Source organism: Stutzerimonas urumqiensis, from assembly GCF_003640395.1.
GTDB classification, from domain to species: Bacteria; Pseudomonadota; Gammaproteobacteria; order Pseudomonadales; family Pseudomonadaceae; genus Stutzerimonas; species Stutzerimonas urumqiensis.
Genome location: NZ_RBZQ01000004.1, coordinates 1 through 57,671, shown reverse-complemented (window position 1 = coordinate 57,671; position 57,671 = coordinate 1). Strand labels below are relative to the sequence as shown.

Annotated in this window: 46 protein-coding genes, 2 other RNA genes and 2 pseudogenes (1 of these 50 running past the window's edge); 17 read left to right on the top strand and 33 right to left on the bottom strand. The window is 61.7% G+C overall.

All coding sequences use genetic code 11. The features are described 5' to 3' along the window. The 3 genes from zipA to moaA all read right to left on the bottom strand — a co-directional run. A protein-coding gene (gene zipA, locus D7325_RS08660) for a cell division protein ZipA (protein ID WP_120995168.1) crosses the window boundary here: on the bottom strand, window positions 1–446 show its 5' portion. 385 nt of this gene lie to the left of the window's left edge; the window shows 446 of its 831 coding nt (coding positions 1–446); it begins with the start codon at window positions 444–446; its stop codon lies beyond the left edge, outside the window. Window positions 447–589: 143 nt separating this feature from the next. Then, window positions 590–4,078 (bottom strand): chromosome segregation protein SMC, encoded by a 3,489-nt coding sequence (smc, locus tag D7325_RS08655; RefSeq protein ID WP_120995167.1) that lies wholly within the window; start codon window positions 4,076–4,078, stop codon window positions 590–592. A gap of 156 nt (window positions 4,079–4,234) precedes the next feature. After that, window positions 4,235–5,230, bottom strand: coding sequence for a GTP 3',8-cyclase MoaA (moaA, locus tag D7325_RS08650; protein WP_120995556.1), 996 nt, complete (start codon window positions 5,228–5,230; stop codon window positions 4,235–4,237). A 186-nt stretch (window positions 5,231–5,416) separates the two neighbouring features. Between moaA and D7325_RS08645 the strand changes: the two genes are divergently transcribed. Further along, window positions 5,417–6,277: an ion transporter gene (locus tag D7325_RS08645; RefSeq protein WP_120995166.1), complete on the top strand. Its 861-nt coding sequence runs from the start codon at window positions 5,417–5,419 to the stop codon at window positions 6,275–6,277. Between the two features lie 81 nt (window positions 6,278–6,358). Here D7325_RS08645 and efp read toward each other — a convergent pair whose 3' ends face one another. The 3 genes from efp to ffs (D7325_RS08630) all read right to left on the bottom strand — a co-directional run bounded on the left by efp (window position 6,359) and on the right by ffs (D7325_RS08630) (window position 8,396). Further along, the gene (gene efp / locus D7325_RS08640; protein WP_120995165.1) at window positions 6,359–6,925 is read right to left on the bottom strand and encodes an elongation factor P; all 567 of its coding nucleotides are present in this window, start codon (window positions 6,923–6,925) and stop codon (window positions 6,359–6,361) included. Between the two features lie 43 nt (window positions 6,926–6,968). Next, a complete protein-coding gene (gene earP / locus D7325_RS08635) occupies window positions 6,969–8,108 on the bottom strand; it encodes an elongation factor P maturation arginine rhamnosyltransferase EarP (RefSeq protein ID WP_245962054.1) in 1,140 nt (379 codons plus the stop codon). A 191-nt stretch (window positions 8,109–8,299) separates the two neighbouring features. Then, window positions 8,300–8,396, bottom strand: an RNA gene (gene ffs, locus D7325_RS08630) — signal recognition particle sRNA small type. A 593-nt stretch (window positions 8,397–8,989) separates the two neighbouring features. Here ffs (D7325_RS08630) and D7325_RS08625 point away from each other — a divergent pair. From D7325_RS08625 to D7325_RS08620, 4 genes and pseudogenes are all read left to right on the top strand, one after another. Further along, a complete protein-coding gene (locus tag D7325_RS08625; protein WP_120995555.1) occupies window positions 8,990–9,562 on the top strand; it encodes a recombinase family protein in 573 nt (190 codons plus the stop codon). A 321-nt stretch (window positions 9,563–9,883) separates the two neighbouring features. Beyond that, on the top strand, window positions 9,884–11,008 hold the full coding sequence (locus D7325_RS19075) for a hypothetical protein (protein WP_162988026.1): 1,125 nt from the start codon (window positions 9,884–9,886) through the stop codon (window positions 11,006–11,008). Then, window positions 11,008–12,099, top strand: coding sequence for a hypothetical protein (locus D7325_RS19070; RefSeq protein WP_162988025.1), 1,092 nt, complete (start codon window positions 11,008–11,010; stop codon window positions 12,097–12,099). The genes D7325_RS19075 and D7325_RS19070 overlap by 1 nt, the downstream gene beginning before the upstream one ends. An 806-nt stretch (window positions 12,100–12,905) precedes the next feature. Beyond that, window positions 12,906–13,451: pseudogene (locus tag D7325_RS08620) on the top strand (transposase). Here D7325_RS08620 and D7325_RS08615 read toward each other — a convergent pair. Both D7325_RS08615 and D7325_RS08605 read right to left on the bottom strand, forming a co-directional pair. After that, window positions 13,421–13,879 (bottom strand): GyrI-like domain-containing protein, encoded by a 459-nt coding sequence (locus tag D7325_RS08615; protein WP_162988024.1) that lies wholly within the window; start codon window positions 13,877–13,879, stop codon window positions 13,421–13,423. The pseudogene D7325_RS08620 and the gene D7325_RS08615 sit on opposite strands and share 31 nt — an antisense overlap. Window positions 13,880–14,890: 1,011 nt before the next feature. After that, window positions 14,891–15,298 carry a MarR family winged helix-turn-helix transcriptional regulator gene (locus D7325_RS08605; protein ID WP_234302576.1) on the bottom strand — a complete coding sequence of 136 codons (408 nt, stop codon included), beginning with the start codon at window positions 15,296–15,298 and terminating at the stop codon, window positions 14,891–14,893. A 380-nt stretch (window positions 15,299–15,678) separates the two neighbouring features. Between D7325_RS08605 and D7325_RS08600 the strand changes: the two genes are divergently transcribed. From D7325_RS08600 to D7325_RS08590, 3 genes are all read left to right on the top strand, one after another. Further along, window positions 15,679–15,879: a hypothetical protein gene (locus D7325_RS08600; protein WP_120995161.1), complete on the top strand. Its 201-nt coding sequence runs from the start codon at window positions 15,679–15,681 to the stop codon at window positions 15,877–15,879. A 70-nt stretch (window positions 15,880–15,949) separates the two neighbouring features. Continuing rightward, window positions 15,950–16,525 carry a KilA-N domain-containing protein gene (locus D7325_RS08595; protein ID WP_120995160.1) on the top strand — a complete coding sequence of 192 codons (576 nt, stop codon included), beginning with the start codon at window positions 15,950–15,952 and terminating at the stop codon, window positions 16,523–16,525. Further along, the gene (locus D7325_RS08590) at window positions 16,516–16,812 is read left to right on the top strand and encodes a hypothetical protein (RefSeq protein WP_041771754.1); all 297 of its coding nucleotides are present in this window, start codon (window positions 16,516–16,518) and stop codon (window positions 16,810–16,812) included. Before D7325_RS08595 ends, D7325_RS08590 begins: the two co-directional genes overlap by 10 nt. Window positions 16,813–16,922: 110 nt before the next feature. Here D7325_RS08590 and D7325_RS08585 read toward each other — a convergent pair whose 3' ends face one another. The 3 genes from D7325_RS08585 to D7325_RS08575 form a co-directional block, all read right to left on the bottom strand. Further along, a complete protein-coding gene (locus tag D7325_RS08585; RefSeq protein WP_120995159.1) occupies window positions 16,923–18,368 on the bottom strand; it encodes a site-specific integrase in 1,446 nt (481 codons plus the stop codon). Window positions 18,369–18,447: 79 nt separating this feature from the next. Further along, window positions 18,448–18,544: signal recognition particle sRNA small type (gene ffs, locus D7325_RS08580), an RNA gene on the bottom strand. Window positions 18,545–18,633: 89 nt separating this feature from the next. After that, on the bottom strand, window positions 18,634–19,557 hold the full coding sequence (locus tag D7325_RS08575; RefSeq protein ID WP_120995158.1) for a ketoacyl-ACP synthase III: 924 nt from the start codon (window positions 19,555–19,557) through the stop codon (window positions 18,634–18,636). Window positions 19,558–20,104: 547 nt separating this feature from the next. Here D7325_RS08575 and D7325_RS19435 point away from each other — a divergent pair. Beyond that, window positions 20,105–20,224: pseudogene (locus D7325_RS19435) on the top strand (IS3 family transposase); the annotation flags it as partial. A 920-nt stretch (window positions 20,225–21,144) separates the two neighbouring features. Here the strand turns inward: D7325_RS19435 and ihfB are convergent. The 9 genes from ihfB to mtnA all read right to left on the bottom strand — a co-directional run bounded on the left by ihfB (window position 21,145) and on the right by mtnA (window position 34,123). After that, window positions 21,145–21,426 (bottom strand): integration host factor subunit beta, encoded by a 282-nt coding sequence (ihfB, locus tag D7325_RS08570; RefSeq protein WP_120995157.1) that lies wholly within the window; start codon window positions 21,424–21,426, stop codon window positions 21,145–21,147. Between the two features lie 378 nt (window positions 21,427–21,804). Beyond that, window positions 21,805–23,487: a 30S ribosomal protein S1 gene (gene rpsA / locus D7325_RS08565; protein WP_120995156.1), complete on the bottom strand. Its 1,683-nt coding sequence runs from the start codon at window positions 23,485–23,487 to the stop codon at window positions 21,805–21,807. A gap of 170 nt (window positions 23,488–23,657) precedes the next feature. Beyond that, entirely contained in the window at window positions 23,658–24,347 is a 690-nt protein-coding gene (gene cmk / locus D7325_RS08560) for a (d)CMP kinase (RefSeq protein WP_120995155.1), read from the bottom strand. After that, on the bottom strand, window positions 24,344–26,578 hold the full coding sequence (locus D7325_RS08555; RefSeq protein WP_120995154.1) for a bifunctional prephenate dehydrogenase/3-phosphoshikimate 1-carboxyvinyltransferase: 2,235 nt from the start codon (window positions 26,576–26,578) through the stop codon (window positions 24,344–24,346). The genes cmk and D7325_RS08555 overlap by 4 nt, the downstream gene beginning before the upstream one ends. Continuing rightward, complete coding sequence (hisC, locus tag D7325_RS08550; RefSeq protein ID WP_120995153.1) at window positions 26,575–27,684, bottom strand: histidinol-phosphate transaminase; 1,110 nt, start codon at window positions 27,682–27,684, stop codon at window positions 26,575–26,577. The genes D7325_RS08555 and hisC overlap by 4 nt, the downstream gene beginning before the upstream one ends. Before the next feature lie 163 nt (window positions 27,685–27,847). Continuing rightward, on the bottom strand, window positions 27,848–28,945 hold the full coding sequence (pheA, locus tag D7325_RS08545) for a prephenate dehydratase (protein WP_120995152.1): 1,098 nt from the start codon (window positions 28,943–28,945) through the stop codon (window positions 27,848–27,850). Beyond that, a complete protein-coding gene (gene serC / locus D7325_RS08540; RefSeq protein ID WP_120995554.1) occupies window positions 28,945–30,030 on the bottom strand; it encodes a 3-phosphoserine/phosphohydroxythreonine transaminase in 1,086 nt (361 codons plus the stop codon). The genes pheA and serC overlap by 1 nt, the downstream gene beginning before the upstream one ends. 108 nt (window positions 30,031–30,138) lie before the next feature. Then, the gene (gyrA, locus tag D7325_RS08535) at window positions 30,139–32,934 is read right to left on the bottom strand and encodes a DNA gyrase subunit A (protein WP_120995151.1); all 2,796 of its coding nucleotides are present in this window, start codon (window positions 32,932–32,934) and stop codon (window positions 30,139–30,141) included. 103 nt (window positions 32,935–33,037) lie between these two features. Continuing rightward, window positions 33,038–34,123, bottom strand: coding sequence for an S-methyl-5-thioribose-1-phosphate isomerase (mtnA, locus tag D7325_RS08530; protein WP_120995150.1), 1,086 nt, complete (start codon window positions 34,121–34,123; stop codon window positions 33,038–33,040). A 133-nt stretch (window positions 34,124–34,256) separates the two neighbouring features. Between mtnA and D7325_RS08525 the strand changes: the two genes are divergently transcribed. The 5 genes from D7325_RS08525 to D7325_RS08505 all read left to right on the top strand — a co-directional run bounded on the left by D7325_RS08525 (window position 34,257) and on the right by D7325_RS08505 (window position 38,968). Further along, window positions 34,257–35,585, top strand: coding sequence for a TRZ/ATZ family hydrolase (locus D7325_RS08525; RefSeq protein ID WP_120995149.1), 1,329 nt, complete (start codon window positions 34,257–34,259; stop codon window positions 35,583–35,585). A gap of 110 nt (window positions 35,586–35,695) precedes the next feature. After that, window positions 35,696–36,394, top strand: a complete 699-nt coding sequence (ubiG, locus tag D7325_RS08520) for a bifunctional 2-polyprenyl-6-hydroxyphenol methylase/3-demethylubiquinol 3-O-methyltransferase UbiG (RefSeq protein WP_120995148.1) — start codon at window positions 35,696–35,698, stop codon at window positions 36,392–36,394. Continuing rightward, window positions 36,394–37,065: an N-acetylmuramic acid 6-phosphate phosphatase MupP gene (gene mupP / locus D7325_RS08515; RefSeq protein ID WP_120995147.1), complete on the top strand. Its 672-nt coding sequence runs from the start codon at window positions 36,394–36,396 to the stop codon at window positions 37,063–37,065. Before ubiG ends, mupP begins: the two co-directional genes overlap by 1 nt. A gap of 49 nt (window positions 37,066–37,114) precedes the next feature. Next, window positions 37,115–37,852 carry a YciK family oxidoreductase gene (locus D7325_RS08510; protein ID WP_120995146.1) on the top strand — a complete coding sequence of 246 codons (738 nt, stop codon included), beginning with the start codon at window positions 37,115–37,117 and terminating at the stop codon, window positions 37,850–37,852. A 192-nt stretch (window positions 37,853–38,044) separates the two neighbouring features. Beyond that, complete coding sequence (locus D7325_RS08505) at window positions 38,045–38,968, top strand: GGDEF domain-containing protein (protein WP_120995553.1); 924 nt, start codon at window positions 38,045–38,047, stop codon at window positions 38,966–38,968. Window positions 38,969–38,987: 19 nt separating this feature from the next. Here D7325_RS08505 and rluB read toward each other — a convergent pair whose 3' ends face one another. From rluB to zwf, 4 genes are all read right to left on the bottom strand, one after another. Beyond that, entirely contained in the window at window positions 38,988–40,142 is a 1,155-nt protein-coding gene (gene rluB / locus D7325_RS08500; RefSeq protein WP_120995145.1) for a 23S rRNA pseudouridine(2605) synthase RluB, read from the bottom strand. A 160-nt stretch (window positions 40,143–40,302) separates the two neighbouring features. After that, entirely contained in the window at window positions 40,303–40,944 is a 642-nt protein-coding gene (locus D7325_RS08495; protein ID WP_162988035.1) for a bifunctional 4-hydroxy-2-oxoglutarate aldolase/2-dehydro-3-deoxy-phosphogluconate aldolase, read from the bottom strand. A gap of 22 nt (window positions 40,945–40,966) precedes the next feature. After that, window positions 40,967–41,680 carry a 6-phosphogluconolactonase gene (pgl, locus tag D7325_RS08490; protein WP_120995143.1) on the bottom strand — a complete coding sequence of 238 codons (714 nt, stop codon included), beginning with the start codon at window positions 41,678–41,680 and terminating at the stop codon, window positions 40,967–40,969. After that, window positions 41,667–43,136 (bottom strand): glucose-6-phosphate dehydrogenase, encoded by a 1,470-nt coding sequence (gene zwf / locus D7325_RS08485; protein WP_120995142.1) that lies wholly within the window; start codon window positions 43,134–43,136, stop codon window positions 41,667–41,669. Before zwf ends, pgl begins: the two co-directional genes overlap by 14 nt. A 153-nt stretch (window positions 43,137–43,289) precedes the next feature. On the opposite strand from zwf, the gene D7325_RS08480 reads away from it, so the two are divergent. Continuing rightward, entirely contained in the window at window positions 43,290–44,150 is an 861-nt protein-coding gene (locus D7325_RS08480) for a MurR/RpiR family transcriptional regulator (protein WP_120995141.1), read from the top strand. A 92-nt stretch (window positions 44,151–44,242) separates the two neighbouring features. Here the strand turns inward: D7325_RS08480 and D7325_RS08475 are convergent, their stop codons facing one another. The 7 genes from D7325_RS08475 to D7325_RS08445 all read right to left on the bottom strand — a co-directional run bounded on the left by D7325_RS08475 (window position 44,243) and on the right by D7325_RS08445 (window position 52,343). Then, entirely contained in the window at window positions 44,243–45,463 is a 1,221-nt protein-coding gene (locus D7325_RS08475; protein WP_120995140.1) for a maltoporin, read from the bottom strand. Window positions 45,464–45,690: 227 nt separating this feature from the next. Further along, window positions 45,691–46,845 carry an ABC transporter ATP-binding protein gene (locus D7325_RS08470; RefSeq protein WP_120995139.1) on the bottom strand — a complete coding sequence of 385 codons (1,155 nt, stop codon included), beginning with the start codon at window positions 46,843–46,845 and terminating at the stop codon, window positions 45,691–45,693. 32 nt (window positions 46,846–46,877) lie between these two features. Next, on the bottom strand, window positions 46,878–47,723 hold the full coding sequence (locus tag D7325_RS08465; protein WP_120995138.1) for a carbohydrate ABC transporter permease: 846 nt from the start codon (window positions 47,721–47,723) through the stop codon (window positions 46,878–46,880). After that, window positions 47,716–48,636, bottom strand: a complete 921-nt coding sequence (locus tag D7325_RS08460; protein WP_120995137.1) for a carbohydrate ABC transporter permease — start codon at window positions 48,634–48,636, stop codon at window positions 47,716–47,718. Before D7325_RS08460 ends, D7325_RS08465 begins: the two co-directional genes overlap by 8 nt. Window positions 48,637–48,766: 130 nt before the next feature. Further along, on the bottom strand, window positions 48,767–50,014 hold the full coding sequence (locus D7325_RS08455) for an ABC transporter substrate-binding protein (RefSeq protein ID WP_120995136.1): 1,248 nt from the start codon (window positions 50,012–50,014) through the stop codon (window positions 48,767–48,769). 138 nt (window positions 50,015–50,152) lie between these two features. After that, entirely contained in the window at window positions 50,153–51,625 is a 1,473-nt protein-coding gene (locus tag D7325_RS08450; protein ID WP_120995135.1) for an ATP-binding protein, read from the bottom strand. Continuing rightward, a complete protein-coding gene (locus D7325_RS08445; RefSeq protein WP_120995552.1) occupies window positions 51,612–52,343 on the bottom strand; it encodes a response regulator in 732 nt (243 codons plus the stop codon). The genes D7325_RS08450 and D7325_RS08445 overlap by 14 nt, the downstream gene beginning before the upstream one ends. Before the next feature lie 176 nt (window positions 52,344–52,519). Between D7325_RS08445 and D7325_RS08440 the strand changes: the two genes are divergently transcribed. Next, window positions 52,520–54,499, top strand: coding sequence for a PhoX family protein (locus D7325_RS08440; RefSeq protein WP_120995134.1), 1,980 nt, complete (start codon window positions 52,520–52,522; stop codon window positions 54,497–54,499). 32 nt (window positions 54,500–54,531) lie between these two features. On the opposite strand, the gene D7325_RS08435 is transcribed toward D7325_RS08440, so the two are convergent. Further along, window positions 54,532–55,623: an AI-2E family transporter gene (locus D7325_RS08435; protein WP_120995133.1), complete on the bottom strand. Its 1,092-nt coding sequence runs from the start codon at window positions 55,621–55,623 to the stop codon at window positions 54,532–54,534. Window positions 55,624–55,701: 78 nt separating this feature from the next. Further along, window positions 55,702–57,018: a Na+/H+ antiporter family protein gene (locus D7325_RS08430; protein WP_120995132.1), complete on the bottom strand. Its 1,317-nt coding sequence runs from the start codon at window positions 57,016–57,018 to the stop codon at window positions 55,702–55,704. Between the two features lie 142 nt (window positions 57,019–57,160). On the opposite strand from D7325_RS08430, the gene queD reads away from it, so the two are divergent. Then, window positions 57,161–57,517, top strand: a complete 357-nt coding sequence (gene queD / locus D7325_RS08425) for a 6-carboxytetrahydropterin synthase QueD (protein WP_120995131.1) — start codon at window positions 57,161–57,163, stop codon at window positions 57,515–57,517. Window positions 57,518–57,671: the final 154 nt, after the last annotated feature.

The window sequence follows — 57,671 nt, the reverse complement described above, 5'->3', positions numbered from 1 at the left end:
CCGGTGGAGTCGCGTGCGATCACGTTGATCACCAGCACTTCCTCGACCGGAGCCTGCTCTCGAGGCGCCTCGTTCGTGTCGAAGGGTTCATCCTCGTCGAGCTCGATGATCGGCTCATCCTTGGCGGCACGCTCATCGACGCCGAGATTGAGGTGCCCTTGGCGGGGCTCTGGCGTACGTCGCTTGGAACCTTCCCGCGCGCTTAGCGATGGCAGGTCCTGCTCATCGAGGGTCGGCTCTTGCATGGGTCGATTGATGATCCGCGCCGGGCCGAGGATTTCGGTCGGCGCATCATCGTCATCGCCGCCGGTCTCGGCCAGACTGCGGTCCAGTTTGAATTTCAGCTTGCCCTTGCTACCGCGCATCCGTCGCCAACCGTCGAACAGGATGCCGGCGATGACGATGATCCCGATGACGATCAGCCACTCGCGCAAACCGATATCCATTAATGCATTGACCTCTAGTACGAATGATGGGGTTAGCAGCTGCGCCACGGCGATTGCCGGTAGCAGCGCACAAAATTGCGCCTAAGCTAGCACGACGAACGGCAGGTTTGTACCGCTGCCGGCGTGCTGGCGGACGACTCCGCTCAGGCGTCTACCAGCGCCACCGCCTGCTCCACGTCAACCGCGACCAGCCGCGAGCAGCCAGGCTCGTGCATGGTGACACCCATCAACTGATCGGCCATTTCCATGGCGATCTTGTTGTGGGTGATATAGATGAACTGAACCTTCTCCGACATCTCCTTGACCAGCCGCGCATAGCGGCCGACGTTGGCATCGTCCAGGGGCGCATCCACCTCATCGAGCATGCAGAACGGGGCCGGATTGAGTTGGAAGATCGCGAACACCAGCGCCAACGCGGTCAGCGCTTTCTCGCCTCCGGATAACAGATGGATAGTGCTGTTCTTCTTGCCTGGCGGGCGCGCCATGATCGCCACCCCGGTATCGAGTAAATCCTCGCCGGTAAGTTCCAGGTAGGCACTGCCGCCTCCGAACACCTTCGGAAACAGCGCCTGCAAGCCGGCGTTGATCTGGTCGAAGGTCTCCTTGAAGCGATTGCGCGTTTCCCGGTCGATCTTGCGGATGACGTTTTCCAGCGTATCCAGCGCCTCCACGAGGTCGTCGTTCTGCGCATCGAGATAGCGCTTGCGCTCGGATTGCTGCTGATACTCATCGATCGCCGCGAGGTTGATGGGCCCGAGCCGCTGGATCCGCGCGCCCAACTGCTCGAGCTGTTCCTCCCAAGCCTGCTCGGTGGCATCGCTCGCCAGCGTCTCGATGATGCCGTGCAGGTCATGGCCGTCTTCGTGCAGTTGATCCTGCAACGCCTTGCGGCGCACCGACAGGGTCTGCCAATCCAGCCGCTGTTGTTCGAGCTGGCTACGCAGCAACTGCGCTTGCTGCTCGGCCTGGGCCCGACGGCGTTCCGCTTCGCGCAGTTCACGATCCGCATCTTCGAGAGCCAGGCGAGCCTGCTTCAGCTCTTCCTCGACCTGCATCCGCTGCTCGAGCAAGGTCTCGAGCTTCATGCGCAACTCGTCGAGTGGCGCTTCACCCTCCTCGAGGTTGAGGGTCAATTGCTCGCGACGCTCGACGGCGCGCTCGAACTGCAACTCCAGACGCTCGAGCGCCTGGCGGGTGGACTCGTACTGGGCGCGCAGCGAGCCGACACGCAACGCCAGCTGGTGGGCCTTGTCCTTGTGCTGGCGAGCTTCCTGCCGATGACCGTCGAGCTGCTCGCGCAACTGCTCGCGCGCCTCGAGCAAGCGTTCGCGCTGGCCGGTCGCGTCGGCCATGTCATCCAGCGCCTGCTGCAACGCTAGCCGCGATTCGCCCAGATCTTCGGTTTCGATCGCTCGTTGTTCGACGACCTCGCTCAGTTCTTCGTCCAGACGCCGGCGGCGCAGCCTGAGCTGCTCGACCTTGGCCTGCCCCGCGAACAGCCGGGCTTTCAGCTCACCGTGCCGACGCGACGTTTCCTGCAATGTGCGGCGCAGCGTGTCACGGCGCGCCTCTTGCTCTCGCAGGAAAGCGCCGGCCTCGGCCAGCGCCTGCTCCAGCGCCTCCAGCTTCGCCGTGCCGAGCCCCTGCTCCGCATGGAGCTGCTCCAGCTCATGAGCGCGCGCCAGCACGCTCGATTGAGCATCGCTGCCGCGCTTGAAACGAAGGAAATGCCGCCCCACCCAATATCCATCGCGACTGACGATCGACGCGCCGTCGACGAGCCCGGGGCGGGCCGCCAGCGCCTCGTCAAGCGTCTCTACCGGCCGTACCGCACCAAGCCAGGCGCTCAAGTCGTGCCGGGTCGTCACCTTGTCGAGCAGGCTGCCATCGAGCCTCGGGGCGGCCCGCTGGGACAACGCGAGGCGGACTTCACCTTGCTCGAGCGCCGCGAATTCCAGCCCATGGAAGTCATCGAGCAACGGCGCCTGCAAGTCGGCACCCAGCACCGTTTCCACCGCCAGTTCCCAGCCCGGCTCGACCACGAGCCCGTCCGCCAGGCGAGGCCGATCTGCCAGCCCCTGATGGGCCAGCCAGCTGGACACGCCAGGCCCCTGATCACGTGCCGCCTGCTGAAGCGCTTCCAGCGAAGCGATGCGCCCCTGCAATCGTTGGGTCTCGCCTTGGAGCGTGCTCTGGTCCCGCGTCAATTGCTGGAGACGCGCGCGCGTCGCTTCCACCGCCTCGGCCAGCTCGGTCTCCTCGTTAGCCAGCTCGTCGAGGGCGGCCTGCTCTTCGGCCAGCGATTCGTTGAGCTCGCTGATCGCCTCGTCTTCGGAACCGGTACCGAGCGAGGCGTGTTCATCTTCGAGACGTCGCTTGCGCTCGCCGAGCCGCTCCAGATTCTGCTCCAGTTGCTGGATGCGCGCCTGGAGCACTTCGGCCAGTCGCCTGGGCTCGGCGCTGGTGACGCTGAAGGCATCCCAGCGCTCCTGCCACTGGCGCATGGCGCTCTCGGCCATTTCCAGCGAAGCGGCAGCCTCCTCCGCGATCGCGGCGACTTCCGCCTGCTCGGGCTCCAGTAACGCAAGCTCCTCGCCCAGGGTCGCCAGCAGCGTTCGGTCATGACCGAGATGGGATTCGGTTTCCAGCCGGGCACGCTCAGCCTCTCGCAGATCGTCCTGGAGCTGGCGCAGCCGCTGCTGGCCATGCTGGATGCTCTGCTCGACGCGAGCGATATCGCCACCCACCGAGTAGAAGCGGCCCTGCACCTGATTGAAGCGTTCGGACAGCTCATGATGGCCGTCGCGCAGGCGCTCGATACTGGCATCTGCGTTGCGCTGCTCGGCTACGAGCGCCTCGAAGGCGACTTCCTGATCGCCGATGATCTGCTCGCGTTGCCCCGCCTGAAGATTCAGCGCCTGCCAGCGCAATGCGGTGAGCTGCGCCTTGAGCTGTCGCTCCTCCGCCTTCAACTGCTGGTACCGCTCCGCCGCCTGGGCCTGCCGTTGCAGACGCTCGAGTTGCCGCTCCAGCTCTTCACGCAAGTCGCTCAGGCGGGCAAGGTTTTCCTGCGTCCGGCGAATGCGGTTTTCGGTCTCCCGGCGTCGCTCCTTGTACTTGGAAATGCCGGCGGCCTCTTCGATGAAGTGCCGAAGGTCCTCCGGCTTGGCCTCGATCAGCCGGGAGATCATCCCCTGCTCGATGATCGAATAGCTGCGCGGGCCGAGCCCCGTCCCGAGAAAGATGTCGGTGATGTCCCGCCGCCGGCATTTGGCGCCGTTCAGGAAGTAGGTGTTCTGCCCGTCGCGCGTCACGCGGCGGCGGATGGAGATCTCGGCATACGCCGCGTACTCGCCGACCAGCGTGCCGTCGCTGTTGTCGAAGATCAGCTCGATGCTCGCCTGGGTGACCGGCTTGCGGGTGTTCGAGCCATTGAAGATGACGTCGGTCATCGACTCGCCGCGCAGGTTCTTCGCCGAGCTTTCGCCCATGACCCAACGCACCGCGTCGATGATGTTGGACTTGCCGCAGCCATTCGGCCCCACGACGGCCGCCATGTTGCTCGGGAAGCTGACGGTGGTGGGGTCGACGAAGGATTTGAAGCCGGCCAGCTTGATACTTTTCAGTCGCATGCGTGCCGTCCTGGCTACGGGCGTCTAGCGATCGAGGAAGAAACCGGTTGCATCATCGGGCAGCCATCTGAACGTGCGGCCGCGAAGTCTATCACGAGCCTGCGGGCGGCCGGCGTGAGCCCTATGGCCCTTTGCCGCCACCTCGGCAGCCGCCAATCAGCCGCCGGTCATGCTCATGAAACGAACCACCTGAACCTGCTCATCGGTGCGGAAATGGTGCTTCTCCGGCTTGAGCTGCAACGCATCCATGATGGCCTGGCGCAACCGCTCGCCATCGCCGGGATGGCGACGCATGAGGGACTTGAGATCGAGGGCGCCTTCATGGCCAAGGCAAAGCACCAGTTTGCCTTCCGCCGTGACCCGCACCCGATTGCAGCTGCCGCAGAAATTATTGCTGTGCGGTGAGATGAACCCCACCCGCGTCCCGCTCCCGGCAACCTGCCAATAACGTGAGGGGCCGCCCGTGGCATGGTCGCTGGATACGAGCGTATAGAGCGCCTCGATGCGCTCGCGCACCTCATCGCTGGAGCAGAAGGTAATTTCGCGCTGGTGGCTGGAGACGCTGCCCAGCGGCATTTCCTCGATGAAGCTGATATCGAGGCCCCGCTCCACCGCGAACGCCACCAGATCGATCACCTCGTCGTCATTGCGCCCTTTCTGGATCACGCTGTTGAGCTTGATCCCCCTGAATCCGCAGGCCCGAGCGGCTTCGATGCCAGCGAGCACCTGGTCGAGCCGATCGCGCCGAGCGAACTCGGCGAAGCGATCGCGGCGCAGCGAATCGAGGCTGATGTTCAGCCGATCCACGCCCGCCTCACGCAATTGCGCGGCCAGCGTCTGCAATTGCGAGCCATTGGTGGTGATGGCCAGATCGTCCAGCTCCTCCCGAGCACCAAGCTTGCCAAGCAGACCGACCAGCCCCTTGCGAACCAGCGGCTCGCCACCGGTGACGCGGATGCGCTTGACGCCCAATGCGATGAACGCATCGGCAACGGCATACAACTCTTCGAGCGAAAGGATCTGCGCGCGCGGAGCGAAGACCATGTCCTCGCTCATGCAGTAGGTACAGCGAAAATCACACCGATCGGTGACCGAAAGGCGCAGGTAGGTGATGCGCCGGCCGAACGGATCGACCAAGCGGGAATCGGACATCTTGTTCTCCAACGACGGCCTCGGCTGCATCAGACCCTTGATCGATACGGGAAATTTCCTGGCCGCGTGGAGTAAGACTACGCCGAGCGACCTTGCCTGGCAAAGCGGCGCGGCGGCGCAACCTGCGCCCGTGGGCAGGCCCGGCTTGTTGAACGGCATGCCTCGAACGAAAGGACGAGCACACCAATGGGTAGAAACCTGGACGAGTTACCGCTACGCGAACGTCTCTACGTCATCATTTTCTTCACCGACACAGCGGCCGGTAAACGCTTCGATACCTGGCTGCTCGCCACCATCCTCGCCAGTTTGCTGGTGGTCATGCTCGATAGCGTCGCCTCGATTGCCGAGCGTCACGGCACCTTGCTGGCTGGCCTGGAATGGATATTCACCACCCTGTTCGCTATCGAATACGCGCTTCGCGTCTACAGCCATCCCGAGCCACGCCGCTATATCTTCAGCTTCTACGGCATGATCGATCTGCTCGCCGTCTTGCCGGCGTTCATCGCGCTGCTGGTGCCGGACGCCCAGTATCTGCTCGCCGTACGCATCCTCCGTATGCTGCGCATCTTCCGCGTACTCAAATTGGCGCCGTACCTGAGCCAGGCCAACTTCCTCATGGTCGCCTTGCGGGCGAGCCGTCAGAAAATCACGGTCTTTCTGCTGAGCGTGAGCACGCTGACCATCGTCTTCGGCACCTTGATGTATGTGATCGAAGGGCCGGGCAGCGGCTTCAGCAGCATTCCGATGAGCATCTATTGGGCCGTGGTGACGCTGACGACCGTTGGATTCGGTGACATCGTGCCGCACAGTCCGCTTGGCAAAGCGCTGGCCACGCTGGTGATGATCACCGGTTATTCGATCATCGCCGTGCCGACCGGCATTTTCACGGCCGAACTCGCCAACGCCATGCGACAAGATGTGCTGGAGCACCCCTGCCCCCGGTGCGACAAGCGCCTGCATGAACCCAACGCTGCATTCTGCTCTCGCTGCGGGAGTTCACTGTTTCCGCCGCAGAGCAAGGCTGCGGAAACCGAACTCGACCAATAGACGGAGCGCTGCGTGGCGGCATCCTGTGGCGCAAGCATAAAAAAGCCCGGCAACCTGGCCGGGCTCTTTTTCAACAGCGAATCAAGCCTTGACGCGGGACTTGTACTCGCCGGTGCGGGTGTCGATCTCGATCGAATCACCGATTTCGCAGAAGGCGGAAACCTGCAGCTCTGCACCGTTCTTCAGGCGAGCGGTCTTCATGACCTTGCCGGACGTATCGCCACGAACCGACGGCTCGGTGTAGACGATCTCGCGAACGATGGTGGTCGGCAGCTCAACCGAAATCACCTTGTCGTTGTAGAACACGGCTTCGCAGACATCGGTCATGCCGTCTTCGATGAAGGTCATCACGCCTTCGAGGTCGTCTTTCTCGATCTCGTACTGGTTGAACTCGCTGTCCATGAAGACATACAGCGGGTCGGCGAAGTAGGAATAGGTCACTTCCTTACGCTCGAGGATGACCGGCTCCAGCTTGTCATCGGCCTTATAGACGGTCTCGGTCGCCGAACCGTTGAGCAGGTTCTTCAGCTTCATCTTGACCACGGCACTGTTGCGGCCGGACTTGTTGAACTCGGCTTTCTGGATGACCCAGGGCGCGCCGTTGATGATGGCCACCTGGCCGGCACGGAACTCTTGTGCGGTTTTCATACGAATATCCGGTTGGGATGAGAGACAAAAAACAGGCCGCGTATCATAGCCAATCCCGGTGAAAGGACACCAGCTTTGCGGCCAGATCGCCATTGGCGACCTGCCGATCGGTCCAGCGTCCCGCATGGTCCATCAGCTCATCGAGATGCACCTCAAGCGCTACCCAGGCGCTCTCGGCCCCTTGCCCGGAATTCCATGCCTTCCAGAACGAGCGCAAGGCTCGATCGGCCTCACTCGATAGGCCCTGGGTGTAGAGCGCCAGGAAGGCGTCAAGCTTGTCCCAGTGAGCGTCATCCTCTTGCGGATAGATATGCCAGACCAGCGGACGCGCCGCCCACTGCGCCCGGATGAACGATTCCTCACCCCGTACCGCATTGAAGTGACAGGCCCACAGGAGCTGGTCGTATTCATCCTGGGTCATGAAGCGCACGACCGTGACGTCCAGCGAGCCGCGGCGGACACGATCGCCCGGCCGCAGCCCCGCGACTCCGAGCCAGTTGCCAACGTCACCCAGGGCCCGCCCCTCGGGGATGAGCAGCTGGTTGGTCCGTACGCTGTCGTTCGCTAGCGCAGTCAACCAGCCGGAAATCGCCGCGTTCTCGTAAGAGAACAACGAGAGCAACCGTGCACCTTCGATCGGCACGACCCCCAGCGTGCGTAGAAAGACGTACCTTGCCTCGTCACTGTTCTGAAAGCCCTCGCGCCTGGCGATCAGATCCGCCTCGCGCAACAAGCCCCCGGTGGACGCCTCGAAGCCAGGAAAGAAGAAAAATTTCTGCAACCCACGCGCCTGCATCGAAGGGAGCGCATGGCAGCCGGGCACCCAGTCTTCGGCGCTCAGGTATTCAAGATTCAGCCAGAGGATGCGACGGCCAGCCTCGGCCATGGCATCGATGTAGGCGGCTGGGAGATCGCAGGCGAACGCTTCGATCACCACGTCGGCCGGCTCGACAGCGCACCAGTCCGAGCGCCATCGGCACACCTCGACGCCCGCCTGCACCTGGCACTCGGCCAGCGGATCGGCCTGCGGACACAGCTGTGCAAACGTCTCGAGATCATCGCACCACAGGCGCACCTGCTGACCGTGTTCGGCCACCAGCAAACGAGCCAGCCGCCAGGTGACGCCGATGTCACCGAAGTTATCGACGACCTTGCAGAAAATATCCCAGGACGCTCTATCCACGCTGACTCCAAGATCAAAAGTCCGGCCGGCGGACGAACCTCTTACGTACAGCCACCGCTCTCATGAAGCACGCCAGGCAGCGCCTCGCCATGGATACCAAGCACCCAAACGAAAAGAGCCCCGGCCTGGGTCACCAGGGGAGCGACAAATACAGTGGGATGATGCGAAGCGAGGGACCGTTATGGAGGTGACCCCACCAGCCACACCCCGGCACACGATGTCACCGCTACGGCTGCTTCCTTCCGGACCTGACCGGGTTCACGGTTGATCGTTGCGGGGGGACCGGCAGCCCTCGTAAATCCTGGCTTCCAGCGATTCTTGCTCATCACACTGCTTTCAAGTTGAGCGCCATTCTATAGACCTGACGTACGCCATTGCGAGCACTTTGGATCACCGTTTCGGATCACTTCTGGATCCCTTTTGGATCACTTGGCCACACCCCAACCGGCTATTTTTTGAGCAAAAATGCGAGCCCCTATCCATCGAGCCGTCCCACTCGATTCCCCCCGGTACCCACCCCTCCTCGCCTGAAAAAACAGGGCACCCCCTCCCCGATCAAACACGATGCTCAGGCTTCCCTGTCGACAGCGAGGGTGAGCCGGGGCACGACGACCACCCACGGGCCTCGATCTCACCATGTGAACGAGCACCGCGCTCTGGCCAGAGGCCTCGATGGAAGGACAGATCAGCCCGCATGACCGCCAGATGGATTCCCGTGCGCACTCAGGGGGTGGATCATAAGGTGTACCTTCCGAGCCAACTTGAGCCAGACGAAGCCCTGCAGCCTCCGCATGGATCAGAACTGTTGATTTCTACCGATCCACTCAATAGCATCTTGAGCTAGCTTTATGATCCATCTCGAGCTCAAGGAGCTATCAGCCATGACCGCCACCATCGCCTACGTCCGAGTCAGTACCGACGACCAGACCACCGAGGCCCAGCGCCACGCCATCAGCCAACGCTACAACGTGAACGAATGGTTCTCCGATGAGGCCACCAGCGGGGCCACCAAGGCACTCCAGCGGAAGGGCTTCAAGTCACTCCATGCCTATGCCAGGAAGGGAGACACCGTTGTCGTGGCAGCCATCGACCGCCTAGGCAGAGACACCATCGACGTATTGGAAACAGTGGAAGCCCTGAAGGCGAAGGGCGTGACAGTAGTGTCGATGCGCGAAGGCTTCGACCTATCCAGCCCTGTCGGCAAAGCCATGCTCACCATGCTGGCTGCCGTAGCTGAACTGGAGCGAGCCAACATCAAGGCGCGACAGATGGCCGGGATCGAGCGAGCTAGGGCGCTGGGCAAGAAGCTGGGAGCACCGAAGGTGATCGATGATCAGGCTGTGGCCTTCTGGAGGAAGGAGAACAGCGCCAGCATCGCGGATACGGCCAAGCACTGGGGGATCTCAACGGCTGCAGTGAAGCGGGCTTGCAGGTTGCAACCAAAGACAGATTAGGCGCCTCACGAGAGCTGAGGGGGGCGCAGCTCATTATTTTTTGCGTACCCCACATGCACCTCTGTTCAGCGCGCACTATCGACGCATACTGTTTGTATATTCTTTGAGCAAAATACCCCGGAGCCCGGGGAGACAAAGCACGGATTTCTGCCCCATTCATATCTCTCCTTACGAGCGATGAAATGCGTGATGGCGCTAAATGCCGGGAAGCACGACCGCTCTGATTACCTTTCTGTGGACTCCATATTTAAGAACACCCGTATTCCAAAATAGGTCTGATGACGGTACAGTTATCTATCACTATTAAACCGAGGCGATAAAATGGACATTAAGGTCTTAGGTACAGCTAAAGACTTGCGCACGGAGACCCCCGTCATCTATGCGCAATGCGACATCCCCAACTATCTGAAATTAGTTGGAGAAGAGTTCGCCTCTTTCTCCATTCAACGGAGGAAAGAAAAATTCACAGCTTACACACGGTTAAAGGCCGACATAATTAACGGAACTCTACTTCCAACACTTACTTTGGCGCTACCAGTTGAAGCATCCAGCTCAGCAAGACAAGCAGTAGAATCGGGCGACACAGATAAAATCAAAAAAATGATATTGGATAATGCCCCACTAAACATTCTCGATGGCCTACAGCGAACATTTATTCTGAAAGAGATTCTAGAAAGCGGGCACTCTTTTCCACCAGAGCAGTTAGTGCATTTAGAGATAAGGGCCGAACCGGATCTTGATCATTTAATATATCGCATCATTGTCTTGAACGCCGGGCAAAAGCCAATGTCCATGCGACATCAAATAGAGATCCTATCTCTAAGCCTGAGAGCGACCTTAATTAAGGAAATTGACCGCTTAGAACTTGTGCCTGAAGCTGAGGGTGGAAGAAGAACTCGCGCCAGGAGATTTTCACTAGATAAAATATCCAGCGCCTATCATGCTTATCTTCTCAAGTCACCTGAAGTTGACAAGCAAAACGTGGTTGCACAGCGTCTCAGTGAGCAAGCCGTACTTCAGCAAGATGTTGAACAATTTGGAATCCAATTTTCTGAGTTTGTGGACTTCTTCAAGTTATACTGTGAAATTGATGATGCAGTTGAGAGCACGTCAGCCCCCGCAGATAGCCCTACTGCAACCAACTGGCTAGGCAATGAGAATACGCTCAACGCTTTCTTTGCGGCTGTAGCAGACTTTGGCTCTACCCCAGATAGACAAACACGCATCAAAACAGCCATTAAAATGCTGATTTCAGCAGTCCAAGCAACCAATAGTGAAGAAACATTAGGCTTGGATTTATTTCAGCTAATAATCTCAGGCTTCCCAAGTCGCAAAACTAATATCGGTTATGCCACGCGAAAGCTGATATTTGTAGCCCTTAAGGAGTTCTTTAGAGATGAAGGTGAAACTTCCTTGCGGGATATTTGGGAGCGTGAGGCCGAGTAATGAATTATGAGGAAGTGACCGAGGCTCTCTCACCGGAAGACCTTAGAATTGACCCCAGCCTTCAAATATCTGATTTTAACGGTGTATGCAGCGTCAATGACTACATACCCATACCGATAGATCATCTGTCAAGTCGCTATAAAAGCAATGAAACCTTTGATATAAAACTCAATCTACACCAGCAGCTAGAATGCATCCTTATTTCGTGCAAGGGCGAAGCCTTCACATACGGAGAAGCACCAGCAATTCTCACTGCGGCATATCTATATGACATAACCCCAGAAGAGGTCCGTAACAATCGAGAATCCAATTACACATTCAAAAGAAACTACGTCGTATTAAAGAGTGACGCGCATTCGATCTACGTCGCACACTATAAAAATTCAAGTGCAATTTGGGGGGGCTTTACCCATAGTCCCGTGGCGGAGATGGATAATAGAATACCTGGTACACATGTAGTAAATGCGATACCAGATCTAGAGCTACCTACAGCTGAGCATCATACAGCAACCTTGCGAGCCATATATGATCCTACCCCCCTAGGGCATTATCTCGCTCTATATCACCTCATAGAACTAAGCTTCGACTACGACTTGGTTGAGGATATCAAATCATTAGGGGCTGATCTAAAAGGAATTGGCAAGCTGCTGGCAAATTATAACAATGCTGAATATCAAAGATTGCTCAGGCTGGTCAAAAAGTACTGGCAGGATGAGGCATCGCTAGCAGCACACCTAGAAGCTTTTTTCCGCACATCCACTTATGATGCCGTAATTGATGAGCTTCTATACGCCTATGATAAAGAAGGTTTCCCTTGGCTATTTAAAGACGACACACAAAAGCGCGCTGCATTTATCGCACACTCCAAACACTCCTTTACTAAACAATGCATTAGTGCGGCTAAATTCGGCTGGACACTCGATCACTTGCAAAGATCGGTAGCGTATATTATATATAGATTCCGCTGCGCCATTGCTCACGCCTCTATCGGTGAACATATACTAACTATAAATGACTCACAAATGATCACCGAAAAGGCTGAGCCTTTGCTGATGGGGCTAATATCCCAAATGTATAAAGCCAAGCCATAGCCCCTATTCTGAGCGATAACTTGGATTCGCCAAATACGCTAATCTAGACTCTTTTTTCACGCACGTTCGACGAAGATCGATTAACACACAGTTATGGAGGAAAGAACGCGCAATCTCGTACGTTCGATCCTCAACCATGACGCTTGATCTTCACCGCCGCAAACTGCGAAGGGACGGATCGAGCCTGGGAAAGGCGACCGCCCACAAGGCTACTGCCGAGTACCTACTGCTACTTTGAGCTTCAGGCGTACAGCCCCTCTCACTGCCCCGACCAATCGGCCAGCAGTCACGGGTGATGACGAACCTGACATAGCTGGCTGGGAGGTGATGGCACCCAGTCGAGGCTGGCTACCTGCGATGACTCGCGGGGTGTAGCGGTGGATGGCGAAGCCACTCTAAGAGTGTCTTTGAGCTGTCCTTCACCCATGGTCATTACCATCAATCCATCAATGAAGAACGAAGCAATGAGACAGCATCAAGTCTGTCTTGCGGAGGACACTGGCAGGTGCTCTTCAAGCTGCACCGCAAGTTGCTCTTGATGCCTCCCCAACTCTGCTGACACAGGATCAATGCTCACCGATGACGATGTTGTCAGTGAACATCTCTGTCAGTGGCTGTCAGGAAGCCCAAGCCCCTCTGTCAGCCCACCTCCTGCTCATCTTCATGTACCTCCAGATGATTCCGCCCAGGAGTTTCCCCTTTCGCCTCTGTCATCCATCAGCCCTTATCTCAGCACAGTAGCGACCAAGGTTGTATACGAAAAGTCGGCACAGGTAGATCGCCTCTATGACTGACTGGAGGCCGACCTGGTAAGGCGCGACGCACTCCCAGATGCGGGTTGGGAGTTGATCAAGGATTTGGCTTCCCGGAGCAGAAGATGAGCCGACCTCGAAGTGATGATCCGCTGGTGCTCAACTGCATCTTCTGGATCCTCCGCTCCGAAGCCACCTGGCGTTCTACTAGAACGTATCGGCCCGTTTTATAAAACGGTTCCGTTACCTGCGAGACGACGGCACGTTTGACCGAGTACTTGAGCGATTGCACGTCTGGTTGAATCAGAGGAGCCTGATTGACCTGGATACGTGGATGATCGACTTCACCGCAGTGTGTGTGCAACCCCAAGCCAGGACTACCCCAACTGTTTGATCATCCGTGCTATCGGCAGCGGAACATCATCGAGCTGAGTTTTGCTGGCTCAAAAAGAACCGGAGAATCGGCACCCGTTACGACAACTCGCCAGGAGTTTTGCCGCAATAATAACGCTAGCTTGCACGCAGCGATGCCTAAGGCAGTACTTTTCGTACAGAAACCAAGTGCTATCTCAGAGGATGCCGAACTGTAGCTCTATGTGATTGGCCAGAGAGTCCGCATCCTGCCAGCTGTGATAAACCTCACGGCTTTCGCCGGTCAGTTTATGGCCAGCCGCGCGGGCCTTTTCGACGAGTTCCGCATAGCCTCGGACAAAGAGGTCGGCGAGTGGTCCGCGGTAGTCGCCATGGACACAGCGCATAGCCGTTAGCAGCTTGCATTCGACTGCACCAGCTGGCTCGTCCAGGCTACCCTCTACTGGCAGGCAAAACTCGATCCGGAACCGGTCGCTGGTGTTGTCAGGAAGCTTGTGGGAAACGAACACCCAAGGGCCGGCGACTTGAAGTCCCCGCTCTTGGGCCACTCGTATGATTTCGGCACAACACACCTGCGCTTGCTCGGCGACTTCCGGGATGGACAACTCTTGGCCGATGAAAAGCACCCGCTGTGGGGCAATGACTTTTTCCTTCATCTGTAACTCTCTGTTTGCCTGGCAGATCACCATGGGCACTTGCATCCCTTACCGGAATCACCTGTATTGCCTCCGCCCAGCTTTAGCCAAACGAAAAAGAGCCATTGCGGACCCGAGCGGCTAAAAAGAATAGAAGTTGCGGCAACATCCCGGTGAGGGGCAGTCCTTGGAACCGCCGATACCGGATACGGCTATCCATCTGGATATTATGCCGAATCGTCTCGGCATGATCAAAGGCGGTCGCGCCCTGGCGCCCCCTGCCACTATGCGTCAGCGTCTCTTCCTGCAGCGACTTTTCGTACAGAACCTATGCAGCCACTGCTGCCCAGACTTTGGCCCATGAACAGCACACTGGCACAGGGGAACTCCTGGGCAAGTAACCAAGCATCAACCCTGCATCCCTTGCAGATACCCCTAAAACCCAGCCCGTTTTGTCCAGCCGTCCGAGCCGTCCGTGTTCCCCTGTAGATGGGAGCTGGTGGCATGGATGGAAGGGACTCTGACGGCTGAACAAAAAGGATGATCTACGCAATGAAAAGCAAACGAACTGGCAAGACCTTCAACCACATGCCTTTCGACCGTCTCAAGCCCCCAGCGGAGGTAGCCTGATGCGTCTACCAGAATTGATGTTCTTGAGCGCCCTGCTTCTCTGGCCTTTGATTCCCCTGGTGTACCTGCTGTGCATCGCCTGGCAGACCGACTTCAAGCTGGTAGCTCGATCCAAGCAGAGAACCGCAGAAGGGTCTCGCTGATGAAGAGCATCGCCAGCGAAGTGAGGAAGGCCAGGAGTCGGAGAGTTTCGGCCTTGGCTACGACTGCCGGAGGCACCGTCCAACATCCGCTGCTGAGCGAGATCCTGGCCGCAGACAAACGCAGATGGAAAGCAGCCCAGCAGATGAACCTTCCGGTGCTCCGGCTAGCCCCCACAAGCAGCGACTAACAGAACCCCCATCACCCTTCGCCTGGACAGCCAGGAGGCCGATCTATCGGCTTGGTGCTGGGGGTTATTTTTTACCGTGCCGCCTTCGAGAACGACGACAGTCGAACCGGGTTCATCACCGCCTCGGTCAGGGAGACGGCCAGTTGCTGCCCCTTCTCGGTCAATTGCACGATCTTCCTGCGGCGTTCCATCGGATCTGGCGATGCCACTATCAATCCGAGTCCTGGTTTTTCGAGACGATGCCATTCCGACAAGGCCGAGACGTTCCTTGAGCAGGACGATTGGGTCATCCCGAGGTTCTTCTGCAGATCCGCCATCGTGCAGCCTGGGTAGATCGCCGAGTAGAGGAACAATGCCACGCCTTGTGCTGGCATCTCTGGGTCAACGCCACGGAACTCCTCAATCGCTTTGAAAAGCTGGACAAGTGCATACCGATCATAAGCCAGGGCGTGTTTGCTTAATGTGGTTTCCATGTGCATCACGCTCCATCCTTACCGAAATAGAAACCAGTGCCATTCCAGGCCAGCTCAAAGCACCTCGGCACTCGGACGTACACGTCACCGATGAATAAGCAAAGACGTGCTTTGCCAATAGAGACGCTGAAGCCAAATTGATTGCCGATCATTGGCTGAATCCTCCGATTCATTTGTCAGATTCGCTACAGATAGCAAACCGTGTTGGAGCGCTTCAACGTTCCCACTTCCGAGTTATTTGCAGTGCAGAATTAAATGCGCAACTCAATAGTTGGCAGCGCCAGTCCGGACAAGGACAGCAGCGGCATGGAGCCCCAACCGGCCAGCCCAACTAACCGCACACGCATAGTTCGCCTCTCGGCCTTACCTCCCGACGAGAGGCCCGCATGATCCAGCTCAACAAGATCCTCAAGTCCTTCCAGAAGACCATCGACCAGCTCGAACAACTGACCGCCACCAACAACGTGGAGGTCAGCCGCAACACCGAGCAGATCGACCGACTGCAAGAGAAGAACCTGCTGCTGATCGCAGAAGCCCAGGCTGCCAAGGAGACCGCCGAGAACCTGAAAGCCCTGATCGGCCAGTAAATCCCCTCACTACAAACGAACACCCATAGCCCGCCTCTGAGCGGGCTTCGTCTTTTCTGGAGGACAGAACATGAGCAAGCAACTGACTGTATGCGGCGTGGCCATCAAGCAGGACGCCGAGGGCCGCTACTGCCTGAACGATCTGCAGCAAGCTGCGACCGTTGGTATGAACGAGAGAACCGTCGAGCTGTACGAGTTCACTCGCCGCCCGGAAACCCAGGCTCTCGTTGAGGAGATCGAAAATACGGGAAATTCCCGTATTAAAGCCCTGGAAACTAAACGCGGTCGCAACGGCGGCACCTTCGTGGTGAAGGAGTTGGTCTACGCCTACGCCATGTGGATCAGCCCGAAGTTCCACCTCGAAGTCATCCGCTCCTACGACCGGCTGGCCACCGAGGGCGTGGCTGTCCATGCGTCCGCCGCCGAGGCAGTGCTCGACGACCCGCTCACCTACATGGAGAAGGTCATCGCCCAGGCCAAGGTGCTGAAGGCAGAGCGCGACCGCCTCGCCCTGGAGAACAAGGAGATGGCACCGAAGGCTGTCGTCTTCGACAACTGCGTGGCGCTGCGTCAGGAATCCCTGGCCACCTTCGTGCGCACCTTGAAAGCGATTACCACACAGTATTGGAGCCCCAGATGCTGCTGAAACCATCGTCGGGCAAACACGCAACTCAGAAGGAGATCAAAATGGAAACAACTCGCCCATTCAACATTGGCCAGAAAGTCGTCGTCACTCGCAAGTCAACCGCCGATAAGGATCTGTACAACTTTGCCCCGACAGAAGAGATGTATGGCGAGATCGGCTATCTAGCGGATCTTAAGGGCCATCACTACATGGTCGCGGAGGTACTGTTGGAGACCACTGGCACTATCGAAACGGTTGACGCTTACTTTTTGGACGCCGCGCCTGAAGAACAGCACGCTGCCGCCTAAGAAAATGCAATATTGACCGAGCCAAAGGAGCAGAGCTTCTCTACTTCAAGGCGAATCCCTGCTCCTTCCTCGATTCTGCTTCTGGCAGCAGGAAGGCACACATGCCTCGGTTATCGAAGCCACTCCACAACATCAAAGTCCACCGCTTCCACCACCGGAGCCAGCACTTCCGGCCTAAAGTCCTTCCCGTACCGACTGAACGTGATCCCGCCGCTCTGGTGGCCAAGAATGCCGCCGACCAGCGACTCGACTATTCCCTTCTGCTTCAGGTGATCAGCAAGCGTGTGGCGGAAGCTGTGGAAATCCTTGCGCTCTGCCCCATCACGGAAGCCCAACTGATCACGAACCCGAGTGAACCACTTGGATGGAGCCGCAGCGTAACCATGTGCCTTGTGCAAGGTCAGCTCCGCGAAAAGACGCTGGCGGCCAGCCTCCCGCTGCGCCTGGACGAACTCAAGGAACCCCAGCGCTTTCAACTTCGAGTGGATCGGCACGAGCCTTTCCGAAGTGACGGTTTTCAGCTTCTGATCGGGCCTTGTAGCCCGGATGTGTAGGCAGTCGATGCCGTTGATGCTGACCACATCATCCAGATAGAGCTGACATAGCTCATTGAGTCTCGCCCCGGTGTACAGGCCGAGCAGTGGCAGCCAGTACTTGTGCGGCTGAGCTGAGTTGGCTGATGCGTAAACCTGCTTCGAGAACAGACGGCGCAGATCGTCCTCGGTGAAGACGCTGCGCTCCTCGCTGACCTTGCCTCGCTGCCTGACTCGAAGCCCGTCGAACGGGTTGCGCTCGCAGTAGCCCTCACGGATGGCATAGGAGAAAAAGGTCGTCAGGTTCTTCACGTAGTTGTTGAACGTGGTGAGGCTGATCGTGGTGGTAGCAGTCTCGATGATCTGCTCCAGCGATTGTCCCTCGGGAAGCTGATTCATCCTCGGCGGCAGCTTGAGTGCCACCTCTCGGAACTTGCGGGCATCCTGGCGAGTGATGAGATCGACCGGCAAATCACCCACGATCCGAGTCATTAGCTCAGCCACGGAACGCTTGTCGGATAGCGTCTTCGCAGCCACGCCTTCATGAGACTGCTGCTCCAGGCACTCCTGAACCACCTTAGAGAAGCGTGGAGCGTTGCTTGGCGCATCCGCTAACAGCCTATCTGGCTGCCCCTGTTTGGCTCTTGAAGGGGCACTGCCGGGCTTCTGTGGCCCTCTCACCTTGCCTCCCTCCCCTTGCTCCAAAGGCTTCTGCGCAAGCGCAACCAACTGCTGCTGACGGAGCCACGCAGCCCAACTAGCAACTCGCTTACCGCCCGCCTCCCAGGCACCGCGTAGGGAGTCGAGGGATGGCCGAATGCCTTGGAACGCCAGGGTGTAGAGCTGCTGAACCTGCAGAAGCAATTCGCGGCCACGGATCAGCGCTTCGCGCTTGCAGCGTGTCTGCAGCGAACGGCGGATCTCGGAACAAGGGAAAAACGGACGCAGAACTCCAGGCACCACGATTCTGAAATAGAAGATCGAGTGTCGGGACAACCAGAGGTAGGAAGGGACGGAAGACACGGTGGATCACCCTATGGATCACTGGCGTGATCAGAGCGAAAAACCGTTAGAAATCAAGGAGATACGTTATGGAGGTGAACCCCACCAGCCACACCCCGGCACACGATGTCACCGCTACGGCTGCTTCCTTCCGGACCTGACCGGGTTCACGGTTGATCGTTGCGGGGGGACCGGCAGGGCCACCATAACGACGCCCGCCTAGTGGCCGGGCCGCGCCATTGTACTGGCTTGTCAGTAACTTACAACCGCCATGTAGCAACCATCCTCACCGCTCCAGCAGCGCGGAGCCCCACGACAGCCCGACCCCGAAACCACTGATCGCGACACGGTGCCAATCGTCGCGGAAGGCGTATTTCTGCAACACCAGCGGAATGGAGGACGACACCGTATTGCCGGTTTCCTCGATATCCAGCACGAACTTGGAGGCCAGGTCATCGAAGCGCTTGGAGATGGCGTCGACGATCGCCCCGCTGCCCTGGTGCAAGCAGTAGGCGTCGACATCGTCCGGATTCAACGAGGCAGCGTTCAGCAGCTCGTGCAGGTGAGGCGTAACCACCTGAGCGGCGAAGTTGTACACCTGCCGGCCGTTCATCTTCAGCTTGCCATCGGCCACATGCAGGTGAACCGCGCCCGAACCATCGGTGCCGAACTTGGCCGGACCGAGGCGCCAGAACGGGTCGTGGCCAATCCAGGTGGCGGTCGCCGCATCGCCAAACAGCAACGAGGTCACACGGTCGCTACGGTTGACGATTTTGGAATAGGGATCGGCCGTGACCAGCAAGCCATTCTTCAGCCCCAGGCTGTCCATGAACCCCTTGATCACATACAAGCCATACACATAGCCCGAGCAGGCCAGCGACAGGTCGAATGCCGCCACGTGCGTTGGCAGGCCGAGCTTGTCCTGCAGGATCGACGATGTCTGCGGCAGGCCTTCGCGGTCACCGTTTTGCGTCACGACCACGAGCGTATCGACGCTTTGCAGATCGAAATCGGGATTCTGCGCCGCCAGTGCGGCAACGGCCTTGGCGCAGAGATCGGATGTATCTTCATCCTCGCCCATGATCGGTAGAAAGGTTGCGCCGATCTTGCTGCGGATGAATGCCTCGTCATTGCCGAAGCTCGCACCTTGCTGGACGTTATCGATACCGCCCTTCGGTACATAACTGGATATCGCTTTGATGCCGATCATTCAGAGCCTCCGGCGCGCCACTGCCTTGACGCGCCGTAAAAAATGCCAGTAACGCCCAGATTCCAGGGCGACCCTGCTTACCTGACGAGCAAGCACACGCCCGGCAAACCGACGAACCAGCCGTAAGTTGACTTGCTGGTCACTTATAAAGGCACCAACCCTTCAGGGCAATGGTGCCTCAGTTGCCGGGGAAAACGTATGGACGTGGGCTCATTGCCGACATCGTCGACGATGTCGATCGACGCCCCGACTCCATGATGGGCTTTGAAGCTCCCCAGCGCGCCTGTGTCACATCGAATTAATAGGCGGCTGTTGTGGCTCAATAATTCTGGACACCTCGATGGGCGTAAGCTTCGCCCCGCTAAGAGGTGCTTGCATCAACCAAAAGATCATTCAGTACAGATTTCAAACTCGAAGCAGCCAGCCTGACTCTGGATCAGGGCTACTCGATTCCCAAAGCCTGCAAGTCGATAGTTTCAGGCCCGGCGGCATAGGATTGGTGGGTAGAGCAGCTGCTTAGCGAGCTAGGCGGTACAACACCGTCGCACAGCTGCTCTGGCGCTATCACATCAAGCAAAGCATGAGTCGCTGCGGTAATTGCTGGGATAACGTGCCAATGGAGCGGCTTCTTAGCAGTCTGAAAACGCAATGGGTACCAAGGCACGGCTGAAACAGCCCAGGGACAAGCCGAGGCCGACGTGCCCCGCTACCTGACGGCTACTACATCATCAGCGACAACAGTTACAGCGGACACAAAACGCCAGTACAGCCGAATCAATGGCCGGATGAACCTAAACCAGTGCCCAGATTTTGCTGTCCACTACAACTCCCTCTGGTCGCTACTAGCTGTGATCTCTCAGTAGGTTGTCGTCCGAGCATCCCTAGGATTCCGAAGTGCTATCAACCAAGTCCCCAAGTGCCCCAGATGAGCCCACATAAACATGCCCGTCTTACTCCATATAGCCGAACTGATTCGACGGCGCTCTACGGAATTGAGGAAGCGGCTCAGGGCCACCTGTCAACGCGTGCACTACCCCAACTGGCTACGGCGCTTTCGGAAGCGGCAAGCTTACTCGCCAGATCGCTCATCAGGCCTTTGACGCTGCCCTCATTCGACAACTTCAGTCGTTGCGGCAAACTCATTGTGCTGCGCGTAGACGTAAAATCGATAGGTAGATTGCCAGTAAGTTAGTCTTGGCCTTCAGCACAGCGGGGCGCCGCCTCACTAATCAGCAGGGGGCCACCTCGACTGAGTAATTTGCGAGTTTACGCGACTAGTCGAAAGAGGAAACAGAGCACTGACCACCAATAAGAATGCACGCCTGCATCGCTAATCGATGGGAGACATCATCGGCAGTTTCTAGATTAGTCACCGTCACCATATGGCCATCATTAGGACCGCACGAACAGCGCCAACTGATTGCTAGCGGCACAAACGGTAGGCCCGAACGGCTGCCCGGATCTGAAGCCGTGAGCGAAAATATTGTGTGGATCAATGGCCAGTATTGATGAGCAGGCAGCACTGGATGTCGCGGTGGTTTGGAGGAGGCATTTTGTTAGCCAACGCCAACCTCAAAACATGGTTGCTCACTCATCATTCACACGATCGCGCAGCTCTTTGCCTGGCTTGAAATGCGGCACGTACTTGCCGTCGAGACGAACGGACTCGCCTGTTTTTGGGTTGCGGCCGACACGCGGTGCACGGTAATGCAGGGAGAAGCTTCCGAAGCCACGAATTTCGATTCGCTCCCCGGTAGCCAATGCATGGGACATCTGTTCCAGCATGGTCTTGATAGCCAGCTCCACATCCTTGGAAGACAGCATCCCTTGCTGGGTGACGATACGTTCGATCAACTCCGACTTGGTCATGGTTTTCCCTTCTTTTTCAAGCGGCTAGATCATTTGATCCGTGGCTGGTTGTAGCACGTTGGGCCGCTTTCAAACAAGGCGTTTCGCTTGACTTTTGACTGGAAGCTGTCATGGGCAGTCTGTGCCTGCCCTATCGCCGCGAGGCATGCCTTCCAAGGTAAGAAGCGGAGTGGCTACTGGGCTGGGCTTGTTGCGACAGGCCTGACCGCGGGGCGAGCCTTGGGGTTTGCTTGGGCAGGCTGCGTCTGCTGTATCGCCACGAGGGCGCGCCTCCCATAAACGGCCGAACGAGCTCGGCCCAGGTCGATCCCACCATTTCTGAATGCACAAAAAAGGGCGACCGAAGTCGCCCTTTTTGCGGATGAATCGCCTAGCAGATTACTGCTGGTTTTCCATCTGGGCACGGATCAGGTCACCAATGGTGGTCGGACCGGTGCTTTCTACTTCCTGCTTGTTACGCAGTTGAGTCATCGCGTCCTTCTCGTCTTCGACGTCCTTGGACTTGATGGACAGACTAATCACGCGGCTCTTGCGGTCGATGCTGATGATCTTGGCTTCGACTTCATCGCCTTCCTTCAGTACGTTGCGCGCGTCTTCGACGCGGTCACGGCTGATTTCGGAGGCCTTGAGCGTGGCTTCGATGTCGTTGCCCAGGTCGATGATTGCGGCCTTGGCGTCGACTTCCTTGACGGTACCGCGGACGATGCTGCCCTTGTCGTTCAGTGCAACGTAGTTGGAGAACGGATCGTCTTCCAGTTGCTTGATGCCCAGGGAGATGCGCTCACGCTCCGGATCGACCGACAGGATCACGGTGTCCAGCTCGTCACCCTTCTTGAAGCGACGCACGGCTTCTTCACCGGCTTCGTTCCAGGAGATGTCGGACAGGTGAACCAGACCGTCGATGCCGCCTTCCAGGCCAATGAAGATACCGAAATCGGTGATCGACTTGATGGTGCCGGAGATGCGGTCGCCCTTGTTGAACTGGCTGGAGAAGTCTTCCCACGGGTTGGACTTGCACTGCTTGATGCCCAGGGAAATACGACGGCGCTCTTCGTCGATGTCCAGAACCATGACTTCCACTTCGTCGCCGACCTGAACGACCTTCGACGGGTGGATGTTCTTGTTGGTCCAGTCCATTTCGGACACGTGCACCAGGCCTTCCACACCCTCTTCCAGCTCGGCGAAGCAGCCGTAGTCGGTGAGGTTGGTAACGCGAGCCATGACACGCGTGTTTTCCGGGTAGCGCGCCTTGATGGCGACCCATGGGTCTTCGCCCAGTTGCTTCAGGCCCAGCGAAACACGATTGCGCTCGCGGTCGAACTTCAGCACTTTGACGTCGATCTCGTCGCCAACATTGACGATTTCCGACGGATGCTTGATGCGCTTCCAGGCCATGTCGGTGATGTGCAGCAGACCATCGACGCCGCCCAGGTCAACGAACGCACCGTAGTCGGTGAGGTTCTTGACGATACCCTTGACCTGCTGGCCTTCCTGCAGCGATTCGAGCAGTGCTTCACGCTCGGCGCTGTTTTCGGCTTCCAGCACGCTACGACGGGAAACGACAACGTTGTTGCGCTTCTGGTCGAGCTTGATGACCTTGAACTCGAGTTCTTTGTTCTCGAGGTGGGTGGTGTCGCGTACCGGACGTACGTCGACCAGCGAACCCGGCAGGAACGCGCGGATGCCGTTGATGTCGACGGTGAAGCCACCCTTGACCTTGCCGTTGATGATGCCCTTGACGACTTCTTCGGCATTGAACGCAGCTTCGAGAACCAGCCAGGACTCGGCGCGCTTGGCTTTTTCGCGGGACAGCTTGGTTTCACCGAAGCCATCTTCAACCGCGTCCAGTGCGACGTGGACCTCGTCACCCACCTTGATGGTCAGCTCGCCCTGTTCGTTGTAGAACTGCTCGACCGGGATGACGCCCTCGGACTTCAGGCCCGCATGCACGGTGACCCAGTCACCGTCGATGTCGACCACGATACCGGTGATGATCGCACCCGGCTGCATGTCGAGGGATTTCAGGCTTTCTTCAAAAAGTTCTGCGAAGCTTTCGCTCATGTTGATTCCTGCTGTTTTCGGGCGGCATGACCGCCCAACTTCCACATCCCAGACGATGCGGGTTCGTCTATATAAAAAAAGGCCTGCAGGACTGGGTCTGGTCTCCCGCATGCCTCCTTGTCAATCAGGGTCGCGACTGGCGATGACCTGCTTGCTTTCCCGACTGGTTGTCATCCTTCGAGATGGCGCGCTGCCGCCTCGTTGAGGATCACATCCAGCACTTCTTCGATGGAGAGCGTCGTGGAATCGAGCTGCACAGCATCATCTGCAGGCTTCAGCGGTGCCACGGCGCGCTGGGTATCGCGTTCATCGCGCACCCTGATCTCCTCAAGAAGACTCGCGAGATTAACATCGCTGCCTTTGGCCTTCAACTGCTCGAAGCGTCGGCGCGCGCGCTCCTCTGCGCTCGCGGTCAGGAAGATCTTCAGTGCGGCCTGCGGGAAAACCACGGTGCCCATGTCCCGTCCATCCGCGACGAGCCCCGGCATTTCCTGGAAGTCCTGCTGGCGCTGCAGCAATGCCTGGCGCACCAAGGGCAGCGCTGCCACCTGGGAGGCCCAGGCCCCGACCTGCTCATTGCGGATGGCGTGGGTGACGTCTTCGCCTTCCAGCACGATCGTCGGACCCTGCCCCAGCCTGGACGTGTCGAACTGGACATCGAGGGCAGCGGCCAATCTGCCGAGCGATTGCTCGTCGGTCAGTTCGATGCCGTGCTTCTGCGCGGCGTATCCAAGCAATCGGTACAGCGCGCCGGAATCGAGCAAGTGCCAACCCAGGCGCCGCGCCAGCAGCGCGGCAACGGTGCCCTTGCCCGAGCCGCTCGGGCCGTCGATGGCGATGACGGGAGGTTGCGGGCTCATGAGTTCCCCTCCTCTGCCACACGCATCCCGGCCTGCCGGGCCAGCGCCAGGAAGTTCGGGAAAGAAGTCGCCACGTTGGCGCAGTCATGTATCCGGATGGAGGACTGCGCGCGCAGCGATGCGACGCTGAAGGACATCGCGATGCGGTGATCGCCATGCGCCCAGACCTCGCCACCGCCAATCGCGCCGCCCTCGATGACGATGCCATCGGGCGTTGGGATAGCGCTCACGCCGAGCGTCTGCAAGCCGTCGGCCATGACCTGGATCCGATCGGACTCCTTGACGCGCAGCTCTTCCGCACCGCGAAGGACGGTCCGGCCTTCGGCACAGGCAGCCGCAACGAACAGAACGGGAAATTCATCGATCGCCAGCGGCACCAGCGCCTCGGGAATGTCGATGCCCTTGAGCGGGGCCGAGCGCACACGCAGGTCCGCCACCGGCTCACCGCCCACTTCGCGCGGGTTCTCCAGCGCGATATCGGCGCCCATCAAGCGAAGAATGTCGATGACCCCGGTGCGGGTCGGGTTGATGCCGACATGTCGCAGAAGCAATTCGGAGCCTTCGGCAATGGAAGCGGCCACCAGGAAGAACGCCGCCGAAGAAATATCCGCCGGGACCTCTATCTGAGTTGCGCTCAAGCGATGGCCACTCTGCACGCGCGCCGTGCGACCCTCGACCGCGACCGGGTAGCCGAAGCCCTGCAGCATGCGCTCGGTGTGATCCCGAGTCGGTGCCGGCTCGGTGATGGAGGTCTCGCCCGCGGCGTACAGGCCGGCCAGCAGCAAGCAGGATTTCACCTGCGCGCTGGCCATCGGCATGTCGTAATGCATCCCCGACAATCGCTGGCCGCCGCGAATGACGAGCGGCGGACGTCCTTCAGCCGCCGTCTCGATCACCGCGCCCATTTCACGCAGCGGCTTGGCCACGCGATTCATCGGGCGTTTGGACAGCGAGGCATCCCCGGTCAGCGTGGTATCGAACGGCTGCGCGGCCAAGAGGCCCGACAGCAGGCGCATCGAGGTACCCGAGTTGCCGAGATAGAGCGGACCGGGCGGCGGCTGCAAGCCATGCAGACCCACGCCATGCACCGTGACGCGCCCCTGATTCGGCCCTTCGATCACGACACCCATGTCACGGAACGCCTGGATGGTCGCCAGCGCGTCCTCGCCTTCGAGAAAGCCATCGACCTCGGTGACGCCGTCGGCCAGGGACCCGAGCATGATCGAGCGATGAGAAATGGATTTGTCGCCCGGCACGCGAAGTTCGCCGGACAGCTTGCCGCCAGGATTGGCCAGGAAGATCAGATCGTTCGAATGCATAACGTCCACATAGGCTCGGCGAGCCAGTATTTTGCTGAAATGTTCTCGGGCCGCCCTGGCGCGCGTGAACACGCCCAGGAGCTGGTGCCCATCGCCTTGATCGACCGCCGCACGCAGCGCATCCAGGTCGCCGCGGAAGGTGTCGAGGGTACGCAACACCGCCTCGCGATTGGCGAGAAAGATGTCGTGCCACATGACCGGATCGCTCCCGGCGATCCGTGTAAAGTCGCGAAAACCGCCGGCAGCGTAGCGGAAAATTTCCAGGTTTTCGTGCCGCCTGGCCAGTGAATCGACCAGGCCGAACGCCAACAGATGCGGCAGATGGCTGGTCGCGGCCAGGACTTCGTCATGGTGCTCGACCTCCATGTGCTCGACGTCGGCATCCAGCGCTCGCCAGAGCGAATCGATCAGCGCCAGGGCGGACGGGTCGGTGTGCGCCAGCGGCGTGAGGATGACCTTGTGCCGGCGGAACAACGATCCCTTGGCCGCGGTAACCCCGCTCTGCTCGGAGCCGGCGATCGGGTGTCCCGGCACGAAGCGGGCCTGCATGCGCTCGCAGAGGTGCTTCGCGCAGCGCACCACATTGCCTTTGGCACTTCCGACGTCGGTGAGCACGGCATCGCCAAGGTCGAAGGCGGCGAGCGCCTCGAGCAGGCGTTCCATGGCCAGGATGGGCACCGCCAGCTGGATGACGTCCGCCTCTCGGCAGGCCTCCTCCAAGGTTTCGGCGCAACGATCGACGACACCCAGTTCGACGGCGAGTTGTCGCGACTGGCTGTCCAGGTCGAACCCCACGACCTCCCGGCACAGACCGCGCTCGCGCAGTCCCTTGGCGAAGGAGCCGCCAATCAGGCCGAGGCCGACGACCACGAGGCGTCCCACCAGAGGCTCACGTGCCCGCGCGTGGCTCACGTGGCCAGTACCTGACGCAGCGCGTCGAGAAAGCGCACATTCTCGGCCTCGGTGCCGATCGAAACCCGAAGAAAGGTCGGCATGCCATAGCCCGCAACGGGCCGAACGATAACGCCTGCCCGCAGCAACGCCTGATCGATCGGAGCAGCGTCACGGCCGAAATCGATTGCAATGAAGTTGCCGCGCGAGGGAATCCAGCTCAAGCCCAGCTCACGGCATCCCGCTTCCAGTTGCGCCATGCCGGCATCGTTCTGCGCGCGGCTACGCGCCAGATACGCCTGGTCTTCGAGGGCGGCGCAGGCCGCGGACAGAGCCAGGCTGTTGACGTTGAATGGCTGGCGAACGCGGTTCAGCACATCGGCGATTCGTGGCGAGGACAGCGCATAGCCGACGCGCAGTGCCGCCAGGCCGTAGGCCTTGGAAAAGGTCCGGGAGACCAGCAGGTTCGGATGGCGCGCGAGGAATCCCAGGCCATCGGGCAACTCATTGCCGGAGGCGTACTCGATGTACGCCTCGTCGAGTACCACCAGTACGTGGTCCGGTACCGCTGCCAGGAACTCGGCCAAGGCATCGGCACCGAACCAGGTCCCGGTCGGATTGTTCGGATTGGCGAGGAAAACCACGCGGGTGTTGGCGTCGATGGCCTTCAGCATGGCTGGCAGATCGTGTCCCCAATCGCGCGCGGGAACCACATTGCAGCTCGCGCCGACTGCCTGCGTAGCGATCGGGTAAACAGCGAAGGCGTGGGCGCTGAATACCGCATTCAATCCGGGCGCGAGATAGGCTCGCGCAACCAGCTCGAGAATATCGTTCGAGCCGTTGCCCAGCGTGATCTGCTCCAACTCGAGTCCGTAGCGGTCGGCCAGTGCCCGCTTGAGGCGGTAGCCGTTGCCATCGGGATAGCGCGTCAGTTCCGGTAGTGCGGCACGGATGGCATCGAGCACCCGTGGGCTTGGGCCGAGCGGGTTCTCGTTGCTCGCCAGCTTGACGATGGATGCCGGATCGAGGTCGAGTTCGCGCGCCAGCGCCTCGACCGGTTTGCCCGGAACATAGGGAGACAGCTTCTGAACGCCCGGCTGGGCCAGGGCGAGGAAATCACACGACATGTTCAGCTCCGCATACGGCCGACTTATCCGGCGCTTGAGGCTGTGGCTGGAGGCTGGGCAACCAGCTCCGTACTGCTCGATTCATACAGGCACGGCACATGCGGCGAGCCTGCCGCTTCAATCGTCAAGCCTTCGGCCATGAGCCCTCCGGCATGAGGCCGCGCTACAACACCGCTTTGGGATAAGACCCCAACACCTTCAGCGCTACCGCTTCGCTGTTGATCCTCTCCAGCACATCCTTGATTAGCGGGTCCTGGTGATGACCGAAGAAGTCGATGAAGAACACGTAGGTCCACTTGCCGCTACGTGAGGGGCGGGTTTCGATACGGGTCAGGTCGATGCCATTGGTATGAAATGGCACCAGCAACTCGTGCAGCGCGCCCGGCTTGTTGCGCATGGACACGATGATCGAGGTCTTGTCATCACCGGTCGGCGGCACTTCCTGGCTGCCGATGATGAGGAAGCGGGTCGAATTGTCCGGGCGGTCCTCGATTTTCTCGGCCAACTTGCTCAGCCCGTACAGTTCCGCCGCCATGTCGCCGGCGATCGCCGCCGAGTTCCACTCGCTCTTGACCCGCTTGGCGGCATCGGCATTGCTGGAAACCGCCACGCGCTCGACGTTCGGGTAGTGCGCATCGAGCCACTTGCGACATTGCGCCAGCGACTGGGCATGCGAGTAGATGCGCGTGATGCGGTCGGTCTTGGTCGTCTCGCCTACCAGCAAGTGATGGTGGATGCGCAGCTCCACCTCGCCGCAGATGACCATGTCGTGCTCGAGGAAGCTGTCGAGGGTGTGGTTCACCGCGCCCTCGGTCGAGTTTTCCACCGGTACCACGCCGAAATTCACCGCGCCCGCCGCGACCTCACGGAACACTTCGTCGATCGCCGCCATCGGGGTGCTGCGAACCGCATGCCCGAAGTGCTTGATGGTGGCCGCCTGGGTGAAGGTGCCTTCAGGCCCGAGGTAGGCGACCTTCAGCGGCTGCTCGAGCGCGAGGCAGGAGGACATGATCTCGCGGAACAACCGCGCCATTTCCTCGTTGTCCAGCGGGCCCTTGTTCAATTCCATGATGTGCTTGAGGACCCAGGCCTCGCGCTCCGGCCGATAGAACACCGGCTCCTCGCCCTGGGTCAGCGAAGCCATCTTGACTCGAGCGACCTCTTGGGCGCAGCGAGCCCGCTCGCTGATCAGCTCCATGATGCGTTCGTCGAGACTGTCGATGCGGACCCGCAGCGCCTTCAGCTGGTCGGCTTCGCTCATCAGCCGTGCTCCTTCTCGAACTCCGCCATGTAGGCCAGCAGGGCGTCGACCGCACCCTCATCGACCGCGTTGTAGATCGACGCGCGCATGCCACCGACGGAGCGGTGCCCCTTGAGGTTGAGGAGGCCACGCGCCTCGGCGCCGGCCAGGAAAGGCGTGTCCAACCGCTCGTCGGCCAGGCGGAATGGGACGTTCATCCAGGAGCGATCGGCCTTCGCGATGGGGTTGTTGTACAGCGCGCTCGCATCGATCGCCTGGTAGAGCTTGCGCTGCTTGCGTTCGTTGATCTCGCCCATCTTCTCGACGCCGCCCTGCTCCTTCATCCACTGGAAGATCAGCCCGGCCAGGTACCAGGCGAAGGTCGGCGGCGTGTTGTACATCGAGCCATTGTCGGCCGCGACCTTGTAGTCGAGCATCGTCGGGCAGCCGCCGCGGGCCTTGCCGAGCAAGTCTTCGCGGACGATGACCACCACCAGCCCGCTGGGACCGATGTTCTTCTGCGCGCCGGCGTAGATGAGCCCGAAGCGCGAAACATCCAGCGGACGCGACAGAATGGTGGACGACATGTCCGCCACGAGCGGCACCTCGCCAACCTCCGGAATCCAGCCGAATTCCAGGCCGCCGATGGTTTCGTTGGGCGTGTAGTGCACATAGGCCGCGCCGGACGACAGCTGCCATTCGCGTTGCGCCGGAATGCAGAAATAGTCGCTGGGCTTGGCGCTCGCGGCGACATTGACGCCGCCATAGCGACGCGCCTCGTCGATGGCCTTCTTCGACCAGATGCCGGTGTCGATGTAATCGGCCTTGCCACCTTCGGGCAGCAGGTTGAGCGGAATCTGCGCGAACTGCTGGCTGGCGCCACCCTGAAGGAAAAGCACCTTGTAGTTGGCGGGGATCGACAGGAGATCGCGAAGGTCGCGCTCGGCCGTTTCGGCGATCGAGACGAACTCGTCGCTGCGATGGCTCATCTCCATCACGGACAAGCCCTTGCCCTTCCAATCGAGCAATTCGGCCTGAGCGCGCTGCAGGACGGGTTCGGGGAGCGCGGCAGGGCCGGCGCAGAAATTGAAAGCGCGTTTGCTCATCATCTGTCTCTCACACCAATCGTTGCCATCAAGCCAGGCAATCCTGCCGGACGCCCCTTCATGCCGGTGGGGCGACGAACGCCCCTCTGCGAGCCCGTGCGTACCCGATCAATCCTCGTCGTCGGTCGGCACGACATCGGGCGGCACATCGCCCACGCCACCGAGCAGTTCGTCCTCGCTGGGCTCGGTGCTGACGACCGGCAGCTCCTTCTCGAGCACCTCGTCGCCCAGCACGTCTTCCAGCTCTTCGAGCACGTCCTCTTCCGAGGGCTCCTGCACGCGCTCGAGCCCGACCAGATGCTCGTCGACGGCCAGTTTGATCAGCGTGACGCCCTGGGTGTTGCGCCCTTGCGACGACACCTCCGAAACCCGGGTGCGGACCAGCGTGCCCTGGTTGGAGATGAGCATGATTTCCTCGCCTTCGAGCACCTGCACCGCACCGACCAGGTTGCCGTTGCGCTCGTTGGTGACGATGCCGATCAGGCCCTGCGTGGCACGCCCCTTCTTGGTGAACTCCTCCAGCGGCGTGCGCTTGCCGTAGCCACGCTCGGTCGCCAGCAGGATGTCGCCGTCCGCCGCGACGATCAGCGAGACAAGCCGCGCATCGTCCGCCAGGCGGATGCCACGCACGCCTGCGGCGGTACGCCCCATCGAACGCACCTTGTTCTCGTCAAAGCGCGCCGCCTTGCCGTTCGAGGCGAACAGCAGCACGTCGCTGTTGCCATTGGTCAGGGCGACACGGACCAGCTCGTCGCCTTCTTCCAGGCGAATGGCGATCTTGCCCTTCTGCAGCTGGAAGGCGAACTCCTTGAGCGGCGTCTTCTTCACCGTGCCCTTGGCGGTGGCCATGAACACGAACGGACCACGCGTCTTGTCGACCGGCGCCGCATCGGCGTCATCGCCGTCTTCGGCCACGACCTCGACGACCGGTGCATCGCTGTCCTCGATCTCGGGCTCTTCCTCGGCCTGCTTGATCAGCGCGGCGATATTCACCGGCAGCATCGCGGTGATGCGCTCGCCGTCGGACAGCGGCAGGAGGTTGATCAGCGGCCGGCCGCGCGAAGTGCGCGAAGCCTCCGGAATCTCGTAGGTCTTGAGCCAGTACACCTTGCCCTTACTGGAGAACAGCAGCAGCGTGGTGTGGCTGTTGGCGACCAGCAGGTGCTCGACGTAATCCTCTTCCTTGACGCCCGTGGCCGCCTTGCCGCGACCACCGCGGCGCTGAGCCTGATAGGCGGTCAGCGGCTGGGACTTGGCATAGCCGCCATGGGAGATGGTGACGACCCGTTCCTCTTCGGTGATCAGGTCCGCCAGCGTCAGGTCATGACGCGACTCCATGATCTCGGTCCGACGCGCATCGCCGAAGTCGCGCTTGACGCCTTCGAGCTCTTCGCGAATGACCTCCATCAGGCGCACCGGATCGGTCAGGATGCGGATCAGCTCGCCGATCTGGGTGAGAATTTCCTGATACTCGGCCAGCAGCTTTTCATGTTCCAGGCCCGTCAGCCGATGCAGGCGCAGGTCGAGGATCGCCTGGGCCTGTTCGGGCGACAGGTAATACTTCCCGTCGCGCAGGCCGTATTGCGGATCGAGCCCTTCCGGACGGCAGGAATCGGCACCCGCACGTTCGACCATCGCCTCGACGGCGCTCGATTCCCACGCCTCGGCGATCAGCGCTTCCTTGGCTTCGGCCGGGGTCGGCGAGGCCTTGATCAGCGCGATCACCGGATCGATGTTCGACAGGGCGACCGCCTGGCCTTCGAGAATGTGCCCGCGCTCGCGCGCCTTGCGCAGTTCGTAGACGGTGCGTCGGGTGACGACTTCACGGCGGTGGCGGACGAAGGCTTCGAGCAGCTCCTTGAGATTTAGCGTACGCGGCTGGCCATCGACCAGTGCCACCACGTTGATGCCGAAGACGCTCTGCAGCTGGGTCTGCGCATAGAGGTTGTTGAGGATCACCTCGGGGACTTCGCCACGGCGCAGCTCGATGACCACGCGCATGCCGTCCTTGTCGGACTCATCGCGCAGCTCGGTGATGCCTTCGAGCTTCTTCTCCTTGACCAGCTCGGCGATCTTCTCGATCAGACGCGCCTTGTTGAGCTGGTAGGGCAGCTCGGTGATGACGATCTGCTGGCGGCCGCCAACCTTGTCGATGTCCTCGACGTCGGCGCGCGCACGGATGTAGATGCGGCCACGACCGGTGCGGTAGGCCTCGATGATGCCCGCACGACCGTTGATGATGCCGGCGGTAGGGAAATCCGGACCGGGGATGAACTGCATCAGTTCGTCGATGCTGATGTCCGGGTTCTCGATCAGCGCCAGGCAGCCGTCGATGACCTCGCCGAGGTTGTGCGGCGGAATGTTCGTCGCCATGCCGACGGCAATGCCGCTGGAGCCGTTGACCAGCAGATTCGGGATCTTGGTCGGCATGACGGCCGGAATCTGCTCGGTGCCGTCGTAGTTCGGCACCCAGTCGACGGTTTCCTTGTCCAGGTCGGCCAGCAGCTCGTGCGCCAGCTTGGCCATGCGCACTTCGGTGTATCGCATGGCCGCGGCGTTGTCGCCGTCGACCGAACCGAAGTTGCCCTGACCGTCGACCAGCATGTAGCGCAGCGAGAACGGCTGCGCCATGCGGACGATGGTGTCGTAGACGGCCGAGTCGCCGTGCGGGTGGTATTTACCGATCACGTCGCCGACCACACGGGCCGACTTCTTGTAGGGCTTGTTCCAGTCGTTGCCCAGCTCGCTCATCGCGAACAGCACGCGGCGGTGCACCGGCTTCAGGCCATCGCGCGCGTCCGGCAAAGCCCGCCCGACGATCACGCTCATGGCGTAGTCGAGATAGGACTGTTTGAGCTCGTCTTCGATATTGACCGGGAGGATTTCTTTGGCCAGTTCGCCCATGGAAGCCTGGTTCCTTATTTATCAGCAAGGTCCTGCAAACAAGCGCGGGATGGTAACACAGCAGCGGCCCGCAACGCCGCTCGCGGGCACGTGAAAAGCCATCTCAATGCAGTCGCTTGCGACTCATCAGGTTGGCCATCTTGGCGGCATCGGGGCGCTCGACGACGCCCTTCTCCGTGACGATCGCATCGATCAGGTCGGCGGGCGTGACGTCGAAGACCGGGTTGCAGGCCTCGACGTCCGCCGCGATGCGCTGGCCGTTCACGGCGAGCAGCTCATGGGCCGGGCGCTCCTCGATCGGAATGTCCTCGCCGCTCTCCAGGTTCATATCGATGGTGGAACTGGGCGCGACGACCATGAAGCGCACCCCGTGATGCATGGCGTTGATGGCCAGCTGGTAGGTGCCGATCTTGTTGGCGACATCGCCGTTGGCGGTGATCCGGTCGGCGCCGACGATCACCCAACTGATCGCCTGGGTCTTCATCAAATGGGCGGCGGCCGAGTCCACCGTCAGGCTGACCGGCACCCCTTCGTTCGCCAGCTCCCAAGCGGTAAGGCGAGAGCCTTGCAGCCAGGGCCGGGTTTCGCCGGCATAGACCCGCTCCAGCAAGCCGGCCAGGTGCGCCGCGCGGATGACGCCCAGCGCCGTGCCGAACCCGCCGGTCGCCAGCGCCCCGGTGTTGCAGTGCGTCATGACCTGCTGGGGCTTGGCCGAATGCTTGCGGATCAGCTCCATGCCGAACTGAGCCATCGTCAGGTTGGCTTCCCGGTCGCTGGCATGGATGTCGACGGCCTCGGCTTCGAGCGCGCCCAGCGCCGCCGCCGGCGAAACGTCCGCCTCGAGACGATCGAGCCGCTCGCGCATCCGATTCAGCGCCCAGAAGAGATTGACCGCCGTCGGCCGCGACGCGGCGAGCAGCTCGAAATCCGCCGCCAGCCCATCACGCCAGTCACCCTCCCGTGCCAGTCGCTCGCGAAGACCGAGCACCACGCCGTAGGCAGCGGCGATACCGATTGCCGGCGCACCGCGCACCACCATGTCGCGAATGGCCTCGGCCACCTGGGCGGCCGTGCGATAGCCTCGCCAATCGTCCTCGAGCGGCAGCTTCCGCTGATCCAACAGGTACAGCACGCCGTCGCGCCAGTCGATGGCCTTCACCTTCTCCGCTGCCAGCAAACGCTCGCGCATGTCTTGTCCCCGGCTCCAAGCAAAAGGCCGGCATTATAGGCGCATAGCTGGGGCAGAGCGCTGGCGCGATGACGGCTGATGCGCTGAGGGCTTTGCTTTACACTTCCGGCTTTATCGCCAGCGACCCGATGCCATGCCCAGACCTCCCGCCGAGCCCATCGACCTGCTCCTGCTTCCGACCTGGCTGGTCCCGGTCGAACCTGCCGGCGTCGTGCTGCACGATCACGGCATCGGCATACGCGATGGCCGCATCGTGGTGATCGCGCCGCGAGCCGAGGCCATGCGTCATCCGGCGCGCGAGGTGCGGGAATTGCCGGACATGCTGATCACGCCGGGCCTGGTGAATGCACACGGGCATGCGGCGATGACGCTGTTCCGCGGCCTGGCCGACGACCTGCCGCTGATGAGCTGGCTGCAGGATCACATCTGGCCCGCCGAGGCCAAGTGGGTCGACGAGCGTTTCGTGCGCGACGGTGCCGAACTGGCGATCGCCGAGCAGCTGAAAAGCGGCATCACCTGCTTTTCCGACATGTACTTCTACCCGGACGTGGTCAGCGAACTGGTGCATAACAGCGGCATCCGCTGCCAGATCACCATTCCGGTGCTGGACTTCCCGATCCCGGGCGCCCGCGATGCCGACGAGGCCCTGCGCAAGGGCGTGGCGCTGTACGACGACATCAAGCATCACCCGCGCCTGTCCGTGTCGTTCGGCCCCCACGCGCCTTATACGGTCGGCGACGACAAACTGGAAAACATCCGCGTGCTGGTTGCCGAGATGGACGTCGGCATTCACATGCACGTGCACGAAACCGCGCAGGAAGTGCGCGAAGCGGTCGAACGCAGCGGCGAGCGCCCGCTGGCGCGCCTGGCCCGCCTTCAGCTGCTCGGGCCACGCTTCCAGGCGGTGCACATGACCCAGGTGAACGAGGAAGACCTCGCCCTGCTGGTCGAACACAACTGCTCGGTCATTCATTGCCCCGAGTCGAATCTCAAGCTGGCCAGCGGCTTCTGCCCGGTCGAGCGGCTCTGGGAGGCGGGGGTCAACGTGGCGATCGGCACGGATGGCGCCGCCAGCAACAATGACCTCGACTTGCTCGGCGAGACCCGGACGGCCGCCCTCCTGGCCAAGGCCGTCGCCGGCTCCGCCACGGCGCTCGATGCCCACCGGGCCCTGCGCATGGCCACGCTGAATGGCGCGCGGGCGTTGGGGTTGGACGAGCAGATTGGCTCGCTGGCATTCGGCAAGAGCGCCGACCTGGTCGCCTTCGACCTTTCCGGCCTGGCGCAGCAGCCGATCTATGACCCGGTCTCCCAACTCATCTATGCGACCGGTCGCGACGCCGTGCGGCACCTGTGGGTCGGCGGCAAGCAGCTCCTCGAGAATGGCCAGCTGCTGCGCATGGATGAGGACCAGATCATCGCGACGGCACGTGACTGGGGCCGTCGGATCTCCGGGCGCTGATGTGGCTCCGATAGCCGCGACAAACCGTCCTCGCCTGCCGCCATGCGCCGGCTACGCCGAACATGGCAGCATGCAGCACCCTCTCTGAAGCATTACGAACGGAACGGATCATGAGCAACGTCGATCACGCGGAAATCGCCAAGTTCGAAGCCCTCGCCCACCGCTGGTGGGACCGCGAGAGCGAATTCAAGCCCTTGCACGACATCAATCCGCTACGCGTCAACTGGATTGACGAGCATGTCCCGCTCGCCGGCAAGACCGTGATCGACGTGGGCTGCGGGGGCGGCATCCTGAGCGAGGCGATGGCCCAGCGCGGCGCCAAGGTCACCGGCATCGACATGGGCGAAGCGCCGCTGTCGGTCGCGCGTCTGCACCTGTTCGAATCGAACCTCGAGGTCGACTACCGGCAGATCACGGCCGAGCAGATGGCCGCCGAGTGCCCTGGCCAGTTCGACGTGGTCACCTGCCTGGAAATGCTCGAGCACGTGCCGGACCCCGCCTCGGTGATCCGCGCCTGCCACACCCTGGTCAAGCCGGGCGGCCAGGTGTTCTTCTCGACGATCAACCGCAATCCGAAAGCCTATCTGTTCGCCATCGTCGGCGCCGAGTACGTCCTGCAACTGTTGCCGCGTGGCACGCATGATTTCCGCAAGTTCATCCGCCCCTCCGAACTCGGCAACTGGTGCCGCGAGGCGGGGCTGGTCGTCGGCGACATCATCGGCCTGACCTACAACCCGCTCACCCGCCACTACAAGCTGGCCCCGGACGTCGACGTCAATTACATGATCCAGACGGTCAGGGAGGCCTGATGCGCCTGCGTGCAGTTCTGTTCGACATGGATGGCACCCTGCTCGACACGGCGCCCGACTTCGTCGCCGTGATCCAGGCGATGCGCGAGGCGCGCGGCCTGCCGCGGGTGCCTGAGAAGCAGGTGCGCGACGTGGTGTCCGGCGGTGCCCGGGCGATGGTCGTCAACAGCTTCGAGGTCGACCCGCTGTCGGACGAGTTCGAAGCGCTGCGACTCGAATTCCTGGATCGCTACCAGGACCACTGCGCCGTCGAAAGCCGGCTATACGACGGCATGGAACGCGTTCTGGCCGAGATCGAACGGGCTCGACTGATCTGGGGCGTGGTGACCAACAAGCCCGTGCGGTTTGCCGAGCCGATCATGCAAGGCCTCGGGCTCGCGCAGCGCTCGGCGCTGCTCGTCTGTCCCGACCACGTCACGCGCTCCAAGCCCGATCCGGAACCGATGATTCTTGCCTGCCGCCAGCTGGCACTCGACCCGGCGAGCGTGCTGTTCGTCGGCGACGACCTTCGCGACATCGAGTCAGGCCGTGCCGCCGGAACGCGAACCGCTGCCGTGCGCTATGGGTACATCCATCCGCAGGACAACCCCAACAGCTGGGGCGCTGACGTCGTGATCGACCAGCCGCTCGATCTGCTGGATGTGCTGGACCGCGCACTTTGCAGCTGCTGATACTTTTTTCGTGACCCGTCCCACCGCAACGGGACGTCGAGGAGTTTCCATGTTCGATTACACCGCCCGGCCCGACCTGCTTGCCGGACGCATCATCCTGGTCACCGGCGCCGGCCGTGGCATCGGTGCCGCCGCCGCGAAGACATTCGCCGCGCACGGGGCGACCGTGCTGCTGCTCGGAAAGACCGAAGCGAACCTCGAGCAGGTCTACGACGCCATCGAAGCGGCAGGCGGCCCGCAACCGGCGGTGATCCCGTTCAATCTCGAGACGGCGTTGCCGCATCAGTACGACGAACTCGCCGCCATGATCGAGCGCGAGTTCGGTCGGCTGGATGGGCTGCTGAACAACGCCTCGATCGTCGGGCCTCGTACACCGATGGAGCAGCTCTCCGGCGATAACTTCATGCGCGTGATGCAGGTGAACGTGAACGCCACCTTCATGCTGACCAGCACCCTGCTGCCCGTACTCAGGCTCTCGCCGGATGCGTCGGTGGTCTTCACCTCGAGCAGCGTCGGACGCAAGGGCCGCGCCTACTGGGGCGCCTATGGCGTCTCGAAGTTCGCCACCGAAGGCATGATGCAGACCCTGGCCGACGAGCTGGACGGCACCCATGTGCGGGCCAACAGCATCAACCCGGGCGCCACCCGAACCGACATGCGCGCCCAGGCCTATCCCGGCGAAAGCCCGATGAACAATCCGGCGCCCGAAGAGATCATGCCGCTGTACCTGTACCTACTCGGCCCGGACAGCGTCGGCGTCAACGGCAAGGCGCTGGACGCCCAGTGACCGACGGTTTCCCGGCGCAGAGGCGGCAGAGATTCAGGCAATGTGCCACCAATCCGGCATACAACCGGCAAAGGATTGCCGCCCCGTTTCGCTTGTATCGATAAGCCCTTGAAATTCAATCGGTTACGAAGTTGGCATCGTTTTAGCTTGTAAACACTCCACAGCGCACAGGTAGTGCCAGGGGCTGTCATGTTGCTAAACGAAACCCAGACCAACACCATCGATCTCGACACGGCGCGCGCCCAACGGAACGAGTCGCCTGCTCGCAAGGCCGCGACTGTACGCAGCCTGGCCGAATTGCACCGCCTGCTGGGTCAGCAGCTGCAGACGAGCCTCGAACTGGACCGGTTGCTGTCGCTCTATTTCGAACTGGTGGTCGGCCTTATTCCGCTCGACGGCCTCGGCTATCAGCACGAGCCCACCGAAGCCGCCATCGACCTGGGCCGCAACGCCCTGCATCGCGTCAGCTACCAACTGAGCCATCAGGCGCAGCCGCTCGGGATGCTGACCCTGCGGCGCGATCGGCGATTCGACGAACTGGAGCTCAACGAGCTCGAGTCGACCATGAGCTGCCTGCTCTACCCGTTGACCAACGCCCTGCTCTACCGCCGCGCGCTGCTGGCCGCCACGCGCGACCCGCTGACCGAAGTCGGCAATCGTACGGCGATGACGCAAATGCTTCAGCGCGAAGTCGAGTTGGCTCGCCGGCATGGGCTGGCGCTGTCGGTAATGATGCTCGACATCGACCACTTCAAGACGATCAACGATCGCTACGGCCATCATCAGGGCGACGAGGCGCTGCGTCAGGTGGCGCGCCTGCTCAAGGGCAAGCTCCGCAACGCCGACATGATCTTCCGCTTCGGTGGCGAGGAATTCGTGCTGCTGCTTGCCAATACAAACAGCGAGGCCGCGGCAGTCGTCGGCGAACGACTGCGGGCAGCGGTCGAGGCCTTCAGGTTCGAGGTCGAGGATGCCTGGGTCCCGCTCTCGGTGAGCCTTGGCGGAGCCACCTACCAGGCACCCGAGACGCCCGAGCAATTGCTGCAACGGGCGGATGAAGCGCTTTATTGCGCGAAGCGATCCGGTCGCAATCGCCTGAGCCTCGCCGCCAACTGAGCGGGGCCCAAGCCGAAGATCAGCGAGGGCGCTTGCGGCCGAAGCCTGGCCGCTGCCCTTCGCTCGCCGGCGCGCTGCGACGAGCACCGCTGGCGCCGTCCCGGCCTTCGGGGTTCATCGGCCGCTTGCCCTTCTTGCGATCCATGTCCGCAGGCCGTTCGGCGACCGGCGTGCCACGACCGCGCTTCTCGGCCGGCTCGCCGCGGCGAGGCGAGCGCTCCTCCGCCGAATGGCGCGGCGCACGCTGAGGCCGCTCCTGCCGAGCAGGCACATCGGCATCTTCGGCAGGACGCAAGACACGCGGACGACGCTCACCCTTGCCCAGCGGCTTGGCGGCCTTGCGCTGCATGCGATCGAGCTTTTCGCGCAGCTTGCCTTTCATGGCCGGTAGCGCGACCGGATCGAGACCGACTTCCTGGCTGAGAATGTCCACCTCGGGCTGGGTCATCTCGCGCCAGCGTCCCATCGGCAAATCTGAGGTCATGAACACCGGTCCGAAGCGAACCCGCTTCAGGCGGCTGACGACCACGCCCTGAGACTCCCATAGCCGGCGCACCTCACGGTTGCGGCCTTCCATCACCACGCAGTGGTACCAGTGATTCAGGCCCTCGCCGCCGGGCGCCTCCTGGACGTCGGTGAAGCGCGCCGGACCGTCTTCGAGCATCACGCCGGTTTTCAGGCGCTCGATCATCTCGTCATCGACTTCGCCGCGCACGCGCACCGCATATTCACGATCCATCTCGTAGGACGGGTGCATCAGCCGGTTGGCCAGCTCACCGTCAGTGGTGAACAGCAGGAGACCGGTCGTGTTGATATCCAGGCGGCCGATGTTGATCCAACGGCCCTCCTTGGGACGCGGAAGCCGGTCGAACACGGTCGGACGACCTTCGGGATCGTCGCGGGTGCAGATCTCACCATCGGGCTTGTTGTAGATGAGCACGCGGCGCACGTGCTCGGCGCCTTCTTCGCGCTTGACGAGGCGGCCATCGACGGCGATCGCGTCGGAGCGACCGACCCGCTGGCCAAGCGTCGCGACGGCGCCGTTGACCTGCACCCGGCCGCCGCTGATCCAGCTCTCGATGTCCCGGCGTGAGCCGAGGCCCAGGCGCGCCAGCACCTTTTGCAGTTTTTCGCCCTGGGGAGCGGGGGATTCGATCGGCTCGTGATCGGTCATTGAGGCACCTCCCGGTGTGTCGGTTCAGCTCGAAGGGGCGCGCATGATACGCGCTCCGTGAGGCCGAGCCTATCAGGGACGAGCAGCGAATGCGCCGCGCCGGTCGGCCGCACGATGTGCGGTCGCCGGATCACGCGACCGCAGTAGGAGGCTCTCGCCTTCAGGCACCGAGTGCCTTGAGCGCTTCCGCCGTCTTGGCCTGGATCGACGCCCAATCGCCCGCCTTGAGGGCGGACGCCTCGATCATCCAGGTGCCGCCCACGCACATGACGTTGCCCAGCGCCAGGTACTGCGCCGCATTGCCGGCATTCACCCCACCCGTCGGGCAGAAGCGCACCGTCGGGAACGGACCGCCAAAAGCCTTCAGCGCGGGGATGCCGCCGCAGATTTCGGCGGGGAACAGCTTGAAGCGGCGGTAGCCGAGCGCGTAGCCAAGCATCAGCTCCGACGGCGTGCTGATGCCGGGCAGCAACGGCACGGGCGCATCGACGCCCGCCTCGAGCAGCTCCCGCGTCGAGCCGGGGGAAACGATGAACTGGGCGCCGGCATCGATCGCTTCGTCCATCATCGCGCGGTCGAGCACGGTGCCCGCGCCGATGCACAGGTCCGGGCGCTCCTGGCGCAGGCGGCGAATGGCGGTCAGGCCATGCTGGGAACGCAGCGTGATTTCCAGCGAGGACAGGCCGCCGGCTGCCAGCGCATCGGCCAGCGGCAGGATCTGCGCTTCGTTGTCGATGGTGATCACCGGCAGGATGCGGGCACGTTCGCAGAGGCGTTCGATCAGTTCGTTCTTGTCTTGCATGTTCACGGGAAAAGTCCTCGCCTCAGGGGCACCAGTAGATCTCTAGAGGGGAATGCAGGAATGCCTTGATCGGCCGCTCGAGCGCAGGCGCGCCGAGTGCCTGCTCGAGCGCATCGAGCTTGGCCATGCCCTGGATCGACAGGCATTGCAGATGCGCCGCCGCCAGCACCGGGTACGTCAGGGTGATGCGCTGATGCGGCACCGCCGGCGCCAGCATGGGCATGCAGGTTTCGGGGCAGGCCGGATCCAGCGCCTGGCCGAGCGTGGCGTTGCCGGGGAACAGCGAGGCGGTGTGGCCGTCATCGCCCATGCCCAGCACCAGCACGTCGATCGGTTGCTTGAGTTCCGCCAGCCCTTGTGCCGCCTGCCGTGCGGCCGCCTCGACCGTCGACGCGGGCCGATACAAGCCGAAGAACGACGCCTTGGCCGCCTCGCCCACCATCAGATGGCGACGCACCAGCCCTTCGTTGCTGTCGGCATGGCCGACCGGCACCCAGCGCTCGTCCGCCAGGCTCACCTGCACCCGCGACCAGTCGAGGTCGCGGCGCGACAGCGCCTCGAAAAAGGGGATCGGACTGCGACCGCCCGAGACCACGAGGCTCGCGACACCATCGGTCTCGATCGCGAAGCGCAGCGCCTGGCTCACGTCGTCGGCAAGTTTCTCGGCCAGCTGGGCGGCGTCCGCCAGGCTATGGGCCACCACATCGGTCGGTAAATCGAGTTCAAAGATCGCCATACCAGGACCTCCCGTCTCGCGTGATCATTGCTATGGACGCCACCGGCCCCCAGGAGCCAGCGGGATAGGTTTTCGGCGCATCGCCCAGCCGGGTCCAGCCATCGATCAGTTGGTCGCACCAGCGCCAGGCGTATTCGATCTCGTCCTTGCGCACGAACAGGTTCTGATTGCCCTGCATGACTTCCAGCAACAGCCGCTCGTAGGCGTCGGGGATGCGCGAGCTCTTGTAGGTCTCGGAGAAGTTGAGGTTCAGCGGGCCGCTGCGCAGGTGCATGCCCTTGTCCAGGCCCTGCTGCTTGGTCATGACCTGCAGCGAAATGCCCTCGTCCGGCTGCAGGCGGATGATCAGCCGGTTGCTGATCAGTGAACGCTGCTCCGGAGCGAAGATGTAGAACGGCGGCTCCTTGAAGTGGATGACGATCTGCGACACCTTCTGGGCCATGCGCTTGCCGGTGCGCAGGTAGAACGGCACGCCGGACCAGCGCCAGTTGCAGATGTCAGCGCGTAACGCGACGAAGGTTTCGGTGCTGCTCTCGGCGTTGGAGTTCTCTTCCTCGAGATAACCCGGAACCGGCTTGCCGCCGACCGAGCCGGCCGCATACTGGCCGCGCACGACACGCTGACTGAGCTTCTCCGGCGTGATCGGCGCCAGCGCCTTGAGCACCTTGACCTTCTCGTCGCGGATGCTGTCGGCGGTCAGGTCGGCCGGCGGGTCCATCGCAATCAGGCAGAGCAACTGCAGCAGGTGGTTCTGGATCATGTCGCGCAACTGCCCGGCCTGGTCGAAATAGCCCCAGCGTCCTTCGATGCCGACCGTTTCGGCCACCGTGATTTCCACATGGGAAATGTGGTGCTGATTCCACTGGGTTTCGAACAGGCTGTTGGCGAAGCGCAGCGCGATCAGGTTCTGGACGGTTTCCTTGCCCAGGTAGTGGTCGATCCGGTAGGTGCGGCTTTCCGGGAAATGCTCGGCGACCGCGTCATTGACCACCTGGGACGAGATGAGGTCGTGCCCGATCGGCTTTTCCAGCACCACGCGCGTCTGCTCCGCCAGGCCGACGGCGGCGAGGTTGCGGCAGATATCGCCATACACCGAGGCCGGCGTCGCGAAATAGGCGATCAGCGGCATGTCGGGCGAGACGCTTTGCGCGAGCGAGGCGTAGTCCTCGGCGCGTCGGAAGTCCATCGCCAGGTAATCGAGGCGGTTGCGAAAGCGGTCGAGCACGCCTTCGTCCAGCTCGTGCGGCGGCACGTAGCGACGCAGCGATTGCTCGATCCGCGCGAGGTGCGCATCGGCCTCCCCGGTGTCGCGCGACAGCGCCACGAGCCGCGTGGCGGGATTCAGCAGTCCGGCTCGGTCGAGCTGGTACAGCGCCGGGAACAGCTTGCGCAGAGCAAGGTCCCCGAGCGCGCCGAACAGGGTAAAGGTGTTGGCGTCGACGGTGATGGCTGGCATGTTCTTATACTGACCAATAATGACGGTTATTCGAACAACTCGGGGCATTTTAAGCACTATATGTTGTTATTAAAACAACATTCTTCCGTTTTTTACCCTGCGCAGGGCTCCGGTATGATCTCCACCCAGAAAGGCCCTCTCCAAGGAACAGACATGGATCACGGTAGAAATCTTCTCGAGCAGATCAAAAATCGACTGGAGGCCTTGAACAAGGCCGAGCGCAAGGTCGCCGAGGTGATTCTCGAAGATCCCCAGCAAGCGACGCGCTATAGCATCGCCGCCCTCGCCCAGGCGGCTCGGGTGAGCGAGCCGACGGTCAACCGCTTCTGCCGATCCTTCGGCGTCAGCGGTTACCCGGAGCTGAAGATCCAGTTGGCCCAGAGCCTGGCGAGCGGTGCGGCGTACGTCAGCCGGGCGGTCGAGGCGGATGACGGCCCGGAAGCCTATACCCGCAAGATCTTCGGCAGCGCGATCGCCTCGCTCGATGCCGCCTGCAAGAGCATCGATCCGCAGCTGGTCAGCCGCGCCGTCGACCTGATGATCCAGGCCCGGCAGATCCACTTCTTCGGCCTTGGCGCGTCGGCACCCGTGGCGCTGGATGCGCAGCACAAGTTCTTTCGCTTCAACCTGCCCGTGACGGCGCATGCCGATGTGCTGATGCAGCGCATGCTGGCCTCGGTCGCGCATACCGGTGAGCTGTTCGTGATCGTTTCCTACACCGGCCGCACCCGTGAGCTGGTGGAAGTCGCACGCATCGCCCGGGACAACGGTGCCTCGGTCCTCGGGCTGACCGCGGCCGGCTCGCCGCTGGCGAAGGTGTGTACGCTGAGCCTCGACATTCCACTGCCGGAAGACACCGACATCTACATGCCGATGACGTCACGCATCATCCAGCTGACGGTGCTGGATGCGCTGGCGGCAGGCGTCACCTTGCGCCGGGGGGTGGACTTCCAGCCGCACCTTCGCAAGATCAAGGAAAGCCTGCTGGCCACGCGCTACCCGACCGAAGGCTGACCGGCAAAAAAAAGAGGCTGGAGCCCGTCGCCTCCAACCTCCAAGTCGCGTGGCGGGCCGTCAAGCGTCCCGCTGCCCCTCGCGAAAACCGCTTACCACCAATATTCCACCTGGACGCCGAAGTTCGAGCCGTGCTGATCGCCGCCGAACGTGCCGGTATCGGAGAGCGCCGAGCCGGCGGCGAGGCGGTTGGCCGCGGCCTGGGCCTCATCGTTCCACTGCGCATAGGTGTAATAGAGGCGAATTTCCGGACGCGCCCAGAACGCCGGACCTGCGGGTGACCAGGTGGGCGCAATGGTGAACTTGGTCAGCTTGCGCGTACCTTCGCTGGCATCGATCTGGTCATGGCCGACTTCGGTGACGAGCTTGAACTGCTCGGTCAGCGCGTAGCTCGGACGGACGCCGATGGACAGCCAATCCTGATCGCCGCCGCCCTCGCGCGTGTCCTTCTGATAGACGACCTGGAACTGGCCGCCGAAACGCGGAGTCACCTGCCAGTCGAAGTATTCGACGACGCGCCAGCTCTTGGCGGTGTCGTCCAGCGTTACGTCGCCGGTATAGCCCAGCCCGGTACCCGGGCCGACGCCGTACTGAACGGCGAAGGTGTTGCTGCCACCGAGAAAGCCGTCCTGAGTGTGCTGGACGGTGAATGCCCAGCCGCTGTTGGAATCGCCGCGATCGGGATCGGCGATGTAGCTGATCCCCATCTCGAGCTCGCCGCCCGGGTTGCTGTCGAAGCCACCGACGTTGAAATCGTGCCGGTTGGTGTAGTTCTCCTGGAAGACGTTGTCCTTGCGGGAAAAGGCGTAGCTGTACGTGAGGCCGCCGATTTCCATGTCCTCGATGCCGGCGCCGGTGGCGCTCTGGTTCCAGTAGTAGAAGTCGGAGATATGAATGTCGTTACGCTTGTAGAACCGCCGGCCGGCCCATAGCGAGCCGTTGTACAGCGCCGGAATCTTGCTCCACTCGGCATAGGCCTGGACCAGGCGAGCCCAGCCGTGGTCGCCGGTGAATTTGGGCGTGTGGTCGTATTCGTTGTAGAGCGCGGCCATGCCCGTCACGCTCACGACGGAACCGTCGTCCAGCGTGGCGAGATCCTGCGTCAGGCCGAGCTCGGCATACTGCTCGCACTCGTTACCCAGACGATACTTCGAGGGCGCGCCGGGTAGCTGGAAACAGGCCTGCGAACCGCTCGCCGTGGATTCGCCGATGCCGCTACGCACGTACCCGGTGAATTCCAGCGCCTGCGCCGCGAATGGCAGGGCGAGACCTGCCAGCGAGACCGCGAGGGCCAAACGTGTCTTCTTGTTCATATCCACTCCATTAGCTCTTATTTTTCTTGCTGCTGTTGGATCGGGCCGATACGACCCTCCTACCCGACCCGCAAGGCGCGCGAGCGCGCTGCGGTTCGACTGTTGCCGCCCGCGGGCGTTCGCTCCACGCTGCCCGCGACGGAAAACATGAATACCACCTCCAAGCCAGGGCCGCCGGTACGCTGGCGGCCGTCGATCCGGCCTTTTTTACACGCCTCCTGCCACGCTCAACGCGCGGCGAACTGTGCGATGTTGCCGCTCTGCCCGGCGGGTATGTGCTCGGGTGCCTTGCTCAGCCGCTCGCCCGTGTTGGCGTCGAACAGCAGGACACGGTCCGGATCGAACTGCAGTGCGAGGCTTTCGCCTGCACGCGGCGCCGCATCGGGCGCCAGGCGGCAGCAGACTTTCACCTCGTTGAGGCTGACGAATACCAGCGTGTCCGGCCCGGTGGGTTCGACGACCTGCACTTCGGCGCGCAAGGCCGGCCCCCCCTCGTTCGCCGCGGTGATCTGTTCCGGCCGGATGCCGAGAATCACCTCCCGGCCTTCGAGCGACTGGCCGTCTTCGACGCTCAACGGCAACTCGTAGCGATCCTGGCCGCTGTCGAGTACCGCAACCCAGCGCGCACCCTGGCGCTGGAGGCGCAGCGGGATGAAGTTCATCGGCGGCGAGCCAATGAAGCTGGCGACGAACAGGTTGGCCGGGCTGTTGTAGATTTCCTGCGGGGTAGCGAACTGCTGGATGATCCCATCCTTCATCACCGCGACCTTGTCGCCGAGCGTCATCGCCTCGATCTGGTCGTGGGTGACGTAGACCGTGGTGGTCTTCAGGCGCTGGTGCATCAACTTGATTTCGGTGCGCATCTCGACCCGCAGCTTGGCGTCGAGATTCGACAAGGGCTCGTCGAACAGGTAGATCTTCGGCCGCCGCGCCAGGGCGCGCCCCATCGCGACGCGCTGCTGCTGGCCGCCGGACAGCTGCGACGGCTTGCGGTGCAGCAGATGCTCGATCTGCAGCAGCTTGGCGACCCGCTCCACCTCTTCATCGATGCGCGCCTGGGGAACCTTGCGCATCTTCAGGCCGAACGCGATGTTGTCGCGCACGCTCATCGTCGGGTACAGCGCGTAGGACTGAAACACCATCGCGATGTCGCGATCCTTGGGGCTCATGCCGCTGATGGGCTGGTCCTCCACAAGGATTTCGCCGCCGCTGATGTTCTCCAGCCCGGCGATGCAGTTCATCAGCGTGGACTTGCCGCACCCTGACGGCCCGACCAGGATCAGGAACTCGCCGGAGTCGATCGAAAGGTTGATGTTCTTGAGCGTATCCGCCTGGCCCTGGCCGTAGCGCTTGTTGACGTTGCGTAATTCGAGGGAAGCCATGTCTGTCTCCTTTGGCACACCGCGACGAGCGGCTAGCCCTTGACCGCGCCGGACGTGAGTCCGCGAAGGAAATATTTGCCGGCGAGCACGTACACCACGAGCGTGGGCAGCCCGGCGATCATGGCCGCGGCCATGTCGACGTTGTATTGCTTGGCACCGGTGCTGGTGTTGACCAGGTTGTTGAGCGCCACCGTGACCGGCTGGGTGTCGCCGCTGGCGAACACGACGCCGAACAGGAAGTCGTTCCATATCTGGGTGAACTGCCAGATCAGGCAGACCATGATGATCGGCACCGACATCGGCAGCAGGATGCGCCCGAAGATGGTGAAGAAGCCCGCCCCGTCGAGTCGTGCCGCGCGCACCAGCGCCTCGGGCACGCTGACGTAGAAGTTGCGGAAGAACAGCGTGGTGAAGGCCAGGCCGTACACGACATGGACCAGCACCAGCCCCGTGGTGGTGTTGGCGAGGCCGAGCTTGCCGAGCGTGAAGGACGCCGGCAGCAGGATCACCTGGAATGGCAGGAAGCAGCCGAACAGCAGCAGTCCGAAGAACAGCTGCGAACCGCGGAAGCGCCACATCGACAGCACGTAACCGTTGAGCGCGCCAAGCAAGGTCGAGATCAGTACGGCGGGGACGACGATTTTCACCGAGTTCCAGAAATACCCATTCACCGCTGCCCAGGCCTTCACCCAGCCGATGACCGTGAAGCTCTCCGGCAAGGTCAGCAGGTTGCCCGTGCGGATGTCGTCGGGCGTCTTGAAGCTGGTCAGCAGCATAACGATCAGCGGAATCAGGTAGACCGCACAGGCCAGCAGCAGCGTGGCGTAGATGGCGATCCGTCCGGCACTCAGGCGCGGTTGCAGCGCGGCGTTACTCATGGCGCTTGGTCCTCAGCTCGGAGTACAGATACGGCACCAGGATGGCGAGGATCGCAGCCAGCATCAGCATCGCGCTGGCCGCCCCCAGCCCCATCTGGCCGCGGGTGAAGGTGTGGGTGTACATGAACATGGCCGGCAGGTCGGAGGCATAGCCGGGACCGCCGGCGGTCATCGCGGCGACCAGGTCGAAACTCTTGATGGCGATGTGGGCGAGGATCATGAGCGCGCTGAAGAACACCGGGCGCAGGCTCGGCAGGACGATTCGCAGGTAGATGGTCGGCAGGCTGGCGCCATCGACCTGGGCGGCGCGAATGATCGACTGGTCAACACCACGCAGCCCCGCCAGAAACAGTGCCATGACGAAACCCGATGCCTGCCAGACCGCGGCGATCACCAGGCAATAGACCACCCGGTCCGGATCCACCAGCCAATCGAAGCGGAAGCCCTCCCACCCCCAGTCGCGCAGCAGCTTGTCCAGCCCGAGCCCGGGGTTGAGCAGCCACTGCCAGGCGGTGCCCGTGACGATCATCGACAGCGCCATGGGGTAGAGATAGATGGTGCGGATCGCGCCCTCCTGGCGGATGCGCTGGTCCAGCAATACCGCCAGCACCACGCCGATGAGCAGGCTGATCGCAATGAACAACCCGCCGAAGACCAACAGGTTCTGGCTGGCCACCCACCAGCGATCGTTCTCCATCAGACGCAGGTACTGATCGAGCCCCACCCACTTGTAGCTCGGCATGAACCGCGAGTTGGTGAACGACAGCAAGAGCGTCCAGAGGATGTAGGCATAGAAGCCGACGAGCACGATCACCACGCTCGGGGCCAACACCAGTTTGGGAAGCCATGCCTGGAGCCAGTCCATCGATGACCGATGGACCGCCTTGGGCGTTGGTACGGCAACTGAACTCATGACGAACTCCTGGGGCGCCGGGTGAGGAAGGCATCGTGTGGACGAACGCCAGCCGCGGGCGCACCCGAATCGCGTGTAACGAAGGAACGGATCGATCGGCGACCGCCGGGGATGCCGGCGGTCGCGTCCTTTACTGCACGGCCTGGATCGCGGCGGCCAGTTGCTTGGCTGCCTGCTTCGGATCGGCCTCGGGATCGTTGAAGAAGTTGGTCACGACATCGAACACCGCGCCCTGCACATAGCTCGATGCCGCCATGCCGTGCGCCAGGCTCGGCTGCAGCCCTTCGCCCTTCGCCGCCTCTTTGAAGTCGGCCATCGACTGCTGGGCGCAGCTGTCGAACTCGGACATGTCCTGATCCAGGCGTACCGGAATGGAGCCCTTGTTCTGGTTGAACACCTGCTGGAATTCAGGCTCGAGCACGGTTCGTGCGAGGTCTTCCTGCGCCTTGCGGTTTTCTTCGTCGTTGAGCTTGAACATCGCCAGCGAATCGATGTTGTAGGCGAAGCTGCCTTGCGTCCCGGGGAACGGCACGCAGAGATAATCCTTGCCGGCGACCTTGTTGGCAGCCGTCCACTCGGACTTGGCCCAGTCACCCATGATCTGCATGCCGGCCTTGCCGTCGATGACCATGCCGGTGGCGCGGTTCCAGTCCCGGCCGGCGGCGTCCGGGTCGATGTACTCGCGCAGCTTCTTCAGGGCCGCGAATGCCTGGACCATCTTGTCGCTGGTCAGCACCTCTTCGTCGAGTTCGACGAAGGCCTTGTGGTAGTCCTCCGGGCCAAGAATGCTGAGCACGAAATCCTCGAACACCGTGCCGTCCTGCCACGGCTGCCCGCCATGCGCGACCGGGATGAAGCCAGCCGCCTTGAGCTTGTCGGCGGCGGCCCAGAATTCGTCCAGCGTCTTGGGCGGCTTCGCGCCGGCCTTCTCGAACACTTCCGGGTTGATCCACAGCCAGTTGACGCGGTGCACGTTGACCGGCACGGCGACGTAGGAATCGTCGTACTGCATGACCTTGGCGACCTGCTTGGGCAGCAGCTCCTCCCACTTGCCCTGTTCGGCGACGTTATCGAGGTTGGCCAGCAGGCCCAGCTCGCCCCACTCCTGAATGTCAGGGCCCTTGATCTGTGCGGCCGAAGGAGGATTGCCGGAAACGGCGCGGGTCTTGAGAACGGTCATGGCAGCCTCGCCGCCGCCGCCCGCAACGGCAAAGTCCTTCCAAGTGTGGCCTTTTTCTTCGACCAGACGCCGAAGGGTATCTGCGGCACGCTTTTCGCCGCCGGAAGTCCACCAGTGCAGGACCTCGACCTCGCCAGCGAGGGCGGAAAGGGGAAGTGCGAGTGAAACGGCAAGAGCCAGGCGATGGATCGCTTTCATGTTCGGACATTCCTTTTTGTTGTTATGCAGCAAGCCAGCCGGCTCGCGCTGAGAGGGAGTCTAGGCGCGCGCTGTGCGCGCTTGGGTAACGAAGGGATAGGCAAAGGTCACGGCCTTGTTACATAACGGCGAGCAAGGTCACGCCTGCTCGTGGCGGCGCGGCAGGCGCAGCGTCACGCGAAGGCCGCCTTCGCGCAGGTTGCGCAGGCTTACTTCGCCGCCATGGGCGTGGGCGATGTTGCGGGCGATCCCCAGGCCGAGGCCGTAGCCTTGCTGCTGCCCTGCCAGACGAACGTGCGGCTCGAAGACTTCTTCCTGCCGCTGCTCGGGCACGCCAGGCCCCTCGTCGTCCACATGAAGGGTCAGCGCATGCTTGTCGTCTTCGATCAGCAGGTGAGCGCGCTCGCCGTACTTCAACGCGTTATCCAGCACATTGCCGATGCAGCGCTTGAGCGCGAGCGGCTTGCCGGAATATGGCCTGAGCGCCCTGCCCTCCAGGGTCACCCGCCCATCGCCTTCAGGCGGCAGGTACGGCTCGACGATGTAGCGGATCAACTGGTTGAGATCGACCGGCTCGATGTTCTCGTGGATGTCGGTGTCCTTCACGCACTGCAAGGCACCCTTGACCAACAGCTCCAGCTCGTCGAGATCACGGGTGAAGCTCGCCTGCTGGGCCTCGTCGTCCAGCAGCTCGACACGCAATCGCAGGCGGGTAATGGGGGTACGCAGATCATGGGAGATGGCGCTGAACAGCTGGCCTCGCTCGGCCACGTAGCGGCCAATGCGATCGCGCATATTGTTGAACGCGCGGCTGACTTCGATCACCTCGCTGCCGCCGGCTTCCGGCAGCGGGTCCGTCTGGTCGCCGACGGACATGTCGCGCGCCGCGGCGGCCAGGCGCTTGAGCGGCCGACTCTGCCAGCGCACCAGAAGACCGATGAACAACAGCAGAAAGCCGCTGGTCAGCATGATGAACCAGAGCTGCTGCACCGGTAACCCTTCGTTCTCGAGACTGACATAGGGCGCCGGCATCAGCGATGCCAGGTACAGCCACTCGCCCGGGCCTATCTGGATCTGGGTGACCAGGATCGGCGGCGCCAGTGGCTCGAAGCCGAGCGCATAGTGCGCCCACGACGGCGGTAGTTCATCGAGCTTCAGACCGCCATTGAAGATTCGCAGATCGTCCGGGCTGACGAATTCGATCGTCATGTCGACGGCACGTCCCAAGCGCTGGCGCAGCACTTGCTCGACCTCGTTGAGCACGGCGCGCTTGCGGGGCGTCTCGGGCAGCATGCGCATTTCCAACGGCTTGTCATTCAGCGAAACGAAGAACCGGGTCCCCCCCATGCTGCGCAGCTGGTCGAGAACCAGCGGCCGATAGCCAAGGGGCAGCGAGCGAAAGTAGGACACGCTCGCCGCCATCGACTGGGCGAGGCTTCGGGCGCTGGTACGCAACCCTTCCATCTGGCTGGCGCGCAGTTGAGAGAGCCAGATCAGACTCGACAAGCCCTGCGCCATCAGCACGGCAAGCAAGGTCAGGAGCAGCATTCGACCCAGCAGCGAATGCGGCACGAACCGCCAGCGCCGACGCGGCCGCTCAGTCGCTGGCATGGCAAGGCGTCACGTTCGCCGCCAGCAGGTAGCCGCTGCCACGAACCGTGCGGATGAGCCGCGGGCATTTGCCGGTGTCGCGCAGGCGCTGCCGGAGCCGGCTGACGGCCATGTCGACGATGCGATCGAGCGGCATCACTTCGCGCCCGCGGGTCGCATTGGCGATGGTGTCGCGATCGAGGATCTGCTGCGGATGGTCCAGGAACAGCTTCAGCAGCGCGAAGTCCGCGCCCGACAGGAAGGTCTCCTCGCCATCGCGGTGGAACAACCGGTGGCTGACCATATCGAGCCGCCAGTCGTCGAACGCCAGCACGTCGCTGGTGCGCTCCTGGCTGAAATGCACCCGGCGCAGCAGCGCCTTGATGCGGGCGAGCAGTTCACGGGGACTGAAGGGCTTGCCCAGGTAATCATCGGCGCCGAGTTCGAGCCCGATGACCCGGTCGGCTTCGTCCGAGCTGGCCGTGAGCATGATGATCGGCATCTGCGCCAGGCGTTCGTGCTGGCGAACCCAGCGACACAGGCTGAAGCCATCTTCGTCGGGCAGCATGACATCCAGGATGACCAGATCGGCCGGGGATTCGCCGAGCGCGGCGCGAAAGCTGCTGCCGTCCGGCGCGCTGCGTACGTTGAAGCCGGAGCGGCTGAGGTAAGCGTCCAGCAGGTCGCGGATTTCCTGATCGTCATCGACCAGCAGGATGGTCTTGCCGGCTTGGGTCACGGGGCGTTCCTTCTTTGGTCCGCCGGCAAGCATGGCGTCGAATGCCATGAAGTCAACCGGTCGGAGCGGTATCGGTCCTTGTCTTGCGTCGACGAGGCTGTCATAGCGTTGTCGCATTGGCCGCGTAGCGTCAAGGTTCCGTCGATTAACCTACCTCATGGAGCCGCCGCGTCATCATGCGCAACGACATTCTTTTCGGAAACGGGGACGAGATTCCGAGCAATCACTCGGGCAACCCGCACATTCAGGACGTCATCGACCAGAGCCGCCGCAAGGTGGTCGCCGGTGGCGCGGCCCTGGGCGCACTCGCTTTTCTGGGCGTCACCCTGCCGTCGACCGGCGAGGCCGCCAGCCGCACTGCAGCCCTACCACCGTTCGCCCGGCGCTCGCGCGTACCGTTCGAGCCAGTCGGCGTCACCCGTGCCGATACCATCACCGTGCCGTCCGGTTACGTCGCCAATGTCCTGATTCCGTGGGGAACGCCGATCACCGGGCGCTATCCGGCCTACCTGGAAGACGCGAGCAACAGCGCGCAGGACCAGGCCGAACAGACCGGCATGCACCATGACGGCATGCATTTCTTCCCGATCGATGCACAGGGTGGACGTGGCCGATCGAGCGACCACGGCCTGCTGGTGCTGAACCACGAATACATCGATGCGCCCCTGTTGCACCCCAACGGCCCGACCGTGGTCAATGGCCGCCGTGTCAGTGCCGAGGAGGTGCGCAAGGAAATCAACGCACACGGTGTCTCGGTGGTTGAGTTGCGCCGCGACGTGCGGGGTAACTGGTCGCAGCAGCCGTCCTCGCGCAACCGTCGCGTTACCGGGGCGACACCCATGCAGCTCAGCGGGCCGGCGCGTGGCCATGCGCTGATGAAAACCCGCTACAGCCCGAGCGGAACCTCGACGCGCGGCACGCTGAACAACTGCTCCAACGGCTTTACGCCGTGGGGCACCTACCTGACATGCGAAGAAAACTGGGCCGGTTACTTTGCCTACCGCGCCGAAACGCAGCCGCGTGAGCTGAGCCGCTACGGCGTCGGCGAAGCAGGCCGCTACGGCTGGGAAACGATTCCTGGCGACGAATTCGAGCGCTTCGATGCAACACCGCGCGCCGAATCGGCTACGGGTGATTACCGGAACGAGCCGAACACCTTCGGCTGGATCGTCGAGATCGATCCGTTCGATCCCACGTCGGTCCCGGTGAAGCGCACGGCGTTGGGTCGCTTCGCTCATGAGGGGGTCGTCTTCGCGCCCGCGCGCCCTGGCCGGCCGCTGGTCTGCTACTCCGGCGACGACTCGCAGAACGAATACATCTACAAGTACGTCAGCCGTGACGCGTATCGGCCGATGCGCAGCAACGGTTCGCTGCTCGACGAAGGCACCCTGTACGTCGCCCGGTTCAACCCGGACGGCAGCGGCCAATGGCTCGCGTTGGACGTTGCCGACCCGGCGTTTCAGGCCGCCTGCCAGGCCGCCGGCGTGACCTTCGCCGATCAGGGCGAGGTGCTGATCAATACGCGCCTTGCGGCTGACATCGCGGGCGCCACCCGAATGGATCGTCCTGAGTGGGGCGCGGTGAATCCGAACAGCGGCGAGGTGTATTTCACGCTGACCAACAACACGGCGCGCACCGAAGCCGATCCCGCCAACCCCCGCTCACCGAATCCCTACGGCCATATCATCCGCTGGAAGGAACAGGACAAGCATCATGCGGGCCAGGCCTTCACCTGGGACCTGTACCTGCTGGCCGGACCGGAAGACGATAGTCGCAGCCCGCAAGGCAAGCCGCTCGATGCGACCAACATCATGGCCAGCCCGGACGGGTTGTGGTTCGACGATGAGGGACGGCTGTGGATCCAGACGGACATGAGCGGCAGCCAGCTCAACGCCGGTCCTTTTGGCAACAACCAGATGCTCGTCTCGGATCCGAAGAGCGGCGAGACCAAGCGCTTCCTGGTCGGACCGAAGGGTGCCGAAGTGACGGGGATCACCGCCACGCCCGACTTCCGCACGCTGTTCGTCAATATCCAGCATCCCGGCGAAGGCTCGACACCCGACGTCTTCCGGAGCGAGTGGCCGGATGGTCCCGGCAAGCGGCCGCGCTCGTCGACCGTCGTGGTCACGCGGCAGGATGGGCGTCGCCTGATGTAACCGAAGCCGGCCCTGGGCGTGCAACAGCACGTTCAGGGCCCGAAGGAGCCTCTCCCGCCACCGGGCCGTGCCGGCTTTGCCGCTTCCGGCGACGTGAACAGCCCCCAGGCAGAAATGAACAGCGCGGCGACCAATGGGCCGATGACGAAGCCGTTCAGCCCAAACAGGGCCAACCCGCCGACCGTGGAAATCAAGACGACGTAATCCGGCATCTTGGTGTCCTTGCCCACCAGGATGGGGCGAAGCAGATTATCTACCAATCCAATGACCAGCACGCCGTACAGGGTCAGCACGATCCCCTGCAAGATTGATCCGCTCATCAGAAAGAAGATGGCAACCGGCGTCCAGATAAGGGCGGCGCCAACGGCGGGTAGCAGCGACAGAAAGGCCATCAGAACCCCCCAGAGCAGCGCGCTCGGAATGCCCAACAAGGCGAAGATCGCACCGCCGAGCAAACCCTGGGTGGCGGCTACCACAACGTTTCCCTTCACGGTCGCCCTCACCACGCGGGTGAATTTTCCGAACAGCCGGCGCTTCTGGTTATCGCTGAGTGGAATGGCCCGCTTGATCTTCGCCACGAGGTCGCGGCCATCACGAATGAAGAAAAACAACAGATAGAGCATCAGGAAGAAACTGACCAAGAACTGAAAGGTGCCCTGGCCAAAACTGAACGCTTTGGTCGCCAGAAAGCGACTGGCTTCCAGCGCGCCGCTCGCCAGGCGCTCTCGCATGCTCTCTACGTCGCCAAGACCGAACCTGACAAGCTGTTCCTCGATGGAGGCCGGCAGCATTTGCCTGGCCTGAGCGACATAGCCGGCCACGTCCAGGTCGCCACTTTCGATGCGCCGGTAAATCTCCGCGCCCTCCTGAACCAGCAATCCGGCCAGGACGATCATGGGCAGCACCGCAACCAGCAGGGCGATCAGCAGCGTGGCCAGCGCCGTGATATTGGGCTTGCCATTGAGTTTGCTCGATAACCAACGCTGCAATGGCGCGAAGAGAATCGCAAGGATGACGGCCCAGAACACCGCTCCGTAGAACGGCAGCAGTATCCAGCCAAAGGCAATGGATACTGCAACCAGCAGCCAGAGAAAGACGCGCTGCTCGAGTGTGGAGTTGGCCATGCAAGGAACCTGAAAACGGAAGTTCCTTTTTAGTCAACATCTGGCAGAGCGAGTGCTATCGCTCACATGACAGCGCGATCAAAGCGTCATGGCGGCTATCCAACCGAATACCAGCAGCGGCAGGTTGTAGTGCAGAAAGGTCGGAACGACGGTGTCCCAGATATGGCTGTGCTGGCCATCGGCATTCAATCCGGCGGTCGGTCCCAACGTCGAATCGGATGCTGGCGAGCCAGCGTCCCCGAGCGCTCCCGCCGTGCCGATCAGGCTAACGATGGCCAATGGGCTGAAGCCGAGTGTCATACCCAGCGGCACAAATATGACGGCGATGATGGGCACCGTGGAGAACGAAGAGCCGATGCCCATGGTCACCAATAATCCGACAACCAGCATCAACAGAGCCCCCAACGCACGGCTCCCGCCGACCCATTCAGCAGCATCGTCGACCAGCACCTTTACGTCGCCGGTCGCCTTCATCACCTCCGCAAAGCCGGACGCGGCGATCATGATGAAGCCGATCATGGCCATCATCTTCATGCCTTCGGTAAAGAGATCGTCTGCTTCACGCCAACGCACGCCGCCAAATGTCGCGAACAGCAGAAATCCAGCGAGCGCGCCAAGGATCATGGAGTCGAGCCAAAGCTGGACGACAAAGGCGGCGGCCACTGCGATCAATGCAACGACCAAAGTCATGGGGGAACGCTTCGTCACTCGGATGGATGAGCCAACGCTAGGCTCGGCGTAGTCTCTCGGCGCCCGATAACTGATCAGAATGGCAACCAGCAAACCCAGCACCATGCCAGCGGCGGGAATGGCCATGGCCTCCATGACATTTACGCCGCTTACATCGAGGCCGGCAGTAGCGACGTTCCCGAGAAGGATCTCATTCAGGAAGATGGCGCCAAATCCCACCGGCAACAGCATGTATGGCGTGATCAGTCCGAACGTAATGATGCAGGCAATCATCCGCCGATCGATTCGCAGTTTTTGCATGGCCAGCAACAGCGGCGGAACCAGTAGCGGCACGAAGGCAATGTGGATCGGCAGAATATTCTGCGAAGCGATTGCCACCGCCAAGAGGATCAGCAAAATGGCCCATTTCACCGCATGAGTCGATTTTTGGCTCTCTCGACCGATGAGACGCAAGGCATGCTCGGCTACGACATCAGCCAGCCCGGACTTGCCGATCGCAACCGCGAAGGCACCCAGCAACGCATAGGACAAAGCGACCGTAGCGCCGTTGCCGAGCCCCTTATTGAAGGCCTCAAGCGAGCCATCCATCCCCAGGCCACCCAGCGTTCCCCCGACGAATGCCCCAACGATCAAAGCCACCACCACGTGCACTCGGCATAGGCTGAGCACTAACATCACGCCGACCGCCACTGTTACTGAATTCACGCCGCCCCCTGCAAGACCGCTAAAAAAGGCGCGATTCTCATGCGCAGAATAGTGGTGGTCAAGTTATCCTTTACATCTTTTGGGCTCGACGAAGAGCTTTTTCGTGCGGTGAAACAGTCTTTAACCTTAGATCGAGATAGTCATGGAGATATTCAAAGAATTCACTTTTGAATCAGCACACCGATTGCCTAATGTGCCTCAGGGTCATAAATGCGGACGGCTGCATGGACACTCTTTTCGAGTCGCCATCTATATTTCGGGAATAGTCGACCCACACACGGGCTGGATCAAAGATTTCGCGGAATTGAAAGCCATTTTCAAGCCTATCTACGAGCAGCTTGATCATAACTATTTGAATGACATCGACGGGCTTGAAAACCCAACCAGCGAAAACCTTGCTATATGGATATGGAATCGCCTGAAGCCTGAACTGCCAGAGCTTTCCAGGATCCGCATTCATGAGACTTGTACAAGCGGCTGTATTTATGAAGGCTCTTAATTAGCCAAAGATATTCAATCCGCAGGACCGCCGACAATGTCCTGGCTCCAGCTGAACCACGACTCTGCGCATGGAGCTCGGTAGCCAGCTGACGCAAGGCTATCCGATGAGGATCCACGCGGCGGCGACGCTTACCGGCGTCGTAAACACTGCT

Excerpts from the sequence above, each read along its gene's own strand:
- smc (WP_120995167.1), bottom strand. The coding sequence starts at position 4,078 with ATGCGACTGAAAAGTATCAAGCTGGCCGGCTTCAAATCCTTCGTCGAC.
- moaA (WP_120995556.1), bottom strand. The coding sequence starts at position 5,230 with ATGTCCGATTCCCGCTTGGTCGATCCGTTCGGCCGGCGCATCACCTAC.
- D7325_RS08645 (WP_120995166.1), top strand. The coding sequence starts at position 5,417 with ATGGGTAGAAACCTGGACGAGTTACCGCTACGCGAACGTCTCTACGTC.
- efp (WP_120995165.1), bottom strand. The coding sequence starts at position 6,925 with ATGAAAACCGCACAAGAGTTCCGTGCCGGCCAGGTGGCCATCATCAAC.
- D7325_RS08625 (WP_120995555.1), top strand. The coding sequence starts at position 8,990 with ATGACCGCCACCATCGCCTACGTCCGAGTCAGTACCGACGACCAGACC.
- D7325_RS19075 (WP_162988026.1), top strand. The coding sequence starts at position 9,884 with ATGGACATTAAGGTCTTAGGTACAGCTAAAGACTTGCGCACGGAGACC.
- D7325_RS19070 (WP_162988025.1), top strand. The coding sequence starts at position 11,008 with ATGAATTATGAGGAAGTGACCGAGGCTCTCTCACCGGAAGACCTTAGA.
- D7325_RS08615 (WP_162988024.1), bottom strand. The coding sequence starts at position 13,879 with ATGAAGGAAAAAGTCATTGCCCCACAGCGGGTGCTTTTCATCGGCCAA.
- D7325_RS08605 (WP_234302576.1), bottom strand. The coding sequence starts at position 15,298 with ATGCACATGGAAACCACATTAAGCAAACACGCCCTGGCTTATGATCGG.
- D7325_RS08600 (WP_120995161.1), top strand. The coding sequence starts at position 15,679 with ATGATCCAGCTCAACAAGATCCTCAAGTCCTTCCAGAAGACCATCGAC.
- D7325_RS08595 (WP_120995160.1), top strand. The coding sequence starts at position 15,950 with ATGAGCAAGCAACTGACTGTATGCGGCGTGGCCATCAAGCAGGACGCC.
- D7325_RS08590 (WP_041771754.1), top strand. The coding sequence starts at position 16,516 with ATGCTGCTGAAACCATCGTCGGGCAAACACGCAACTCAGAAGGAGATC.
- D7325_RS08575 (WP_120995158.1), bottom strand. The coding sequence starts at position 19,557 with ATGATCGGCATCAAAGCGATATCCAGTTATGTACCGAAGGGCGGTATC.
- ihfB (WP_120995157.1), bottom strand. The coding sequence starts at position 21,426 with ATGACCAAGTCGGAGTTGATCGAACGTATCGTCACCCAGCAAGGGATG.
- rpsA (WP_120995156.1), bottom strand. The coding sequence starts at position 23,487 with ATGAGCGAAAGCTTCGCAGAACTTTTTGAAGAAAGCCTGAAATCCCTC.
- cmk (WP_120995155.1), bottom strand. The coding sequence starts at position 24,347 with ATGAGCCCGCAACCTCCCGTCATCGCCATCGACGGCCCGAGCGGCTCG.
- hisC (WP_120995153.1), bottom strand. The coding sequence starts at position 27,684 with ATGTCGTGTGATTTCCTCGCCCTGGCCCAGCCGGGCGTTCAGAAGCTG.
- pheA (WP_120995152.1), bottom strand. The coding sequence starts at position 28,945 with ATGAGCGAAGCCGACCAGCTGAAGGCGCTGCGGGTCCGCATCGACAGT.
- serC (WP_120995554.1), bottom strand. The coding sequence starts at position 30,030 with ATGAGCAAACGCGCTTTCAATTTCTGCGCCGGCCCTGCCGCGCTCCCC.
- gyrA (WP_120995151.1), bottom strand. The coding sequence starts at position 32,934 with ATGGGCGAACTGGCCAAAGAAATCCTCCCGGTCAATATCGAAGACGAG.
- mtnA (WP_120995150.1), bottom strand. The coding sequence starts at position 34,123 with ATGCGCGAGCGTTTGCTGGCAGCGGAGAAGGTGAAGGCCATCGACTGG.
- D7325_RS08525 (WP_120995149.1), top strand. The coding sequence starts at position 34,257 with ATGCCCAGACCTCCCGCCGAGCCCATCGACCTGCTCCTGCTTCCGACC.
- ubiG (WP_120995148.1), top strand. The coding sequence starts at position 35,696 with ATGAGCAACGTCGATCACGCGGAAATCGCCAAGTTCGAAGCCCTCGCC.
- mupP (WP_120995147.1), top strand. The coding sequence starts at position 36,394 with ATGCGCCTGCGTGCAGTTCTGTTCGACATGGATGGCACCCTGCTCGAC.
- D7325_RS08510 (WP_120995146.1), top strand. The coding sequence starts at position 37,115 with ATGTTCGATTACACCGCCCGGCCCGACCTGCTTGCCGGACGCATCATC.
- rluB (WP_120995145.1), bottom strand. The coding sequence starts at position 40,142 with ATGACCGATCACGAGCCGATCGAATCCCCCGCTCCCCAGGGCGAAAAA.
- D7325_RS08495 (WP_162988035.1), bottom strand. The coding sequence starts at position 40,944 with ATGCAAGACAAGAACGAACTGATCGAACGCCTCTGCGAACGTGCCCGC.
- pgl (WP_120995143.1), bottom strand. The coding sequence starts at position 41,680 with ATGGCGATCTTTGAACTCGATTTACCGACCGATGTGGTGGCCCATAGC.
- zwf (WP_120995142.1), bottom strand. The coding sequence starts at position 43,136 with ATGCCAGCCATCACCGTCGACGCCAACACCTTTACCCTGTTCGGCGCG.
- D7325_RS08480 (WP_120995141.1), top strand. The coding sequence starts at position 43,290 with ATGGATCACGGTAGAAATCTTCTCGAGCAGATCAAAAATCGACTGGAG.
- D7325_RS08475 (WP_120995140.1), bottom strand. The coding sequence starts at position 45,463 with ATGAACAAGAAGACACGTTTGGCCCTCGCGGTCTCGCTGGCAGGTCTC.
- D7325_RS08470 (WP_120995139.1), bottom strand. The coding sequence starts at position 46,845 with ATGGCTTCCCTCGAATTACGCAACGTCAACAAGCGCTACGGCCAGGGC.
- D7325_RS08465 (WP_120995138.1), bottom strand. The coding sequence starts at position 47,723 with ATGAGTAACGCCGCGCTGCAACCGCGCCTGAGTGCCGGACGGATCGCC.
- D7325_RS08460 (WP_120995137.1), bottom strand. The coding sequence starts at position 48,636 with ATGAGTTCAGTTGCCGTACCAACGCCCAAGGCGGTCCATCGGTCATCG.
- D7325_RS08455 (WP_120995136.1), bottom strand. The coding sequence starts at position 50,014 with ATGAAAGCGATCCATCGCCTGGCTCTTGCCGTTTCACTCGCACTTCCC.
- D7325_RS08450 (WP_120995135.1), bottom strand. The coding sequence starts at position 51,625 with ATGCCAGCGACTGAGCGGCCGCGTCGGCGCTGGCGGTTCGTGCCGCAT.
- D7325_RS08440 (WP_120995134.1), top strand. The coding sequence starts at position 52,520 with ATGCGCAACGACATTCTTTTCGGAAACGGGGACGAGATTCCGAGCAAT.
- D7325_RS08435 (WP_120995133.1), bottom strand. The coding sequence starts at position 55,623 with ATGGCCAACTCCACACTCGAGCAGCGCGTCTTTCTCTGGCTGCTGGTT.
- queD (WP_120995131.1), top strand. The coding sequence starts at position 57,161 with ATGGAGATATTCAAAGAATTCACTTTTGAATCAGCACACCGATTGCCT.